This window comes from Paracoccus methylovorus (genome assembly GCF_016919705.1).
Classification (GTDB): domain Bacteria; phylum Pseudomonadota; class Alphaproteobacteria; order Rhodobacterales; family Rhodobacteraceae; genus Paracoccus; species Paracoccus methylovorus.
Window position 1 is genome coordinate 672,059 of the sequence record NZ_CP070368.1, and the last position, 52,460, is coordinate 724,518.

The window sequence follows — 52,460 nt, forward strand, 5'->3', positions numbered from 1 at the left end:
GACGGATGCTGGCCGCCTGCCACAAGTCCGGCGATATGGGCCATGTCCACCATCAGCCAGGCGCCGACCTCATCCGCGATCTTGCGGAATTCCGCCCAGTCCCAGATGCGCGAATAGGCGGTGCCGCCAGCCAGGATCAGCTTGGGCTTGTGCTCATGCGCCTTGCGACGGATTTCTTCCATGTCCAGCAACTGGTCCTGCTGACGCACGCCGTAGCTGACGACATTGAACCATTTTCCCGACATGTTGACCGGCGAGCCATGCGTCAGGTGCCCGCCCGAATTCAGGTCCAGCCCCATGAAGGTGTCGCCGGGCTGCAGCAGCGCCAGAAAGACCGCCTGGTTCATCTGGCTGCCGGAGTTCGGCTGGACGTTGGCGAACCCGCAGTCGAAAAGCTGCTTCGCGCGCTCGATCGCCAGAGTCTCGACGATATCGACATATTGGCAGCCGCCGTAATAGCGTTTGCCCGGATAGCCCTCGGCATATTTGTTGGTCAGCACCGAGCCCTGCGCCTCCAGCACGGCCCTTGAGACGATATTTTCCGAAGCGATCAGTTCGATCTCGTCGCGCTGGCGGCCCAGCTCCTTGCGGATGGCGTCGAAGATTTCGGGATCGCGGCTGTCCAGCGTCTCGGTGAAGAATCCGGTGTCGGTCATCTGGTCCTCATGCAAAAAGCGGCTTGCGGGCCTTCTAGCGCCTTTCCGGGTCGCCCGCTAGGATGGATGCGACGCCTTGGCGGTAGATCTTCCATGTATTCGCCGGGACTTGCTTCCCCGCGGCGGGTGGCCATGATGGCCGCATGAAAATGCATTTCATCGCCTCCAGCACAGAAACCGCCGTGACCGCCGCCGAGACGCTGTCCGCGCGCTACGGCCATACGCCGGTCCGTGACGCCGAAGTGATCGTGGCGCTTGGCGGCGACGGGCTGATGCTGAGCGTAATGCATCAAAATCGCGGCCTGCCAGTCTATGGCATGAACCGCGGCACCGTCGGCTTTCTGATGAACGCCTATTCCGAGGACGACCTGCCCGCCCGTATCCGCGCCGCCGAGGATACGATGATCAATCCCTTGGCCATGACCGCCGGCACCACCGACGGGCACGAGCATTGCGCGCTGGCGATAAACGAGGTCAGCATGCTGCGTGCCGGCCCGCAGGCCGCACGGCTGCGCATCAGCATCAATGGTCGCGTGCGGCTGGAGGAACTGATCTGCGACGGCGCGCTGCTTTCGACGCCTGCCGGATCGACCGCCTATAACTATTCGGCAAACGGCCCGATTCTGCCGCTCGGCTCGGACGTGCTGGCCTTGACGGCCATCGCCCCGTTCCGGCCCCGGCGCTGGCGTGGTGCGATTTTGCCCAAGTCGGCGATCGTTCGTGTCGATGTGCTTGATCCCGATAAGCGGCCGGTGATGGCCGATGCCGATTCGCGTGGCGTCGATTCGGTGCTATGGGTCGAAATCCGCTCGGAGAACTCGATCCAGCACCGGCTGCTGTTCGATCCCGGTCATGGGCTTGAGGAACGGCTGATCCGCGAACAATTCGTTTGAGCCCCGATTCCATTTGAGCCCGATTCCATTTGAGACTGTGCGCGGCGCGCGCTAAAGGGCCGGACATGAGCAACCGTCCCGATCTTCCCGCCGAAATCGCCCGCCGCCGCACTTTTGCGATCATTTCGCACCCCGACGCAGGCAAGACCACCCTGACCGAGAAGTTCCTGCTGTTCGGCGGTGCGATCCAGATGGCCGGGCAGGTCCGCGCCAAGGGCGAGGCGCGGCGGACGCGTTCCGACTTCATGAAGATGGAGCAGGACCGGGGTATTTCCGTATCGGCTTCGGCCATGAGCTTCGAGTTCGGGCAATACCGCTTTAATCTGGTCGACACCCCCGGCCACAGCGATTTTTCGGAAGACACCTATCGCACGCTGACTGCGGTGGATGCGGCGATCATGGTGATCGACGGTGCCAAGGGTGTGGAAAGCCAGACCCGCAAGCTGTTCGAGGTCTGTCGGCTGCGCGACCTGCCGATCCTGACTTTCTGTAACAAGATGGACCGCGAAAGTCGCGACACCTTCGAGATCATCGACGAGATTCAGGAAAACCTTGCCATCGACGTGGCACCGGCCTCTTGGCCCATCGGCATGGGGCGCGACTTTATCGGCGCCTATGATCTGCTGAACGACCGGCTGGAGATCATGGACCGCGCCGACCGCAACAAGGTGGCCGAGTCGATCAAGATTTCCGGCCTGGACGATCCGAAACTGGCCGAGCATATCCCTGCCAGCCAGTTGGAAAAGCTGCGAGAAGAGGTCGAGATGGCACGCGAACTGCTGCCCGCCTTCGACCGCCAGTCCTTTCTGGAAGGACATATGACGCCGATCTGGTTCGGCTCTGCGATCAACAGCTTCGGCGTCAAGGAGTTGATGACGGGGATCGGCGAGTTCGGCCCCCAGCCGCAACCGCAGAACGCCGCCGAGCGCCAGATAGCGCCCGAGGAAAAACCGGTGACCGGCTTCGTCTTTAAGGTGCAGGCCAACATGGACCCCAAGCACCGCGACCGGGTGGCTTTTGTCCGCCTTGCCTCGGGCCATTTCGAGCGGGGAATGAAGCTGCTGCATGTGCGTTCGAAAAAGCCGATGGCGGTGTCGAACCCGGTGCTGTTTCTGGCCGCCGACCGCGAATTGGCGGAAGAGGCTTGGGCAGGCGACATCATCGGTATCCCGAACCACGGCCAGCTTCGCATCGGTGACGCGCTGACCGAGGGTGAGGCGCTGCGCTTTACCGGCATCCCGTCCTTTGCGCCGGAACTGCTGCAGACCGTGCGCGCCGGAGATCCGATGAAGGCAAAACATCTGGAAAAGGCGCTGATGCAATTCGCCGAAGAAGGCGCGGCCAAAGTCTTCAAGCCGATGATCGGCTCGGGTTTTATCGTCGGCGTCGTGGGGGCGCTGCAATTCGAGGTGCTGGCGAGCCGGATCGAGATCGAATACGGCCTGCCGGTGCGTTTTGAATCGTCGCAATTCACCTCGGCCCGCTGGCTCTCGGGACCCAAGGACAAGGTCGAGGCATTCGCCAACACCAACAAAGGTCATATGGCGCAGGATCATGACGGCGATCTGGTCTACCTCACGCGGTTGCAATGGGATATCGACCGGGTGCAGCGCGATCACCCCGACCTGAAGCTGACGGCCACCAAGGAAATGATGGTCTAAGCGGTCACGAAACTGCGGGGCGCAGGTTGGCCCGGCCAATTTGGTTCGCTATGGTTACAGGCGACGCGGCGCACGGCCGCGCCGCATGCGGGGCCGGTCCTAGACCACCGTCACATCCATCGTCACCTCGGCATTCAGAAGCTTGCTGACCGGGCAGCCCTTTTCGGCCTTGCGCGCGCATTCCTCGATCACCGCCTTGTCGCCGACACCCGAGATCGTGGTGTTCAGATGCGCCGTCTTGATGGCGAAACCGTCGCCTTCCTTGGCAAGCCCGATCTCGGATGAGGTCTCGATCCTGACATTGGTGATCCCCTCTTCCTGTAAAAGCGCCGACAGTGCCATGCTGAAACAGGCGGCATGGGCCGCGCCGATCAGTTCTTCGGGGTTGGTGCCGGGCAACCCTTCGAAGCGTGTGTTGAATCCATAAGGCTGGTTGCTCAGTACCCCCGACCTGGTGGACAGCGCCCCCTTGCCGTCCTTGAGCCCGCCTTCCCATTTCGCCGAACCGGAATTTACGATCATCACCATTCTCCTTTCATCCAAGACCCTGTCCGGTGAACGCACGATCCCTTGCGCGGGTTCAATCGGGGGCCTATCCCGCATCGGGAACCTGGGGGGAAGGGAGGGCGCATGCCGGTGCATGAACTCGCGGCGTTGGGTGCGGCGGCCTGTTGGGCGATCACCGGCATCCTGTCGCAATCGGCGGCGCAGGCGCTGGGACCGTTCGGTTTCAACCGGCTGCGCCAGGCCATGGTCGCGGTCATGCTGGCGATGATCGTGATCGCCGCGGGGCGCTGGCACGGGATATCGGCCGAGGATCTTTGGCGCCTTTTGTTATCGGGCGTGGTCGGGATTTTTCTTGGCGACACCCTGCTTTATGTCGCGCTGATCCGACTGGGTCCAAGGCGCTCCGGCGCGCTTTTTGCGCTGAATGCCCCCATGGCGGCGCTGATGGGCTGGTTGGCGCTGGGCGAGGAACTGTCGACGGCAGCCATACTGGGCGTGGCGCTTTCGACCGCGGGTGTCGCCATGGCGGTGCTGGGCCGGCCCGGACGCTCCGGCGGACATCGGTTCGAGGCGGTGCAAGGCTCGGTCTGGGTCGCCTCGGGCTTTGGTCTTATGGCGGCGGCGGGACAGGCGCTGGGATCACTGATCGCACGACCGGTGATGGCCACCGGCTTTGATCCCTATGTCGCGTCGCTGGTGCGGGTGGCCGTGGCGGTGGTATGCCTGATCCTGCTGATGGCGCTGCCGATCCGTGCGGTTCAGCCGTTGGGCCGGCCTAGTCCGCGCATACTGGTGCTGACCGCGCTCTCGGGCCTGATTGCCATGGTGACCGGCATGACGCTGCTGATGTTCGCGCTGCAGGGCGGCAAAGTCGGCATCGTCTCGACGCTTTCGGCGCTGTCTCCGGTCCTGATCCTGCCGGTGTTATGGGCGATGACCGGGGCGCGGCCCTCGGCCACCTCCTGGGCGGGGGCGGCAATCGCGGTTGCGGGCATGGCGCTGATCTTCCTGCGCTGACAGGTTTGTCATTTGCCGCCCGCATCCGGTCGCGCTTTTCTTGGCGCATTGCCGTAACCCCGGAGAAAGCCATGCATCCCGCCATCTTTGCCCTTGCCACGCTATTCGCCCTGCCTGTCGCCGCTCAGGACCATGCGACGATGGATCATGCCGGCCACGGCGACAGCCCTTCGACCGCCGGCTACCAGCAGGCGATGGAGCGGATGCATCAGGACATGGCGGTGGATTACAGCGGTGATGCCGATATCGATTTCATGCGCGGAATGATCCCGCATCATCAAGGCGCCATAGACATGGCCAAGGTCGCACTGGAACATGGCAAGGACCCGGAGGTCCGCAAGCTGGCCGAAGAGGTCATCAAGGCTCAGGAGGCCGAGATCCACATGATGCAACAGTGGCTGCAGGACCACGATCCGGCCGAATAAACCCTCGTTCTTGCGTGCACAAATATCCTGGGGGAGCCGTTCCAGCCCCCGTCGAGGGGGCTGGAACGGCGGGGGCAAAGCCCCCATGGCTCAGCCCAAAAGGCGCTGTGCCTCCTGAATGGCAAAGCGGTCGGTCATGCCGGCGACATAGTCCAGAACCACCCGGGCACGCCCGGTTTCGTCTCCGGCGGCCTCCGCAGCCCCGAACCAGGTTTCCGGCATTTTCGAAGGGTCTTCCAGAAACAGCGGAAACAAGCCGTTCAACATCTCGGTGACACGCTGGCGCTCGACCACGACCGAGGGTGCGCGATACATGCGTTGGAACAGGAACAGCTTGATCGCCTTGAGGTTCTGGTAGAGCGGTTTCGAAAAGCGAATGATCGGCCCTTCCATGTCGCGGATCTCTTGCGCGCTTTGCGGCTGCAGGCCGGCAAGGCGGTTCTGTGCCACGGCGATCACGTCCTCGACCATCACGCCGAACACCCGTCGCAACGCTTCGTGCCGTCGCCGCATCGGCTCAAGGCCGGGATGCAGAGTATCCACCACCTCCAGGGCTTCACCGACCACGGGCAGTTGCGCCAGATCCTCTTCGCTGAAAAGCCCTGCGCGCAGCCCGTCATGCAGGTCATGGTGATTATAGGCCACATCATCGGCCACGGCCGCGACCTGTGCCTCGGCGCTGGCATTGCTGTGAAGCTCCAGATCCCATTCCGCATTCACCTCGGCCAGCGCATAGGGCAGGGGTCCGGTGACCGGGCCGTTGTGCTTGGCAATGCCTTCCAGGCTCTCCCATGTCAGGTTCAGCCCGTCGAAATCGGCATAATGGCGCTCCAGTTTTGTCACGATGCGTAGCGCCTGCGCATTGTGATCGAACCCGCCATAGGGCGCCATCAAGGCGGCCAGCGCATCCTCGCCGGTATGGCCAAACGGCGGATGCCCCAGATCATGCGCCAGCGCCACCGTCTCGGCCAGGTCGGTGTTCAACCCCAACGCGCCAGCGATGGTGCGGGCGACCTGCGCCACTTCGATCGTATGGGTCAGGCGGGTGCGGTAATAATCGCCCTCATGCTCGACAAAGACCTGGGTCTTGTGCTTGAGCCGGCGAAAGGCGCTGGAATGGATGATCCGGTCGCGGTCCCGCTGCCACGGGCTGCGAAAGGTGGACATGCGCTCGGGCCAGCGGCGGCCGCGGCTTTCTTCGGGCTGGCAGGCATAGGGTGCCGTCATCTTGTCCTGCGTTCCTTGCGGGTTTGTCGGGTGAACCCTATATTCCAGACCGGATGACGGAAACGGGAACGCGCCATGAACACAGGTCTGAACCTGCCCCCTAGGGTGACCGAACGCGCCTTTGCGCGCCTGGCCGAGATCAACGGCGCAGGCCCTGCACGCCCGCTGCGCATCGCGGTCGCCGGCGGCGGTTGTTCGGGGTTCCAATATGATATCCGATTGGACGACGCGGCCGAGGACGATCTGGTACTCAGCGCAGACGGCCAAAGCGTCGTGGTCGATCCGGTCTCGCTGCCTTTTCTTGCCGGTGCCACTATCGACTTCGCCGACGAATTGATCGGCGCGCGCTTCACCATCGAAAACCCCAATGCCAGCTCGTCCTGCGGCTGCGGCACGTCCTTTTCCATCTGATCTGGCTTTTCGATCTGATCTGGCCTCGGCGCACCGGGCCGGCTAGTGTCGCGCATATGAAGCTCGCGACATTCAACATCAACGGCATCCGCGCCCGGATCGAAACCCTCACCAACTGGCTTGCGGAAGCGCAGCCCGACGTCGTGGTCCTGCAAGAGATCAAGGCCCAGGATCAGGGCTTTCCTTTCGATCCGATTGCGGATCTGGGCTACAATATCGAAACCCACGGGCAAAAGGGTTTCAACGGCGTCGCCATCCTGTCGCGCTACCCGCTTGAGGATGTCACCCGCGGCCTGCCGGGCGATGAGACGGACGAACAGGCCCGCTATATCGAGGCGACGGTCGTCAGCCACCGCGCGGTGCGCATCGCCGGCCTCTATCTGCCGAACGGCAACCCGCAGCCGGGACCGAAGTTCGACTACAAACTGGCGTGGATGGAGCGGCTGCACCAGCATGCCAAATCACTGCTTGCCAGCGAAATGCCGGTGGCGATGATGGGTGATTATAACGTCATTCCCGAACCCCGCGATGCGGCATTTCCTGAAAAATGGCTGGACGATGCCCTGTTCCAGCCGCAAAGTCGCGCCGCGTTGCGCCGCATCGTCTTCGACGGTTGGATGGATGCGGTGCGCCTGCGGCACCCGGGCAGTACGCGCGGCCCGTTTACCTTTTGGGACTATCAGGCGGGGGCTTGGCAAAGGGACAACGGCATTCGCATCGATCATGTCCTGCTGTCGCCGCAAGCTGCCGATCTGCTGATCGACGTGGGCATTGACCGTGATGAGCGCGCCAAGGACAAACCCAGCGATCACGTCCCGGTCTGGATCGACCTGGACGCCTGATCTGCTTCTCTGTTGAAAAAATACCCCGGCGAGCACCTTGCAGGCCCCATTGAGGGCCGGCATAGCGGGGAAGGGGCAAGAGCCCTTGTTAAACGCGCTTCGCAGCCGTGTCCTCAGTCGCCGTCGTCGGGCACCTCGTCGTCATCGCCGAAACGGGCGTCGTCGTCATATTCGTCCTCGCCTTCGCCCACATATTTCGCGGACAGCGCGATCGAATGGTTGTCATGGATCGGGTCCATGACGATGTCCGAGGGGATCTCACCCGCCAGCCATTCGCGGATCTCATCCTTGGCTTCGCTGACATCCTGCCCGGTGACCTCGGCGATATAGGCGATGAAGGCGCGCTGGTCGCCGTCGATTTCCTCGAGCTCGCTATCGTCTGCCTCGGGCCATTTCTCGACAATGGCCTCGAAGAAGGCGGGCCAGTTATCGCGCACGTGAACCCATTTCATCGGTAACCTCCTCCGCCAAGTCCGCCCTGAACCATGCGCGAGGCACCAGAGATGTCCTCGCCCACGCCGGCAACCGTGTTGCACGCAGTAAGTGCAAGGACGGCCAGGACGGCTGCGATCCGACTGAATTTCATTTTCTTTCCTCCTGCCACCAGGTTTCTGGCATAAAGCCGGGCCAGTCACCGTAAAGCGGCGTGTTTTCAGGATAATCCAGGTCGGCGCGATGGGCCAAGCGGGAAATCCGTGAATAACTGACCGGGATGACATAGCGTCCGGCGGTTAATATCCGATCAAGGGCTTTGACCGCTGCGACAAAATCCTCATGCGTATGGGCGTGCCCCATCTCGGCGATCATGGCCTCGACCGCGGGCGAATCGATCCCCATCCAATTCTTGCTGCCCGGCGTGGCCACGCCTTCGCGTCCCCAATAAAGCCTCTGTTCGTTGCCGGGCGACAGCGACAGCCCGCGTTCATACCACGTCATGTCGAACTGATAGTTGTTCGTTCGCTCGACATATTGCGCTGCGTCCAGCAGCGTGACGCGCGGCTGGATACCCAGGTTGCGCAGGGATTGCACGAAGATATCGACGATCTGCCGGGTCTCGGCGCTGCTGCGCATGGCGCTGCCGGACTGGTTCAGCAGGATCTCGAAGCTGAAGGGATGGCCTTGCGCATTGCGCAACTCGCCGTCCTGTACGGTCCAGCCCGCCTGGCGCAGCAGTTCCAGCGCGGCGCGGATGCCCTTGCGGTCGATGGCGCGTTCCCCCCCTTCGGGCAGGGCATAGCCCTCGAGGGTGCCCGGCGGCAGGTCGTCCGCGAAGGGTGCAAGCAATTCGGCCTCGCGTCCGGTGGCGGGCTGGGGCTGCATGGCCAGTTCGGAATTGGCGAAATAGCTGGTGATGCGCGGGTCCTTGCCGCCGCTCAGCGTCATGTTGATGAAGCGATAGTTGAAGGCCTCGATCAGCGCCTGCCGCACCCGCCAGTCGGCGAACAGCGGGTTGCGGGTGTTCATCACCAGCCCCATGATGCCTGAGGGACGGCCATGGAGGATTTCGGATTTCACCATCCTGCCTTCGCGGATGGCCGGGAAGTCGAAGTTGCGTTCCCAGCGGGCGGCGACCAGTTCGCGCCAGACGTCGATCTCGCCGGCCTTGAAAGCCTCGAACATGGCCGAGGCGTCGCCGAAATAGTCATAGCGGATCACATCGAAATTATGCATGCCCTGCGTCACGGCCAGATTGCGACCCCAATAGTCGGGGTTGCGGCGAAAAGTAATCGCGCGCCCCGGATCGACCTTTTCGATGACATAGGGGCCAGACCCGATCGGGACCATCAGACTGGACTGGCTGAAATCGCGGCCTTCCCATTTCGCCTTCTTCAGGATCGGCCGCATTCCCATCAGCATCGACAGTTCGCGGTCGGAGGAATTAAAGGTAAAGCGGACCGTGCGCGGGCCGGTCTGCTCCATCTTTTCGACCTTGGCCCAGACGGCGGTATAGCGCGGATGCCCCTTGGTCCCCAGAACCTCATAGGACCACATCACGTCCTGCACCGTCACCGGCGTGCCGTCCGAGAATCGTGCCTCGGGGCGCAAGGTGAACTCGACCCATGTGCGGTCTGCATCGGTTTCGACACTTTCGGCCAGAAGCCCGTAAAGCGTAAAGGGTTCATCGATCGAGCGGGTCATCAACGACTCGGTCAGCAATCCGGGCTGGGTAAAGATCGGCCAGACCGGGTTGCCCATCAGAATCCAAGGGTTGAGCGAATCGAACGTGCCCGTCTCGGCCAGACGAATCGTGCCACCTTTCGGGGCGTCGGGATTGGCGTAAGGCAAGTGGGTAAAGTCGGGCGACAGCGCAGGTTCTCCATACATTGCAATGGCATGCATGGGTTCGGCAGGGCTTGCCAGCGGCATGGATGCAACACACAAACACAGCGCGATTCGCCGCCAGATCGCGGATTCGTTAGTAAATTTGAAGAATCGCATGCTCGATTGCCCTGATTTCCGGGTCGTTGGTTTTGCCCGGGTCCAGATTAACCGCCCGTTCACCATGAAGCAAACTTACGCCTTGGACTCAGGGGGCGAAAAGCGTATAGATAAGGCACTGCTCGATAGGTTTCTTGCCTGTATGAAACCTGCCTCATGACTTGCGCCCGCCTTGTGCGGGCGCTTTTTTTATGGGTTTTTCGTGCCGTTTCCGGGCTATTGGTCGGGTTGCAGAGCTCTGCATCCGATCACGCGGATGTCATCCGTTGGGGCCGTGGAAGTGCTGTCGGCCCCGCCCTTGTGCGGGTGTTGCTTTTTGCCCATGCTGCCGGCGAAGCAACAACGAGGGCGGCAGGAGACGGCGATGTTCGAGAAATTCCTTGGCGGTAAGACGGCGGTGGTGACGGGCTCCAACTCGGGAATCGGGCTTGGGATCGCGCATGAACTGGCGCGGGCAGGGGCCGATATCGTGCTCAACAGTTTTACCGACGCGCCCGAGGATCACGCGCTGGCGGAAAGCATGGCGCGCCAACACGGCGTCAACGTCCGCTATATTCAGGCCGATATGTCAAAAGGTTCCGATTGCCGCGCCCTGATTGAACAGGCCGGCGCGTGCGATATTCTGGTGAACAACGCCGGTATCCAGCATGTCGCGCCGATCCCGGATTTTCCGGTCGAGAAATGGGACGCGATCATCGCCATCAACCTGACCTCGGCCTTTCATACCACGGCGGTGGCGCTGCCGATGATGCGCAAGTCGGGCTGGGGCCGGGTGATCAACATCGCCTCGGCGCACGGGCTGACGGCCAGCGAATACAAGTCCGCCTATGTCGCGGCCAAGCATGGCATCGTCGGGCTGACCAAGGTGACGGCGCTGGAAACCGCGAAAGAGCCGATCACCTGCAACGCGATCTGTCCCGGCTATGTTCTGACGCCGATCGTGGAAAAGCAGATCCCCGACCAGATGAAGACCCATGGCATGAACCGCGAGGACGTCATCGCCAAGGTCATGCTGCAACGTCAGCCCTCGGGCCAGTTCGCGACGGTGGAGCAGATGGGCGGCACGGCGGTCTTTTTATGCTCGCCGGCTGCGGATCAGATCACCGGCACGACGATTTCCGTGGATGGCGGCTGGACCGCATTGTGAGACAGCAGATGGAAAGGCCGGGCCAACAGGGTTCCGACCTTTCCATGAATGGTTTGGCGCCGGCCTGTTCGAGCAGTTCGGTGCACCGGCCGGGTTTGCGGCCGATACGCGATCCCCAAGGCCGCAGTTAACCCCAGTCGGCTTCGAACTCGCGCCATTCGCCCTTGCTCATGCCGCTGTTTTCCTGCGTCACGGTCTCGCCCGCCAAGCGGCGTTTCAATGCCTCGGCGCCTTTAGCGGAAAGCTGCACCCCGCCCAGCCGGTAATCCTCGAAGGCGGCATAGGCGAAGGGCACCCAGTCCCTGACGATGCCGCACATCGCCTCGGCATAGGCGCGGATCTCGTATTGCGCATGACTATCGGCCCGCAGCCGCAGGAAGTGGAACAGGTTGTGCAGGTCCACCTTCCAATACCATTGCGTATAGACATTGGCGGGCAGGTTCATGCGGGCGAGTTCCCGTGCCAGACCCTGCTGGTTCTCCTGGCTCAGCATCTGCTCGTAATGGTCATAACTGCGCATCGCATCCTCGCGCAGGATGTCGAGGACACGGGCGGCCTCGTCCCCCTCCAGCACCTGGCCGCGGCCCTGATTGTTCACCGTCGATTGCGCGGCAAGCTGTTCGGGGGCGGGAATATAGAACTCGCGGTCCAGGATCGAATATCGTGCGGAATATTCGTTCACATTCGCGGTGCGGTGGCGAATCCACTGACGCGCGACGAATACCGGCAGTTTGACGTGGAACTTGACCTCGCACATCTCGAAGGGGGTCGAGTGCCAGTGCCGCATCAGATAGCGGATCAACCCCTCGTCGTTGCTGACCGATTTGGTGCCGCGGCCATAGCTGACCCGCGCGGCCTGGGTGATGGCGGAATCGTCGCCCATGTAGTCGATGACCCGGATCAACCCGTGGTCCAGAACCTCATGCGCCTTGTAAAGATGGTTCTCCATCCCCTCGGAAACGGCGCGCAGGGTAGGGCGCGGGGTGGCGCGCTGCTCGTCGATCTGGGCCTGTTGTTCGGGGGTGATGGGCATGACGGAATCCTCGGATGGTGTGACCATATCTTGTGGCACCTGAGCGGGATTCAATCAACCTGAAGTGTCGCCGCGGTGGGCAACCTTGGCGGACGTTGCGGTTGGCCCTGTGTGATGTCAGTCTGGCCCCGCAAACATGCCCGGACCGGATCCGCAAACAGGAAAGAGGAACGATGAATATCCGCTATCTGCATACCATGGTGCGCGTGCTCGACCTCGAAAAGACGATGGCCTTCTTTCGGCTTCTGGGGCTTGAGGAGACGCGGCGAATCGACAACGAACAGGCGCGTTTCTCGCTGGTGTTCATGGCCCCGCCCGGCCAGCACGAATGCCCGGTCGAACTGACCTATAACTGGGATGGCGACGACGGCCTGCCCTCGGACAGCCGGCATTTCGGCCATCTCGCCTATCGGGTCGGCAATATATACGAAATGTGCCAGAAGCTGATGGATGCGGGCGTCACCATCAACCGCCCGCCGCGCGATGGGCATATGGCCTTTGTCCGCAGCCCGGACAATATCTCGATCGAGCTTTTGCAAGAGGGCGAACACCTGCCGCCGCAAGAGCCTTGGGCCAGCATGGAAAACACCGGTCACTGGTAGGCGAAGAACCGAAAAGCGCAAAGGGCAGGCGGGATGTTCGCCCTTTGCGCGGGCTGCGCCGCTCAAGATACGCACCCGTCATCCGTAATATCGGGGGGCGGATCGGGGGAGGTGTCGGGCCGATGCGTTGGTCGGGTCGTGCAGTCCGGAGGCGCGGTTTTTGCGGACTTAGTAGATATAGCGAATCTGTTCGGACCAAAACCGTTCGATCCGCCGCCATAGCAGGTTCACCGCCTCGATAGGAGGGTCGTCCAGCACCCCCGACAGCTCCAGCCCTTCGGCGTGGCGGGCAAACATTCCTGCCATGCAATCGCGCACCTCTTGCCCGGCAGGGGTAAGCCGCACCCGGACCGAGCGTCGGTCCATCTCGCATCTCTCATGGTGGACGTAGCCCAACTCGACCAGTTTCTTGAGATTGTAGGAAACGTTCGAGCCTTGATACATGCCGCGGGACCGCAATTCGCCCGCCGTCACCTCGGCAGTGCCAAGGTTATAGATCAGCAGCCCCTGCACCGGTGTCAGGTCGGTCCGGCCCAATCGTTCGAATTCGTCCTTGATCAGATCCAGAAGAAGCCGGTGCAGGCGTTCAAGGGTCTGCAGACTTTCCAGATAAGCCTCGGTCCGGGTGGTCCGCTGCAGGGGCCGCAGGGCGGACACTGTTTGGGCAGAGCTGCGCTGTTGCATATGCGAGGGGTCCGTTCGTGGCTTCGTTTCCGCCACAATGCCGCAGATTTCCCAATCTTCGGTTAATCCCCGCGCGTCAGCTAAAATTGCGCCTATTTCTTCAGAAGCCTTGAATGAGCAAAGGATGCAACCCGGTCCAGGATGGGCAGCAGCGGGCCAGGTCCTGGGCGGGAATCGCCCAGCCGGGCGGTGATCCACGGGTAAAGGTCCTGATCGTTTTCATCCAGCAGCGCCTCGTACAGGTCCAGCTCGGCTTCGGTCAGCCGCTCCATCTCGCTGTCCGAGAACGGGCCGAGGATCAGGTCCATTTCCTTGGTGCCGCGCCGCCAGCTGCGCATCTTCAGCCGTTTCAGCCTTGCTTCGTTGTCAGTCACGCTTGCCCCCGGCTTGCCTGTCCACGGCGGCGCGCCTATGACGGGACGACCAGCCGCAGGATGAATTCGATGAGCTTATTGTCGCAGACGCTCGCCCGCGTCAAACCCTCGCCTACGATTGCCATCACCGGGCGCGCCCGCGAACTGGCCGCCGAGGGCCGTGATATCATCAGCCTTTCCGCAGGTGAGCCCGATTTCGACACGCCCGAACATATTCGCGAGGCTGCCAAAAAAGCCATCGATGCAGGCCATACACGCTATACGGCGGTGGACGGCATCCCTGAACTCAAACGCGCCATCTGCGACAAGTTCACGCGGGAAAACGGGCTGGATTATCTCCCCTCGCAGGTAACGGTCGGCACCGGCGGCAAGCAGATCCTTTATAACGCGCTGATGGCGACGCTGAATCCGGGCGATGAGGTGATCATTCCAGCGCCCTATTGGGTCAGCTACCCGGATATGGTGCTGCTGGCCGGCGGCACGCCCGTCATTGTCGAGGGCGCCATGGCAAACGGCTATCGCATCACCCCCGAGCAGCTTGAGGCGGCGATTACGCCCCGCACGAAATGGGTGATCCTGAATTCGCCCTCGAACCCGACAGGCGCAGGTTATGGGGCCGAGGATATGGGCGGGCTGACCAAGGTGCTGATGCGACACCCGCATGTCTGGGTGCTGTCGGATGACATCTATGAACATCTGGTCTTCGACGATTTCCGATTCGTCACGCCCGCGCAAATCGAGCCGGGGCTGAAATCCCGCACGTTGACCATGAACGGCGTGTCGAAATCCTATGCCATGACCGGCTGGCGCATCGGCTATGGTGCCGGCCCGCAGGAACTGATCGGCGCCATGGCCAAGCTGCAGTCGCAATCGACCTCGAATCCCTGTTCGATCAGCCAATATGCCGCTTTGGCCGCGCTGACCGGGCCGCAGGATTATGTTTCGGAAAGCCGCGCCGCGTTCCAGCGCCGACGCGATCTGGTGGTGGCGGGAATGAACGCATGTCCGGGTATCGACTGTCCGGTGCCGCAGGGGGCGTTCTATGTCTATCCCTCGATTGCGGGGCTGATCGGCAAGACCTCGGCAAGCGGTGCGAAGATCACGGATGACGAGGCTTTCGCCACCGCGCTGCTGAATGAAACCGGTGTTGCTGTGGTCTTTGGCGCGGCCTTTGGGCTTTCGCCGCATTTCCGCATCTCTTACGCCGCCTCGGACGCGGTGCTGGCGGATGCTTGCGCCCGCATCAAAGGCTTCTGCGAAGGGTTGCGCTGAAATGCCGCCTGCCTGTCGCCCCGGCCGGTCATCAGACTGACCGGGGTTGCGCGATGCGGTCTTAGTTAATGAAAAGCTGCGGCTTGGTCAGGCTTTCGGGGCGCAGGATGGCGTCTAGACGATCTTTCGGCAACAGGCCCTTTTCCAGCACCAGCTCATAGACGCCGCGGCCGGTCAGATGCGCTTCGGTCGCGACCTCGGTCGCTGCGGCATAGCCGATATAGGGGTTCAGCGCGGTCACGATGCCGATCGAGCGGCGCACGGTTTCCTTGAGCACGTCGCGATTGGCGGTGATACCGCGCACGCAATTATGCTCCAGCGTATTGCAGGCCGCGATCAGATGGCTGACCGAGCGGAACATGCTATAGGCGATCACCGGCTCAAAGGCGTTCAACTGCAACTGCCCGCCCTCGGCGGCCATGGTGATGGTCACGTCGTTGCCGATCACCTCGAAGGCGACCTGATTGACCACCTCGGGGATGACCGGGTTCACCTTGCCCGGCATGATCGAGGAACCGGCCTGTTTCGCAGGCAGGTTGATTTCATTGAAGCCCGCGCGCGGGCCTGACGACAGCAGCCTCAGGTCGTTGCAGATTTTGGACAGCTTCACCGCCACGCGTTTGAGCACGCCGGAAACCTGCACGAAGGCGCCGCAATCCTGCGTGGCCTCGACCAGATCTGGGGCGGTGACGACAGGGATCACGGTGATCTCGGCCAGTCGCGCCCGCACCCGCTCGGCATATTCGGGGTGGGTGGTGATGCCGGTGCCGATGGCGGTGGCGCCCAGGTTGATTTCGCAGATCAGGCTGGCGGCTTCGGCGAGCCGCATCTCGTCCTCACCGATGGTGATGGCGAAGGCGTTGAATTCCTGCCCCAGCGTCATCGGCACCGCCTCTTGCAACTGAGTGCGGCCCATCTTCAGGATATCGGCGAATTCGGCGCCTTTTTCGGCGAATGCGACGCGCAAAGAGGCAAGTGCCGCAATCACGTTCTGCAGCCCCCGCCACGAAGCCAGCCGCAATGCCGTCGGATAGACGTCATTGGTCGATTGGCTCATGTTCACGTGCTCGTTGGGGTGCAGGTAGCGGTATTCTCCCTTGGCATGGCCCATGATCTCAAGCGCGCGGTTGGCGATCACCTCATTGGCGTTCATGTTGGTCGATGTGCCGGCGCCGCCCTGGATCTGGTCGACGATGAACTGGTCGTGCAGCTTGCCGGCGCGGATCTCTTCGCAGGCTGCGACGATGGCGTCGCGGCGTTCGGCCGAGAGCAAACCCAGATCGGCATTGGCCATCGCCGCTGCCTGCTTGATCGAGGCCAGCGACCGGATCAGCTCGGGAATTTCGCCGATGGGCCGGCCCGAGATCGGGAAATTCTCGACGGCGCGCAGGGTGTGGACGCCCCAATAGGCGTCGGCGGGCACTTCTCGGTCGCCAAGCAGGTCATGGTCGATGCGGGTTGGGGTCATGTTCACCTCGGGGCGCAGGCACGCGAAGCCAGCCGCCAGCCGGAGGCCCTTCGCGCGATGCGATCTGTTTCAATGTGCGATGACAGGGCATCTCCTCCGCCCCGTTGTCAAAGATTTAGGCAGTGTCCCGGATGATTTCCAATGCCAAGTCGCGCTGGGTTATTCCGTTTCCGCATAATCATCGCCCAGTTCGCGCGCCGCCTGCCAGACCCGGCCGGTGATACCGCGCCCGCGTGCCGCGTTGCGGTAAAGCCGGATCTCCATCGGCAATTCCGGTGCGACCACCTCCAGCCGGCCTGCCCCGATCTCGGCCTCGACCAGCCGGCGGGGCAGCCAGACCATGCCATGCCCGGCGACAGCCATGCTTTTCATCGCCTCGGCCATGGATGCTTCATCGGTATGGGCGACATAGACCCGGGGCGCGCCGGGCTGGGCCAGCGCGATCCGGGCCATGGCGTTCAGAAATGAGCCGCGCGAATATTTCAGCATCGGCATGCCCTCGCTGTGCCATTCCTTGGGAAAGCCGGGTCGTGCGACGGCGACCAGCCGGTCATGACCCACGACCAGATGCGGAAAGACTGCCGGGTCCAGCGGGATGTTCACCTGCGGATGAGCATAGGTCAGGAAGAAGTCATAGCCGCCCTCGGTCAGCGCCTCGATGCAGCGATCGAAATTCTCGGGCTTGACGCGGCTGGTCATCTGGCCCGCCGCAGCCTTCAGCCGCATCAGCCAGCCCGGCAGGAAAGTCACCGTCAGGCTGTGCAGGGCGACGAATGAAATTTCCCCTCCATGCGCGCGGTCATGGTCGCGGAATTCGGCACGGCGGGCATTGATCATGCGTACGGCCTCTTCTGCCGTCTCTCGAAACAGGATGCCTTCGGGGGTCAGTGTCACCGGATAGCTTTCGCGTGACAGAAGGTCGGTGCCCAGCCATTCTTCAAGCGCCCGGATGCGGCGGCTGAAAGCGCTTTGCGTGACGCCGCGCAACTCGGCCGAGCGCGAGAAACTGTGCGTCTCGGCCAGCACCAGAAAGTCCTCGAGCCATTTGAAGTCCATGCGCCCCCCTTTCCTGCTGCTTTAACCGAGGCTTGCCGGTCCCGCTACAGAAAGACTTGCCGGGCAGAGGGGGTCTTGGCAATTGCGCGATGCTGCAGGATCAGAGCTTGCGCAGTTAACCGCATTGGTGGGGGATTTTTATGGTGCTGCGGGAGAGCATTGAAGGCACCTATATCTAGAAATCATCCGGTATCATCGGCAATCATCTGGCTTGATATTATACAGTTTTCCTGTTTCAATCAGCACCATCTGTAATCAACCTCTATCACTCCATACTATATATAGGGGTGGGCTAAGAGGGGGACTAAAATTCGGGCCGGAAAGGTGGGCTGTGAGGGCGACCAACAGACTTAGCGCCAAAGGGGCGGCTGCACTGGCCCCTGGCAAGTATGCGGATGGTGCGGGGCTGTGGCTGATCAAGAATGAGCAGGCGCGGGGCAAGTGGGTGCTGCGCGTGACAGTTTACGGCAGGCGGCGGGAAATGGGATTGGGCGCTTTCCCGGCTGTTTCGCTGGCAGAGGCCCGGCGCAAAGCCGATGCTGCGCGGGCTGTGGTTCGTGAGGGGCTGGACCCGATCAAGGAACGTGAGAAGGCCAAGCGGGAAGCGGCCCGCAATCTGCATTTCCTGAACGACATCGCCCGAGACTGCTTCGAGGCGCGGAAGGCTGAATTGAAGGGGGACGGCGCTGCCGGGCGCTGGTTCAGCCCTCTCGCCATCCATGTCTTGCCGAAGCTTGGTAAGATGCCGGTTGCCGATATTGATCAAACCGATATTCGGGATTGCCTCAAGCCGCTCTGGCACACCAAGGCATCCGTTGCTGAAAAGGCGCTGGGGCGCTTGACCCTGTGCTTGCGCCATGCCGCCGCCCTTGGTCTGGTTGTCGATCTACAGGCTACCGAAAAGGCGCGGGCGCTTCTCGGAAAGAGCCGTCACAAGATCGAGAACATTCCTTCTGTCCCTTGGCGCGATGTGCCGACCTTCTATGAGACGCTGGCAAACGGCTCTATCACGCATCTTGCATTACGCCTTCTCATCCTGACCGGCGTTCGATCAGCACCCCTGCGCTTTCTTCACGATAGCCAAATTGATGGCGATGTGTGGACAATCCCTGCCGAGGCCATGAAGGGCAGAAAGGATGCAACCAGTGATTTCAGGGTGCCGTTAGCTCCCGAAGCTTTGGCGATTGTGGAGGCTGCGCGGCGCCATGCCCGCGACGGATTCTTGTTTCCAAGTCAGCGCAAGGGCGTCATCTCTGACGCTACCATGTCTCGGATGATGGAGCGCCGGGGTATGGCCGAGCGCCCGCACGGCTTTCGGTCCAGCCTGCGCGATTGGCTGGCCGAGGCAACGGACGCACCGCACGAGGTTGCAGAAACGATGTTGGGGCATGTCGTGGGCGGCTCTGTGGAGCGGGCCTATCGCCGCACGGATTTTCTTGAACAGCGGCGTGTCTTGCTGGCGCGCTGGGCGAAGCACGTGACCGGCCAGTCGGGGCAGGTGGTGAAGATGGTGAGGGGAAAACCATGATTGCACCAGAGGGATACTTGTGTTGGTCGGATATTTTGGAATGCGTTGATATCTGGGCTGAGGAAGTCGAGCGGTGTCAGCGGGTTCGGATCGCAGAAAAGAAAGCAAACGACAGCCTTGCGCGTATGGTCCTGAAGACGTGGCTGCTTGCAAATTTCATGTATGAGTTTGAACCCATACTTTGTGGAAAAGATGGCAGCCTTCTTCGTGTGCCAAGATGGATGTGGTTTCATGCCGACAGACTTGATGCCTGCTCTATTGCGTCCCCTGTAGATAAACGCGGTGAGTATAACTTATATTTCACTCAGCACTCCAAGGGGCTTTTCAGTGAAAAGGATGTTGGGAACAGATTTTGTGCGCTGGACCCCCGAACCGGACTAATCCGGCTCCGAAACAATACGCGTAGCCTATTCATCTATGCATGGATGGATGAGGAAGACGCAGAAGCTGCAACACAGTTGGTCAACAAAATGATTGGAATGTCGGTATGTTGGAACCCAAAGGACCTGCCGAGCACCGATCAGGATATCCTTAGGGCAATATGGGGAGATAGCCCGTTTGAGACTGGGAGTCCTTCCGTGGAACACACAGAGGTCCGTATGCGTAAAGTGGGGCGCCCAGCGCTCACCCCCATCATCCTGAGCGCCTACGATGATTTATATCCGTGTGGCCATCACATCACTGGCCATAGCTGGGAAATTGTAGCGCGTCGGTTGTCAGATAAAGCGGGTAGATCTCTAAAGCCGGACACAATTGCGCGAACGGTAAACCGTCGAAGCCCATTAGATACGGAACAATCGGAACAATAGTGTTCTGACGGTTTTTAATATTGTTCCCTGTTTGCTTTTATTATCGATGAAGCAACCCTGTCAGCCAGTATCACTCGTAATACAGGCTGACCAATGACCACCATCGACCCTCTTTTAAAGGACCGCGAGGCCGCACCGCTTCTCGGCGTCAGCGTTCCGACCTTCTGGCGGCGTGTAGCCGACGGAACCGTTCCCAAACCGATCAAGCTGGGCGCTTTGTCCCGCTGGCCGCAATCCGAAATCCTTGAGGTCATCGAACGGGCAAAAGCCGCCCGCTCCGAGGCCGCATAACGAAACCGCCACCCTTGGGCAGTAGGGCGGCGGCGCATTCGTTTTGCGGTAGGGTTATACCGCAAATATAGCGCCCAGCGCCCTTGCCCGCAAGCCATGAGGCAAGGCTATGGCCTTCAAACAGCAATGGCCCGCACGGGCTTTCACCATTCGCGACGGGGAAACCGATCCCCGCGTTATCGTCGTCAAAGGCCGCGACCGCTGGGCTTTGGAACACCTGATCCACGCCGGGCCGAAAGGCTGCACCCCTATTGACCACCCCGGCCCCCGCTGGTCGGCCTATGTGTTCAAGCTGCGCAAGGCCGGCGTTGCGGTCGAGACGATCCGCGAACCGCATGAGGGGCCGTTCCCCGGCAGTCATGCCCGGTATGTTTTGCGCTGCAATGTGGCCCCCGGCCGGGAGGCTGCGGAATGACGGATCTGGGCAGCGTGCAGAAGAACAGCCGCGAGGAAATCCGTTTCACGGCAGAAACCTTCAAAGGCCACGATATCGTAAGCATTCGCGTCTGGTATCGCGATGATGCGGGTGAGATGCGCCCCGGAAAGCAGGGATTAGCCTTTCGTCTCGATCTGCTGCCGGCCGTCCTGGAGGCGCTGGGCAAGGCTGAGAAGGGCGGTGCGGTATGATGGCGCTCCGCATTTCCCGGCTCTGTGTCCGTTACGGCATCAGCCACGACCGCGCCGCCTTTCTGGCCGCTCTGATCTGGGGGGCCGGTCATGACTGAACAGGAACCCACCAACACCGAGTTGCTGGCCGCCGCGGCCGCTATCGCCCTGACTGGCCGTCGCCTGATCGACAACACCGACCGCACCAGCTTCCGCGACGTGGGCGAGACGCTGGACGCCCTGCATGAGCATCTGGCCGTGGCCGGTGGCAGCCTGCTTTTTCTCGCCCGCCGCCTTGGCTGCGAATCCGAGGTCGAGCGGATGCTGAAAGAGGGTCAGGCCCGCGTCACCGCCTTGCGCGCCTGTGCCGGGATGGAGGGCCGGGCATGAGCGCCGAGGTTTTCCGAATCCGCTATCTGCGCCGCCTTAACGGCCTGACCGAAGCACAGGCACAGGCCGTTGTCGCCCATGTCTGGGGGTGGCCGCAATGACAGCGCATCAGGTTTATCGTGCGGGCACGTTAAAACGGGTCAGACGCAGCGCCGCAGCCATCGGACAGTTGGATCGCCAGATTATCGACGTTCTGACGTCCGACCATCCCCAGAGCGTCCGGCATGTGTTCTACCGGATGACCGATCCCCGGTTGCCCGAGCCTGTGGAAAAATCCGACCGTGGCTATCGTCATGTTCAGGACCGGGTGAAGAAGCTGCGCCGATCCGGGCGGCTTCCATATGGCTGGATCGCGGATGCCACGAGGCGGGGATACCATACCAGCACCTTCGCCGGGCCCGCCGATTTCCTGCGGAGCATGGCCGGGCTGTATCGGGCGGACCTCTGGGCGCAGTCGCGGTTTTATGTCGAAGTCTGGTGCGAGAGCCGGTCGATTGCGGGCGTCATTCAGGACACCTGTAAGGAACTGGCGGTGAGCCTTTATCCCTGCGGCGGGTTTTCTTCGATTACGCTGGCCTATGACGCGGCGCAGACCATCAACTGGAAATGCGAAGATGGCCGGGATTGCGTGGTTTACTATATCGGCGACTACGACCCGGCAGGGGTGCTTATCGACCGTTCCCTTGAACGGGAGTTGCGCGAACATCTCGACCCGTCCGTGAAGCTGCATTTCATCCGTCTGGGCATAGATGAAACCCAGATCGCGCAATACGACCTGCCGACGAAACCCCGGAAGGAAAGCGACCGCCGCGCCCTGCATATTCGCGGGACAGTGGAAGCCGAGGCGATGCCCGCGCATATCCTGCGTGGCCTGCTGCGGGAATGCATAGAGGCTTTCCTGCCCGCCGACGCGCTTGCCGCCGTCAAGGTTGCCGAGGATTCGGAGCGTCAGCACCTTGAGCGGCTGGCCGATATGCTGGGGGCGTCCAATGACTGAGGCCGAGCGCATCACCCGCGCCCTTCGTGGCCGCTGGCATGGCCGCTACGGGGTGGCCTGCTGTCCGGTCCACGGGGACAAGCGCCCGAGCCTGAGCCTTGCCGATGGCGACGGCGGCAGGCTGCTGGCCCGTTGCCATGCCGGTTGCCGGTTCGATACCATTCTGGACGCCCTGCGCGGTCTGGGTCTGGTCGAGGGCAAGGGCGTCTATACCCCGCCCAGCGCCGCCGATCTGGTGCGCATCGAGGCAGCAGAGAGGGCCGAGGCCGAGAAGCGCGAGCGGCAGGCTCTGGCGGTCTGGGGCGAGGGCCAGCCCGTTCACGGCAGCCTTGCGGAAATCTACCTGCGGGGTCGCGGCATCACCTGCGACCTGTCCGACGCCCTGCGGTTTCATCCCGACTGCTGGCACCCCAGCGCCCGGCGCTTTCCGGCCTTGCTGGCCCGCGTCGATGGCGCGGCACGCTTCGCCCTGCATCGCACCTATCTTCGGGAGGATGGCCGGGGCAAGGCCGATGCCGAACCGGCCAAGGCGATGCTGGGCGGGGTCGCTGGCGGCGCTGTCAGGCTCACCGAGGCCGAGGGCGCGCTTGTGGTCTGCGAGGGTATGGGGTCAGACAGAATGCCGGATTTCTTCATCCACCTTAGGGGTTAGCTCCAGACGGCATTGCAACATCAGCCACATGACCCGGCTGTAACCCATGAAATATTGAGGACCATCATGGCGGCACCAGACCCGTGGGGCATCAGCATAGAGGAAAGGCCGAATGGCGGCTGGGCCGTCCAGTGCGATGTGTTCATGCTGTCAGGCCGCACGCAGCGGCTGGGGCGCGCCAAGCGGATATTGTCGAACCTGCGCCGGGATGGCTGGTCCTGCAAATGGTGCGCTAAGCCGATTCCGGAATGGCGCAGGGCCGATGCCGTCTATTGCTGCGAGGGGTGCAGGAAGCGGGCTGCCCGGTCGCGGAGGGCGAATGTAGGGATACAAATCACTTCGGAACGGCATAGCACTCGACAAGCTTGGTGACCGCTTCAAGGTTCTTTCCCAGCGTCATCGGATCGAGCGTCGGAGCGTTATCTTCACCGAGGACGGGCTCAACTCCGTTCTGGAACATAAACAGCTTGGTTATCTCGCCTCGCACCGCGAAGTTCACGTTCTGCGGGATATCCCCTGTCGCATCTGCAACCAGTTTGGCATCGAGCTTCGAGACAACCACACCGACCACCCGCCCCGCGGCATCAACCGCGGGGCCACCCGAGTTGCCCGGCTGCACAGGTGCCGAAATTTGCATCCGTATCGCGTCCCCTCCCAAGCCTTTGAGGCTGCTGACGCTTCCTCGCGTGACATTCAGGCCGGAGAGAAGCCCCGCGAGCGGATAGCCCGCAACGGTGATATCGGCGTTCAGCCCGGCAGGCCGCGGAGCGAATTTCGCCACCACTCCGGCTTCTTGGGGGGCATCCTTGATTAGCGCTAGGTCGAAGCTCTCATCTGCCGCCAGCAGGCTGACAGGGCGGCCATCAATCTTCAGTGTTTCGCAACCCTCAACCACATGGGCATTGGTGATCAAGTGACCCTGCTCGGAAACGAAGAAGGCCGTTCCGCTGCCCTGCAAGGCCCGGTCGCTGGGCTTCGGCGCCGATGGAGATGCTGGTGCGGTTGCCGGCTGCTGGGGCGCTGGCGAGGGAACAGGGGTGATAGGGGGAGCGGTCATCCCTTCGCGCATCGCCTCCAGGCTCGCATATTCGTTGGGCTGGTTCTGTCCTGCTTCCGCGAGGACTGCTGCCATCGACGCAATGCCCTCAATGATTTCTCCGCCTGGAGGCAGCTTGATTCCGCTCGACCAACCCTTGGTAATGCTCCCGGAAACGGCATTCAGCAGGTTCTGATCACGCTTTGCGGCCGATAAGACAACGCTCGACCAGCCGTTCCGCCTCAGATCCGAGCGGGCATAGAGTATCGTTCCTCCCGCTTGCTCCACGGACGTGATCAGCACCTTTTCGCGCCTGAGCGTGTAGGGTGCGGCTCCGGGAAGCGCTGAGGATAGCGCATAGGTATGAATGCCGACCACTTGCGGCAGATCGCCCAAGTTCAGTGAGTATCGCAGCGAACTCGTGGTATGAGCATAGTTCAGGAAAGCATCGGTTGCTGGCTCGTGGCGCATCCGGCCGGCGGGGACGGCAAAAGAAATATCCATCGGCTCGAAGTATCGCTGCTCCCAACCGTCGGCTTGCACACGATCTGCGCTTTCCGCTGCAAGCAACACCACCTCCCAGTTCTCAATGGGTGGATCGAGGCCGGCACTCCGTGCCCAAGCCTCAAGAGCGCGCTGGCTGCCGCCACCCCACGCCCCATCCATGAGGGCGGAATATTTGCCATTCAGCGCGAGCCCGAATTGCAGGAAGCGTTTTTCCTCCACGGTGAGTTTTGATGCATCGAATTCTGCCCACATTTCCTCTACGGTGTATGCGCTGGCAGGAGCGGTTACGGCGAGGACTGAACTTAAGACGGCAGAAAATATGCGCATGTCGGGCTCTGAAAATTGGCTAAAATGCACATCCAGACTGAACGGAATGTTGATATGAGTCAAAGCCCATGAGCCTGCCAATTGCGGCAGGTTTTTTCCATTATTCCTACGTAGCGAGGCGACCACTTGGTTGCTGCCGCCCTTTCCGCTGCGCAGGACGCGCGTTTAGAGCGGGTCAAGATCGATCCCGAATTGATGAAACTGGCCGATTCTTACCGGTGAATAGCGGCGGTCGCGGCAGGCCTAAGAGTGCTTCCGGCTCATGTTTGGCGGTGAAACGCCATGTCATCGAGAACCCCTTTGACAAAAAGCCCGACGAGTGCCGCGACACCGAATGTGATGAACCCCGACAGATTGCCGCCAACATGGTCCGGTTGGAGCTCTAAGAATGACGCAACGGCCGGAAGGCGCAGGAGATAGTCAGATGGATAGGTCCACAGCCACGCGATTCCACCCGTTATGTCTGAGATTGAAAGCCCGGATTCGCAGTTGAACCCCGACCAACCATATTCCGGCCAAGTGAACCGGGACTGCCCGAAAGCCGTCTCCGAAATCTTGGCGCATTCTGCCCAATGCATAGTATGCCTCGCGGTTGATAGCCTCTCTCGGCCAGTCGCCTACAATTACCTGTAGCCCAGCTTCTGTGAGCTAGCGGAAGTCTCGTTTTTCTTCCAAGTAGATGCGTATCATTTCCGGGCGCGATGGCATCGGGTCCAGCTTTGCGCGCTCGGTATCTAGCCAAGCTAGGAGGGCGGGTTGCAGACGGACGCCTATGAGAGTGCCCTTGCCGGTGGCCGGGCGGCCCATCCTCTTTGTGTTATCATTTTGTGCTTGATCTGTCATGGGCTCATGATAGCATAAAGTCAGGCCGAGGGAAGTTGCGACCTTCCACCCGGCCCTAACCGAAACGCTGATCTGGAGGATCAACGAATGGCTATTCATTGCCATAACACCCCCGGCTTGCCTGCGCAAACCACGCTTATGCCCCCGGCCGAGCGGGCTTTGATTGCTGACAAGCTGCGTCTGGCTCTTGATGAAATCGAAACTGGCGCAGGCGATTATGCCTCTGTCCGCAATGCCGTCGCCTTCCAGCGCGAGGCGCTTCTGATCGGCCATCGCCGGATTGACCGCATGGAGGGCGTGGCATGACCGCTATTGAGCTTGATAATATCCATCGCGCGCTAGAGTTGATCGACAGTCAAGTCGCGCTTGAGGTTGCGCAGTTTGGCCGTCGTGGTTTCGGCCTGCCCATCCTTCCGCTGGAAATCGCCGCCCGCGATATCAGGCGGGTGCTCAATGCCAACTATCGGCGTGGGGGTGCAGCATGAACCGCCGCGCCCTTTTGAAAGCGATGCCCGCCGCTCTGGTCGCGGGTGCTGCGCCAGCCGTCGCGGTGGCGGACGAGGAAACGCCCATCGCAGCGATGTATCGCGAAATCATCCGGCTTAGAGAGGTCGCATGTGATCGAAGCTTACCCGAGGCTGAGGGTGATGCCGCCTGCGACCAGATGATGGATCTGGCGAACGACATAGTGGATCTGCCGGCGCGCGATGCCGACGACTTTCTGCGGAAGGTTCTCGGCTACACGGTCAACGGCGACCACGAGATTGGAGACGGCCCGAAGGCTGCCGAAATCTGGGCCGAGGCCCGCGCACTGATCGGAGGTGCAGCATGAGCGCGCTTCTCGACCACATCCAGAACCAGCAGACGCGGGCTATGCATCTGGAATATATCCTTGAGGCAGCCGAGACGCTGGACATTGAAGGACTTGCGCCGAAAGCCGTCCTTTCGCTGATCATTACCGCGCGCAGTATTGCTTGCGAACTCAATGCCGCGCTGGACAGCAGTGCGTTGCCGAAAGAGGGGGAACCGGCATGAAGTCATTCTCTGACGCATACCATGATGCGGAACGGGCAAGCGCTATCCTGCGGGGCCTAGCAGCGGCCATGCGTGATCTGGCTGCCGAGACTAACGCTATCAATCACAGTGACCGCGAAGCAAATACGCTGATGTCGCTGATCCTCACGGTCGATGAAAAAGTCGCCGATCTGGATGAGACAATCAGCCAAGTGTGGGTGGCGCACCGTGCCGAAAAGGAGCAAGCGGCCTGACGCCATCGCCCCCGGCTTCGGTCGGCCGCGCCCATCGCCATGACATGCATGACCTCTGATTTCTCGGCCCGACCCGTGCTGATCATTTAATTTCTATGCGGCTCAGGATCGTGGGTCGAACGCGGGTCGGAAATGGGAAGAAGAATAAGTTTTGCCTTTAATGCGGCGGCTTGCCAGTTCCTCTGCTCGCTCAAGCTGATATTTTGCCAGGGCGCGATAATGCCGTTTGCATCCTCCGCTGATGCGGCATGAGCCTCATACAGGCATTTTGCGACATATTCGGTCGTGGGGTCCGTTGGCATAAATATCTCCTATAAAACGATGTGCAACGATACGCTCGGCTGTCATGAGTGTTTAACGCGACAGATCGTCTCATCACCGAAAGTCGTTTCCACGTAAGAAACGGACCCCGCCTTGCGCGGGATTTTTTTGCGCAACTACACGAGGAAGAGAGATGGCCATAGTGCCCACACTGGATAACAGAATCAGCCTCGGCAATGTCCTCGTCTTGGGCGGGATGATTGTCTCCATTGCCGTTGCCTGGGGCGCTTGGACCGCCACCACCAGCGGTCTGGCGTCAAAGCTTACCGACCATGCAGGCCAGATTGCGGCTGTGGAGGCGCGGACACGCGCGCTGGAGACAGCCTCGGCGCGGCAGGACGAGCGCATGGTGCTGATCCTTGATAGCTTGCGCAAGATCGAGGCGCGGATGGATACGGTGAAACTGCCGTGAGGGGGGAGGGTGGCCCCAGCTACATAGCGCATGTAAAGCCGAGGCATGCCTGCCGCAGCTATAAAGAATGGCTCACAGGCAAGCGCACCGTAGGCCGCCAGTGCGAACCCGCAAGGCGCATGGTGTCGCACCCGCAGGTTGTAGGGAATTGGGGGTAACCCCGACTGTCAGCTGCATTCCAGTCGGGGCTTTCCTTGGAACAAATCGGCCAAGGCGGGCACGGAACTTATCTGCTGATCTGCCGCAGTCAATACTGCTCAGTGCCTATTCTGGCACCGTAACGCCCAATTCCATCGCCAACGCCTCCAGCGCGGCAATCGTCGGCTCGTAGGCCCCCTTGGCCTTCGGAAACCTGGCCTTCCGTGCGCGATAGAACCGCAGCCACTTCGGCAGTTCTTCCAGTGGATAGGTGGCTGACCAGATTTCGCCGGTCAGCGTGAAGGTCGTGTCGTCATGCGTGGCTTTCATGGCGGCGTTTTGCGACAGCCAGCCATGGGCCGCAAGATCGCCCGGATGATGACGGCCCCCAGAGTGTGCGTGATGTTCGGGAACTGGGGGCCGGCCTGCCCAAAAGGATCCGGTGTCGGCAGACTTGGGTAATATAGGTGATGCCGCGTAAGCGTCAATTTTCCCTACCGCTTTGCGGTGTTCAGTTGGCGAACGCATCAATCAGGTTGAGGACAGCCAGCACCTTTCGGGTCTCGCTGTCGACACGATAGATCCGGTCGTCATCGCGGTAGTAATTCCAACCATGGCGAGCTTCCAGATCGTAGCGACGGGGGTCTCGCACGACGATATAGTCTTTCGTGCGAAGGATGTCTCCCACCCGGTTCCCATAGCGGGCCACGTGCTTGCGCGCTTGCCCCGGCGGGACACATGGCGGGTTCTTTTTGGCAAGCCCCGGTGGGCAGTCGGCGATATATCTCGCTTGTGGTCGAGGCTTGCGGTGATCGCCCCTGTGTTCATCGTGGCGTGCTTGGTGACCCTTTCCATTCCCTCTACCGGGATCGGAGAATGCAGGCGCCGCGCCAAGGGTGCCTGCAATGACAGCGATTGCTGCCAGTGTGGGTGCGAGCTTCATGTCTATGCTCCTTAAGATCGTCGCAGATGGATACGCCGATCCGACGACCAAGTTGCATCACGATTGATTGCTAGGCGGGCTGTTGCCATTTCATGATCGGTTTTGCGCTGGCCTCTGCTTGTACCTTGATCGATCTCCGCGAGTGCGCGCGCATCACGGGTACCTACCCCCGTAGGCCCTGACGAAATGTAGGAGCGCCTCCAAACATAACCGCATCCGCCCCGCCTTCGTGCGGGGCTTTTTTCATGGAGAAACGCATGTACCCAGCAGGGTTCAAGGGCCGCGCCAAGCGGCTCACCGATATTGATATTGCCCGTGCCGGCCGGCTGATCGGCACCGGAGAGGATGAAATCCGCGCCGTGATCGAGGTCGAGACCTCGGGCGGCGGATTCGACAGCCAAGGCCGGCCGAAGATGCTGTTCGAGCCGCATGTGTTCTGGCGCGAGCTGGGGCCGGGCCAGAAGCGCGCCACGGCCGAGGCGACCGGCCTCGCCTATCAGAGGTGGGGTGGCGCGCCATATCCCAAGGACAGCTACCCGCGTCTCGCCCTGGCCATGAAGATCGATGCCGCTGCCGCGCTGCGCTCGGCAAGCTGGGGTCTCGGCCAGATCATGGGCTTCAACCACAAGGCTGCGGGCTATGCCTCGGCCGGCGATACGGGTCGCCGTTGACCGCAGGCTCTACCGCCTGCGCAATCTCGTTGAGCGGTGCTTCAACAAGCTCAAGAATGCCCGTCGCGTCGCCACCCGCTACGACAAGTCGACAACAGTCGCGGGGCTGTTGAACGTCCTGTCGGATGAAAGGCGCTTCCCTTCGGCGCGGATCGTCGTGCTTGATCTCCACGGCGAATATGGCAAGGCACTCGGCGACCGAGCGAATATCTTCAAGATCAGCCCGGATGCCCGTAACGCCAATGAGCATCGGCTGTGTATCCCTTTCTGGGCGCTTAGCTTCGATGAGCTCATGCGGGTGACATTCGGAAGCCTCCCGCCCGATGGAAAAGCACGCAACATCATCCTCGAGCAGATACTCGAGGCCAAGATCGCAAGCCTAACGGCGCAGCCGATCGCCGGTGTCGATTCCGCCAGCATCACCGCCGATAGCCCGGTACCTTTCTCGCTCAACAAGCTCTGGCATGATCTCTATTGTCGCGAGTTCGGAACCTATCTCAGCGCCGGCGGCGCAAACCCGTCAGATCAGGCGACCTGGGCCTACGAATGCGATCCTTTGGGCGCGAAGATCGTGGGCGATGCGCATGCCGCGGTCCCGCCGCGCTTTCGCAAGGTCAAGAATGTCGCCGCTGATCCGGAGAAGATCAATTGGCTCCCGGACGTCCTCAACATCCGGGGGCCGCTTGAGGCGCTCGGCGCTCGGCTTCGCGTCGCGCGCTACGACTTCCTGCTGAAGGCCGGCGACTGGCATCCCGAGCTCGACGGCACGACGACCAAGACGCTCGCCGATCTCGTCGGTCAATGGCTCGGCAGTGACAAGCCGATCACGATCCTCGACCTGTCAGGCATTCCCTCGACGGTGACGAACGATATCATCGGCAACATCTTGCGCGTCCTTTACGATGGTCTCTTCTGGGCGCGTAACCTCTCGGAGGGCGGGCGCGAACGCCCGCTGCTCGTCGTGATGGAGGAAGCGCACAGCTATCTTGGCGACAATGGCAGCAGCGCCGGCTGCCTGCTGCCAAGACAAAATGGCCGACAGCGTCCTCTGCTCAACAATGCCGCGTGCATCAGGCAGTAGCCTCGCCATTTGAGGATATGATCTAGCCCGGCATGGTGACGGGAAGGCCGCTGCGGGGATGCGACATCACGACCATTTCTATGCCGAAGATCAGTTTGAGCGCCTCGGCCCGCATGATCTGGTCGGGTGCCGCCTGGGCCACGACCGAGCCACGTTTCAGCGCAACGATCTGGTCGCAATAGCGGGCGGCCATGTTCACTGATGCAGGTGCGGCGATGTGACCGCCGCATCGCAGTTTTCTCAACCGTCGCTTTCGGTAAAGACTTCCTCCCGACGCTTGCGGATCTGGGGCAGGAAGACCAGCACCAGGATCGCCAGCGACAGCAGCAGCAGCGTTGCGCTGATCGGGCGGGTCACGAAGGTTGTGGGATCGCCTTTTGACAGGATCATCGCCCGGCGCAGGTTCTCTTCCAGCAGCGGGCCCAGGACGAAGCCCAGCAGCAGGGGTGCCGGCTCGCAGCGCAGCTTGGACAGGATATAGCCCAGCAGGCCGAAGAAGGCGACCGCGAACAGGTCGTAGGGGTTCGAGTTGACCGAATAGACCCCGATGGAACACATCGCCATGATGATCGGGAACAACACGAAATAGGGCACCGTCAGCAGCTTCACCCAGAGCCCGATCAAGGGCAGGTTGAGGACCACCAGCATCAGGTTGCCGATCCACATCGAGGCGATGATGCCCCAGAACAGCTCCGGCTGTTCCGAGACCACGTTCGGCCCCGGCACGATGCCCTGGATGATCATCGCCCCGATCATCAGCGCCATCACCGGGTTCGCGGGGATGCCGAGCGTCAGCAGCGGAATGAAGCTGGTCTGCGCGCCGGCGTTGTTGGCGCTTTCCGGCCCGGCCACGCCCGCCAGGGCGCCCTTGCCGAATTCGCCGGGGTTCTTCGAGACCTTCTTCTCGATCGTGTAGGAGGCGAAGGAGGCCAGGATCGCGCCGCCGCCCGGCAGGATGCCCAGCACGGACCCGATACCGGTGCCCCGCAGGACCGGCCCGACCATCTGGCGGAATTCCTCGCGGTTGGGGAACAGGCGGGTGATGTTCTTGGTCATCACCTGGCGGTCGTGTTCGTCTTCCAGGTTGCGCAGGATCTCGGCGATGCCGAAGACGCCCACGGCCACGGCCACGAAGTTCAGCCCGTCCGCGAACTGGTTCATGCCCATCGTGAAGCGCGGCGCGCCGGTATAAACGTCGGTGCCGACCATGCCCAGCAGCAGGCCCAGCACCACCATGGCAAGCGCCTTCAGCACCGATCCATGGGCAAGCGCCACCGACATGACCAGCCCCATGACCATCAGGCTGAAATATTCCGCCGCGCCGAATTTCAGCGCGATGGTCGTCAGGGGCGGCGCGAAGATCGCCACCAGGAAGGTCGCCACGCTGCCCGCGAAGAATGACCCCAAGGCGGCAGTGGCAAGTGCCGTTCCGGCCCGCCCGCGCTTGGCCATCTGATAACCATCAATGGCCGTCACGGCAGACGAGCTTTCGCCCGGCATGTTGATCAGGATCGCCGTGGTCGATCCGCCGTATTGCGCCCCGTAATAGATCCCCGCCAGCATGATCAGCGAGGACACGGGTTCCAACTGGAAGGTGATGGGCAGCAGCATGGCGATGGTGGCGGTGGCGCCGATGCCCGGCAGCACGCCGATCAGCGTGCCCAGCAGGACACCGATCAGGCAGAAGGCCAGGTTCGCCAGCGACGAGGCGACACTGAAGCCAAGCGCAAGGTTGGATAACAGCTCCATATGTGCCCCCTCAGACCGGCAGCCAGGGGCCGAAGCGCCGGAACGGCAGCCCCAGGCCATAGGAAAAAATCAGTGTCGACATGATGGTGACGATGATTGCCAGGATCAGCGCGGGCAGCGGTCGCATCCGCACCGATGCCTGGCTGGCGATCAGCGTGGTGATGAAGAGGGCGGGCACGAAGCCCAGGTCCCGGACGGTCAGGCCGAAGAAGATCGGCGCGGGCAGGATGAACAGGATGCCCCGCCAGGCGAAGCGGCCGATGGGTTCGTCATCGGGCCGCCCGAAGGCCTTGAACAGGATCACCGCGCCCAGGATGAACAGCAGACCCGACAGGACCATCGGAAAATATCCCGGCCCCATCCGCAGCGATGTGCCGATTTCCATTTGCAGGGCCTGCCAGCCGAAGAAGCCCCCCAAAGCCATGAAGAACAGGCCTGCAGCAATATCAGTTTGGTCTTTTGGTTTCGTGGACATGGTGCCTCCCCGCCCGCATGCCGCCAACAAACCCGCCGCCTCGATGGGCGGCGGGCGCATGGATCAGTTCGCCGGAGCGTCTGCCAGCAGCTTGGACCAGCGTTCGATCTCGGAGGTGAAGCGCTCGTCCATGGCCGCAGGGGTGGCCAGATCGGCCGCAACCGGGGTGGTGCCCAGCGTCGCGAGACGGTCAATCACATCAGGATCGGCAAGGGCCTTCTGCAGAGCTTCGGACAAGGGTGCCGACACCATGCAGGTGGCAGCCCGCGTGATGGCCGAGATCGACCGGCTCAAGCCTGATGGGGTGTTCATCGACGAGGGTGGAGTAGGCGGTGGTGTGGTCGATCGGTGCCGGCAGATGGGCTATTCGGTGATCGGCGTGAACTTCGGCGGCAAGGCGGATCGCGCAATTGAGGGCGTGCCCAAGTGCCGGAACAAGCGCGCGCAGATGTGGGCTACCATGCGCGAGTGGCTGCGTGAGGGCGGCTGCATCCCAGACAGCCGCGATCTTGAGATGGACCTGACAGGGCCGCTTTACGGCTTTGACGTGAACAACGCGATTGAGATCGAAAAGAAATCTGACATGAAGAAGCGCGGCGTCTCCAGCCCGGATGAGGCCGATGCGCTGGCCCTGACCTTCGCCTATCCCGTCGTCGCCCGCTCGATCCGGCGCCAGCAGGAAGCGCAGGCGCAAAGTGAGTGGCACCCGGTCTGGTAAATGGTATTTCTCCCATCATCCCTTCTGGGTCAGATACTTGGGCAGAACAACGTGGAGATTTAAATAGTGGGTGCCGACGACAGAACGAGCGCATTTGGGCTTTTCAACTTTGCGCATACCTATTGGGTTTCGGCCGTAGAGCTTGATAAAATCAGACGGGAAGTCTCGCACCCAGACAGCCCGGTTCAATATCTCTATTATCACGCTATTGAGCTATATCTGAAAGCATTTTTGCGGTTCTCTGGATCGAGCGTACTCGACCTAAGGAGCATCGGGCACAAGCTTGTTCGGTTATATGAGGCATCTGTTGGCCGAGGTCTGCCGGACGACGAGGAAACGCGCGAGGTTTGTCGCCTGGTCGACAGCAATTACATCTCGGCTCGTTACATTTCTGCGGGATACTACACGCGTGCTACAAACAAGGCGCTCTGGGGCGTTTGCAGAACCCTCCATGACGATATCGAGCCGAAGGTGAACGCTACACAAGGGGTAACGCGGATACGGCACATTCCGCTTACCGAGTAGGGGCTGCGCGCCCTTCGGCCAACATATATCGGATTTCGCTGCGTTCCTATCCTGCCCTCGAACCACGACGGGCAGGCCATGGCTACCACGCAGAATTTCACAGTCAGCAACTCCTGGACGCGGATCGCCAGCGGGCGGGCTGACGGTCAGGTCGTCAAGATCGAAGGTGCGGGGCCGTTCAACCTCGCCGTGACCGTTGGGTCCAAGTCCATCCCCCCGACCATAGCGCCGCTCACTGGCCACCGGATCGACGGCACCACGGATCTGCCGCTCGTCGCCGCCCAGCACCTTTGGGCCAGCGCCGCAACCTCCACCAACCTCACGGTGACCTGATGGCCAGCGCAACCCAACGCATCACCCTGTCCGCAGGCTGGCAGAAGATAGCTGAAGCCAAGGGCCGCGAGGCGATGGCCCTGATCGACGCCTACGGCGCCGTGCAGCTTGCCATTGCCGATGGCGAACCGCCCCGTGGCGATGTGGCAAATGGGCATGCGCTCAATGGTTCGATGATGTGGCCAGTCAGGGGCGCGGAGATCGTCTGGGCCCGGGGCAACGGCGTTGCGGTGTCTGTCACGCTGCTCAAGGTTGTGCCCGAGTTCGCCACGCTCGATTCCGCGGCGGTGAAGGTGGCCGCGGCCTCCGCGAAGGTAACCGCCACCGCCGCCGACGCCAAGGCAACGCAGGCGCAGGAGGTGCAGGCGCGTCGGGATTTTGCCGTCTGGCACCTGGTCGATTACCTGCATCCCGACGATATGACTGCCGCGCTGGCTGGTGATACATCCAGTCAGAATGAGGCCCGCGTGACTGCTGCTGTCCAGCAATTCCACGACGACATGATTGCATGGTGGTCGGCGGGTGGCGGAAGGACCGCCGATCTGATTTATCCGTGCGTCACGTTGGCCATGAATGACGAAATGTTCAGCGAGAACTTCGCGGACGCGCTGTGGGGAATGGGGTTTGCGCAAGAGGAAAATCGGATCAACTTCAACGGCAATGGTGTTAGATTTTCCTGTAAGAACTGGCTGGCCCGTGCTCGGGTCCGCGCCTCCGGTTTCTATGCGGCTCAGGGTATTACCTATCCAGTTCCGACCGCCCTATTCCGTTGGGAGCAATCGTCGCCGCGCCTATTCTCGCCACAGATTATCGGGCGCATCTACTTAGACGGTGCAAACGATATCGCCACCGATCCTGTCGCGTTCAAAACGCAGTCTTGCAATGTGGCAAATATCGACAAGGTATTTATCCGTCGCTTTCGAAACATCGGCTTCATGACTGAAAACCTGTTCAATTCGACAGTTGGGCAGCTTGAGGTTTCGGCCTGTGGCTATCAGCCGACCGACGCGGGTGGGGCTGGTTTCATTGCGCCGGCAACGCGGTTTTCCAACGTCGGAGCGGTTGTCACGGCGACCGCCGCTACCTTCGATGCCAGCCATGAAGGGCGGTGGTTTTTCCTCGCAGGGGCTGGCCCGAGTAACGGTGTCCTGCGTCTGGTCAATGCGGCGCAGATCGTCAGTGTGGACGGCCCGACCCAGATCACGCTGGACAGCGCGCCGGATACTGACGTGGTGTCCGCTACCGCATCCTTCGAGGCGGTGCGCTGCGCCACCACGGCGGGCAGCAACATAGCAACTTTGACGGCTGCCATCACCGACGATCTGACCGGTCGCTATGTCACGATTGGGCGCGCCGGGCAGCAAGGTATCGACGCGCAATATGGCAGCATCACGGCGATCATCACCGCCCATAGCGGCGATCAGATCACGCTATCCCACGTGGCCCGCGTCACGACGATAGAGGCGCCGGTTGTGTTTTCGTCGGGCCTGCATATCGGGCGCACGGCTCAAGGCGCCGTTGCCGGTCTGGGCCTTAATGACGACGTGACATTTGACAATCTTCGGGTTGAGGAGGGGGGATATTCGGCAGCCGGTGGCGCTGTATCGGCGGTCATCACGACCAGCACATCTCTGGACTTTGCCCCCGGGTCGAAATTCCATGGCTGCGCGACCGAGAACAATAATTTTGCGGGCAACTTCGCGGGCATCCTATGGGACCGTGCGAATAACATCCACCTGGTAGACACAGTGGTCGCGCACTCTGGCTACAGCCCGCGCTTCGGGAAGCAGTATTTCTGTGGCGGCCGTATCCGCGTCGAGTTCACCGGCGATGAGGTAGGCTTTCCCGACTGCACCCATACCGCCAGCCTGTTTAACGATCTGCAACCCAGCCCGACTGTAGGTCGGTTCTATTACGGCGCGTCTCGCAACGTGCCCCGCATCGCTTCTCAGGTTCCGGCTCGTTACGGCTATGCCGGCCTGCCATCTCAGATCAGGGCATACAACAGCTATCGCACATCGCAGCAAACCCCGGATGGTGCAGATTTTCCAACCTATCTTGATGATCTGGTCCTTGAGGGGACTTTGACCGGAGCGGGCGCGGTCGGCAACAGCGCTGATTTCAGCGCGGGCAAAGTGATGCTGGCTGGTTATGGTAACGAGACGGGCACGGCCATTCCGACCGCAGTTTCGGACCTTGACGCGGTCAAGTTGGTCCATCGCACAGTGTCTGCGTCAGCATCGACAGTTGGCGCTCCTGACACTTTGGGCGCTTGGGTGGTCAAAATAGTGCGAGCAACTGCTACCGTCACGGTTCAGCGTGCAACGCGCTACTATTTTAATGGGGCGCCTGTGACAGTGACGCGCCACGATAATAATTCTGGCGGCGCGTGGTCACCGTGGTGCCTGCCAGACGGTGCCACCTACACCCCCTGAGCGCGCGCAGAGGGGGCCGGGGATCGCGTGAGCCGGGAACAGCATAGCATACTTTCGGAGGCAGCGGCCCCGGCACCCCGGCGGGATTTTCCCTCCATGACAGGCCAACATATATCACCCGCACCGCGCCTCGCATGATGCCCTCGAAGCAATCACGAGGTCATCCATGTGCAACGCCCCGGACATTCCCGAGCCGACGCAATACCAGGCCAGCAAGGCACCGGTGTTCAACACAGCGTCGCGCCCCCGGTCGAAGTCAGGCCGGCAGGGCACCATCCTTACCGACACTGCCGGGCAGGCTTACGCCCCTGATGGCAAGAAAACGATCTTGGGCGGCTGATCCTCATGGCCCCCGTTCTCAACCAGCAACTGCGTAAGACTCTGGACTATCGCCGCGGGGCGATGGACCAGGAGTATGAGTATTGGCAGGCGCATTTCCGTGAATTGCGGGATGCGATCCAGCCGACGCGCGGCCGGTTCGAGGCGAATGAGCGACGCAGCGATTCCTCGATCAACAAGCGGATCCTCGACAACACCGCCCAGATGGCGCTGCGCACGCTGCGCGCCGGGCTGATGTCGGGCGTCACCTCGCCGTCACGGCCGTGGTTCCGGCTGGGCCTGCGGGGCTCGTCCGAGAATGAGGCCGAATTCGAGGTTAAGGACTGGCTGCACGAGGTCCAGCGCCGGATGTATGAGGTCATGCGCGGGTCGAACATCTACCGCAGGCATGCGCCAGCCTTTCGTGCGCTTGAGCTGGATTCGCTTTGGCGTCATCGCGCGTCCTCCGGGGGTTGGGGGAAAAGTGCGCGGATCGGTGCACTGTCCGGGTTCCATGCGGCCATGAAATCTTCAAATGCCTGATTCCTCGTCTGGCGCGGATGGCTGCCCCAATCGTAAGCCGTTGCTTCGTCGCTACCTTGTTCGCATCCCGCGTCAAAGGCCGCGCGGATGGCCTTCATCATTCCGTCGCTCATGTCCTCTCCTTCTGGTCGCGGGGGTCAGTTCAGCACAAGCCGAGGAGGCCGGCGCAGCTTGCCGCCTGTCTCGCGCTCGAATGCTTCGATCTGGTCGGGGTGGATGCGAATCGCCGCAAGCACCTGCGATCCGCGGAACCTCGGGTCGAACGCATAGACGTCGCCAAGCTCCACCCGGTTCGCGAGGCAGAACATCATGAACCGGGCCATACTGGCTTTAGTCATGCTCAAGCCTTTCTCGCAATGCCGCCAGACGCGACCGTAGTGATCGGCCTCGCTGCCCGGCTCGGGGCATTGGCAGTCGTGCAGCGGCTCGTTGCATCTCGCGCAGGTGCTCATGCTGTCATTCCTCTGTGGATGGGGGCGAATCGGGGGCGGAACGAGAACAGGCTTTGCCAGTTCTTTGACACATGCCCCGGCGTGGACGTGCTTTGTTCTGCGCAATAGCCACAAAGCGGGACAGCCGCCATTCGCGCTAGAAGCCTTGGAAATATGGGGATTTTTATGGTGCTGCGAGAGAGGATTGAACTCTCGACCTCTCCCTTACCAAGGGAGTGCTCTACCACTGAGCTACCGCAGCGCCGTGGCCGGGGCTTTAGACCGACCGCGCCGAGGGCGCAAGAGGGAGAGTCGCAAAAAATTGCATTTCGCCATTCGTTGCCGATCGCCCGTGGCTGGCCGCGCCGCCGCTGGACGCAAGCGGGCAAGGACGCTAACAGGGAGAGCATGACGAAAACACCCCACGATCCCAAGGGCGATGCACGCGAAGCGCGGCTCAAGGCGGCGTTGCGGGCCAACCTTGCCCGGCGCAAGGCACAGGGGCGCGCGCGGGCTGGGACATCGGACGAGACGACGCAGAACGAGCAGCACGGGCCAGAGATACCGCCGAACGGACAGGCGCCCGGGAACGAGGAATAGATGGACCAGATCATTGTTAGGGGGAACGGGCCGCTCAAGGGCGAAATCCCGATCGCCGGGGCAAAGAATGCCTGCCTGACGCTTATGCCGGCGACACTGCTGACTGACCAGCCGCTGACGTTGACGAATGCGCCGCGCCTGTCGGATATCCGTACCATGACGGCGCTGTTGCAGTCGCTGGGGGCCGAGGTCGCAAGCCTGCAGGACGGGCAGGTGCTGGCGCTCTCCAGCCATGACCTGACCAGCCACCGCGCCGATTACGACATCGTCCGCAAGATGCGCGCGTCGATTCTGGTGCTGGGGCCGATGCTGGCCCGCGATGGGCATGCCGTGGTCTCGCTGCCGGGCGGCTGTGCCATCGGCGCGCGGCCGGTGGACCTGCATCTGCGGGCGTTCGAGGCGATGGGGGCCCAGCTTGACCTGCGCGACGGCTATGTTCACGCCAAGGCCCCATCGGGTGGGCTGAAAGGCGCCGTGATCGACTTTCCGCTGGTTTCCGTCGGCGCGACCGAGAACGCATTGCTGGCCGCGACGCTGGCACGCGGGACTACCGTCATCAAGAATGCCGCGCGCGAGCCGGAGATCGTGGATCTGGCACATTGCCTGCGCCGCATGGGCGCGCAGATCGAGGGAGAGGGCACCTCGACCATCACCATCGAAGGTGTGCAGGCGCTTGGTGGCGCAACGCATCCGGTGGTGACGGACCGTATCGAACTTGGCACCTATATGCTGGCCCCGGCGATCTGCGGTGGCGAGGTTGAATGCCTGGGCGGCCGTATCGACCTGGTCGCGGCCTTCTGCGAAAAGCTGGACGAGGCCGGAATCGAGGTGATCGAGACCGAACGCGGCCTGAAGGTCTCGCGCAAGAACGGACGGCTGCGCGCGGTCGATGTGGTCACCGAGCCGTTCCCGGGCTTCCCGACCGACCTTCAGGCGCAGATGATGGCGCTGCTCTGCACGGCCGAGGGCACCTCGGTGCTGGAAGAGAAGATTTTCGAGAATCGCTTCATGCACGCCCCTGAACTCGCCCGCATGGGGGCCCGGATCGAGGTGCATGGCGGCCACGCCACCGTCCACGGCGTCGAAAAGCTGCGCGGCGCTCCGGTGATGGCGACGGATCTGCGGGCCTCGGTCAGTCTCATTCTAGCCGGGCTTGCCGCAGAGGGTGAAACCATCGTCAGCCGCGTCTATCACCTCGACCGCGGCTATGAGAAGGTGGTGCGCAAGCTTCGCGGCGTGGGCGCCGATATCGAACGCATCAAGGAGGCAACCGTCGATGGCTGACGCCCGTTTTACCGACGCCGATCCGGCACCGCTGGCGCTGCTGGCCAGCGATGCCGAGGATCTGACTGTGATCTCGACGTTGACGCAAGACGCCATCCTGCCGGTAACCGAGATTTCCTATGACAGCCGACACCGCCAACTGGCTTTGCTGGTAAACCGTTTCCGTTGGGAAGATGCCGATCTCGCCCGCCGCGACGGTCGCCCCTATGAGCGCGTACGTGCGGTGCTTTTGATCTCGGACGTGCAACGCGTGTTGAGCGACGGGATCGACCGTCAGGACAAAGACCTGATCCTGGAGTTGCTGGCTTTGACGTGGCAGGCCGGAGAGGATGGCGCCGGCCGCCTGCTGCTGGAATTCGCAGGCGATGGTACGCTGGCGGTCGAGGCGGAATGCCTGAATGTCGAGCTGCGCGACGTGACACGACCTTATATCGCGCCCTCACGCCGCGCACCGCAACATCCTGACGATTGATTGCGTTGCGCCCCTCGTGGTCAATGTTGGCTCAGCTTGCCATGCCGCCATGGGTATTTAGACAACGAAGAAGAAACTGGCCTGTCTTGAGCTCGGCTTGTGCTTCTTCGTTGTGCAAATACCCGAATCCGGCCTTGCAACATAGTTGAATGGTCGGGTTCAGCCTTGCCGTAGCCGCTTGAGCCCCTTGCCCACAGCCGCTAACAAGGTCGGGTCATTGTGAGCCCGATCCATGCCCATCCATCTTTCCACTGCCCAACCCGATTTTGCCGAGCGTTTCTCTGCGCTTCTTTCCATGAAGCGCGAGGATGCGGTGGATGTAAATGATGCCGTTGCCGCGATTATAAGCGATGTGCGCAGCCGGGGCGACGCGGCACTGGTCGAATTGACCGGGCGTTTCGACCGTCTGGCACTGACGCCCGACACGCTGATCTTTTCCAAGGAACGGATTGCTGCGGAAATAGCGAAGGTCTCGGCCGAGGATCGCGCCGCGCTGGCCATGGCCGCAGGGCGCATTCGTGCCTATCACGCCCGGCAGATGCCTGACGATCTGCATTGGACCGATCCCGAAGGGGCGACCTTGGGCTGGCGTTGGACGCCGGTTTCTGCAGCGGGACTTTATGTTCCGGGCGGGCAGGCAAGCTATCCTTCGTCAGTGCTGATGAACGCCATTCCCGCCCGTGTGGCCGGTGTCGAGCGGCTGGTGATTTGCGTGCCTACGCCCGATGGCGTGGTGAATCCGCTGGTCTTGCTGGCAGCGGAGCTGGCCGGCGTGGACGAGGTTTATCGCGTCGGCGGTGCGCAGGCGATCGCTGCGATGGCTTATGGCACCCAGACCATCCGGCCGGTGGACAAGATCACCGGGCCGGGCAATGCTTATGTCGCAGCCGCCAAGCGGCAGGTTTTCGGCCGCGTGGGCATCGACATGATCGCGGGCCCCTCCGAGGTGATGATCATTGCCGAGGGGGCGCAGAACCCGGAATGGCTGGCGCTGGACCTGTTGGCGCAGGCCGAACACGACGCCGACGCCCAGTCGATCCTCGTCACTCCGGATGCGGCCCTGGCCCGGGCCGTTGTTGCCGAGGTCGAGCGTATTTTGCCGACACTGCCCCGTGCAAAGGTGGCCGGGGCGAGTTGGCGCGACTATGGCACCGTCATCGTGACGCGCGATCTTGATGAAGCGGCGGCGCTTTCGAATCGGCTTGCACCCGAGCATCTGGAGCTTTGCGTCGACGACCCCGAGGCTTTGGCGCAAAAGACCCGGCATGCAGGGGCCATTTTCCTTGGCGGCTGGACGCCCGAGGCGGTGGGAGATTACGTCAGCGGTCCGAACCACGTCTTGCCGACGGCGCGTTCGGCGCGTTTCTCGTCCGGTCTGTCGGTGATGGACTTCCTGAAGCGCAGCACCATTGCCCGGCTTTCGCCCGCGGCGCTGGGGGTGATTGGACCGGCGGCGGTCCGTTTGGCTGAATCCGAGGGGCTTTCGGCGCATGGCCGGTCGGTTTCGGTCCGGCTGGCGGCTTTGAACGGGGAAAAGCCATGAGCGACTCCACGAATCGGCTGTGTCGGATCGACATCGACGACAGTGCTCTGCCCCCTCCTACGCCCGAACTTGAGCAGGAGCGGCGTGTCGCGGTTTTCGATCTGCTTGAAGACAACAGCTTCAACCTACCGGGTCGCGAAGGGCAGGAGGTTCCCGCCGGTCCCTATGCACTGGCCTTGGCGGTGCGTGAACGAAGGCTGGTCTTTGACATTGCGACCGAGGCGGGCGGCAAGGTGGCCGAATTCCACCTGTCGCTTGGCCCGTTCCGACAGACGGTCAAGGATTACTTCCAGATCTGCACCAGCTACTTCGATGCGGTCAAACGCCTGCCGCCTGCGCAGATCGAGGCCATCGACATGGCCCGGCGCGGCATCCACAATGAGGGGGCCCGCACGTTGCAAGAGCGGCTGGAGGGCAAGGCCGAAATCGATATAGATACGGCGCGGCGCTTGTTCACCCTGATCTGTGCACTGGTTCCTGGGTGATTCGTGGTCGGGCCGATTCCCCATTCGGTACTGTTCTGCTGCGACCACAACGCCATCCGTTCGCCCATGGCAGAGGGGATGATGAAGAAATTCTACGGTCGTGCTGCCTATGTCCAGTCGGCTGGCGTCAAGAACGACATGGAGATCGACGGCTTCGCCATCGCCGTCTGCAAGGAGATCGGAGTCGAGCTTTCGACCCATCGCGCACGTTCATTCGACGAAATGAAAGCGTGGGGTGACGACCTGACCAGCTTTGATCTGGTGATCGCGCTGTCTCCGGCCAGTCAGAGGCGAGCCCTTGAAATGACCAGAGTTTCTCATATGGACGTGGAATATTGGCCGATCATGGACCCCAGCGGCCTCGCTGAGGGGCGAGAGGCCAAGCTGGCGCTTTACCGCACCGTGCGGGACCAGATCCGCAAGCGGATGGTCGGGCGCTTCGGCCCGCCACTGGAAGATTAAAAAGGGGTCGGCCGTAGAGAAAGTTCCGGCACGCTAACGGAATCTTAGCCTATCGGCGCGATGTTGCCCGGGAATCCTTTGCAGGGGCTTTTCCGGATGACTGAAATCCAGCGGCTTCATCACGATCTCGAGTGGGCCATGCGAGCGATGGATACTCATCGCGCGGTGCTAATTCTTGATCTGGCTGGCCATATTGTCGCAGTGAACCACCGCTATCTTGCCATGTGCGGCTATCAAAGGGCCGAACTGATCGGTCGTCCCGTCGCCGTCCTTCTGGATCCATCTGAAAGGGGACCTAACCGGCTTTGGCGCATGTTGGCGGCGGAGGATGGTCGCGAAGCACGCCTGCACGACGTGGCGCAGATCGCTAAATCGGGACGGCGCTTCTGTGCTGATGCTCGTATCTGCCAGATTCTCGATGACAAGGGACGAGTGTGCCTGAACGTGCTGTTCCTGCGCGAAGCGGCCGAGGGAGCAGGATTGCCGCCCCTTGAGATGCCTCAGGCGGCGGGAATGGCACAGGTGATCCGCCTGCCGGCGCGTGCGGCGGGCTCGCAGCTTTCGCGGCGGGGCGGATGGGATAGGACGGGGGCCGATGTCGCCATCGGCCCGGTGATGTGGCGGGAGCATTGAGGGATTTTGCTGGCATTGTTGCAGACGGGTGTCGTCAGACGACGACTGCCGCCCCTTCGGTGGCAGGTCCCACGTTGCGGCGAAAGACAGCAAAAAGCTCTCGACCCAGTCCTTCGGTCGAGTGCGAAGGATCGTATTCGACCGGGGCACGATCCTCGAAACCCGGGGCGAGGCAGGTCAGCGTTCCTGTCACGGCATCCAGCCGGATCAGGTCGCCGTCGTGGATACGCGCCAGCGGTCCGCCATCGGCTGCCTCGGGCGAGATATGGATTGCGGCGGGCACCTTGCCTGACGCGCCGGACATGCGGCCATCGGTGACCAGCGCCACCCGCAGGCCGCGATCCTGCAATACGGCCAGCGTGGGGGTCAGAGAATGCAATTCGGGCATGCCATTGGCGCGTGGGCCCTGGAAGCGGACGACGACGATCACATCCTGTGTGAATTCTCCGCGCTTGAAGGCAGCCTTGACCTCTTCCTGGTCGGAAAACACCCGGGCGGGGGCCTCGATGACATGACGCTCGGATGCCACGGCCGAGACTTTGATAACCCCGCGCCCCAGATTGCCGGAAAGCTGTTTCAGCCCCCCCGTCGGCGCAAAGGGATTGGATGCGGGGCGCAGGATCTTGTCGTTCAGCGTCTTGCTGGCACCCTCGACCCACTCGATGCGCCCGTCCTTCAGCTTCGGCTCGTGGGCATAATGGTCAAGCCCGCCGCCGGCGATGGTGCGTACATCCTGATGCAGCAGACCGGCATCAAGCAACTGACCGATCATGAAGCCCAGACCGCCGGCCGCGTGAAAATGGTTCACGTCCGCCAGCCCGTTGGGATAGACCCGCGCCATCAGCGGTACGGTTTCGGACAGGTCGTGAAAATCTTCCAGATCGAGGATCAGCCCGGCCGCGCGTGCCATGGCTGGCAAATGCAGGACCAGGTTGGTCGAGCCGCCGGTCGCCATAAGACCGACGATGCCGTTGACAAATGCGCGCTCGTCCAGCACCTCGCCGGCGGGCATATAATCATTGCCCAGCCGGGTAATCGCAGCCGCGCGCTGGACGGCGGCGGCGGTCAGTGCCTCACGCAAGGGGGTGTTCGGGCTGACGAAGCTGGAGCCTGGCAAATGCAGGCCCATGAACTCCATCAGCATCTGGTTGGTGTTCGCCGTGCCGTAAAAAGTGCAGGTGCCGGGTGCGTGATAGCTGGCCATCTCGGCAGCCATCAAGGCTTCGCGTCCGATTTCCCCGGTGGCGAATTGCTGGCGGACCTTGGATTTCTCGTCATTGGGCAGGCCGGATGGCATGGGGCCGGCGGGGACGAATACCGCAGGAATATGGCCAAAGGTGGCGGCGGCGATGATCAGACCGGGCACGATCTTGTCGCACACGCCCAGATACAGCGCCGCATCGAAGGTGTCATGCGTCAACGCCACACCCGAGGCCAGCGCGATGACATCGCGCGAGAACAGCGACAGTTCCATGCCGGGCCGGCCCTGCGTGACCCCATCACACATGGCTGGCACCCCGCCCGCGACCTGCGCGGTCGCGCCGGCGGCATGGGCGGCCCGGCGGATCAGGTCGGGGTAGATTTCATAGGGCTGATGGGCCGAGAGCATGTCGTTATACGCGGTCACGATGCCGATATTCGGTTTGCGCGTCTGGGCGAATTCCTGCTTGTCCGGCATGGCGGCATAGGCATGCGCCTGGTTGCCGCACGACAAATGGGCGCGGCGCGGCCCCTCTTCGGCAGCCCGGGCGATCTTGGCCAGATAGGCGCTGCGGCTGTGGATCGAGCGTTCGCGGATGCGGTCGGTGACCCGGTCGATGGTGGCGTGCAGGGGCATGGCTGGCATCTCCTTTACGGACAATGTATCCCGTTAGCGGTAACAACGCAACCGACGCGCTCTTGCCCGCAGGCTCGCGCCGTGGCAATCCTGCGCCGTTTTGCACGAGGCCGCCATGACCGCCGATCTGCCTGCTATCCGACTGCGCCCAAAATCCAAGCCCCAGGCGATCCGCCACGGCTTTCCCTGGGTCTTTGCCGACGAGTTGGTCATCGACCGACGCACGCGGGCGATTACGCCCGGCAGTTTCGCGGTTCTCGAGGATGCCGAGCGCCGCCCACTGGGGCTGGTTACGGTGAATCCCGATTCGCGGATCATCGCCCGGATGATGGACCCCGATCCGCAGGCGCAGATCACCCGCGACTGGATCGCCCACCGGTTGCGGCGCGCGCTGGCACTGCGAGAGCGGTTGTTCGACCAACCCTTTTATCGGCTGATCCATGCCGAGGCCGACGGCCTTCCCGGCACCGTGATCGACCGGTTTGGCGATGCTGCCGTAATCCAGCCCAATGCCGCTTGGGCCCAGCGGATGGTCGAAGAGATCGCCGCGGCGCTGCGCGAGATAACCGGCGTCACCACCGTGATCCTGAACGGGCAGGGCCGGGCGCGCGCATTGGAGGGGCTGGATGAGCGGACCGAGATCCTGTCGGGTGCCGTCGCCGGCCCCGTCGAGGTCTCGATGAACGGGGCGATCTATCTGGCCGATCTGACGCAAGGTCAGAAAACCGGCTTGTTCTATGACCAGCGCCCGAACCATGCATTCACCCAACGCCTTGCGAAAGGTCAGCGCGTGCTGGACGTGTTTTCGCATGTCGGCGGCTTTGGCCTTGCGGGGCTTGCGGCTGGGGCGACGCATGCGACCTGCGTGGATGGCTCGGCCGCGGCGCTGGAACTGGCACGGGGCGGCGCGCGCGCCATGGGGGCCGAGGCGCGGCTGACCACCCGTCAGGGAGATGCCTTTCAGCAGATGGAGGCACTGGCCGCCGAGGGCGCGCAATTCGACGTAGTGATCTGCGACCCGCCGGCCTTTGCGCCCTCGAAACAAGCGCTGGAGGCCGGCTTGCGCGCCTATGAGCGGGTGGCGAAACTGGCCGCGCCGCTGGTCGCGCCGGGAGGGTATCTGGGCCTGTGTTCATGCAGCCATGCCGCCGATCTGACCGCTTTTCGCAGCGCCAGCGCGCGTGGCATCGGCCGGGGTGGGCGGCGAATGCAATTGCTGCACACCGGGCAGGCTGGACCTGACCATCCCACGCTGCCGCAATTGGCCGAGACCGGCTATCTCAAGGCGCTGTTTTTCCGGCTGGATGGATGAGGGCGGTTCTGGACGCCTGTGTGCTGTTTCCGACCGTGCTGCGGGAAATCCTGATCGGCACGGCGTCGGCAGGGCTGTTCCAACCGCTCTGGTCGCGCCGCATCCTGGACGAATGGCGTCATGCCGCCAGCCGCCAGAACGCCGAGGCCGGCGTCGAAATCGCGTTGCTGGAATCGCGCTTTCCGGCGGCTTTGGTCCAGCCGGGCGGTGAGGTGGCGGGTATCGACCTGCCCGATCCGGCTGACCGGCATGTGGTTGAAACCGCTTTGGCTGCAGATGCCGGTATCATCGTCACGGCGAATCTGCGTGATTTTCCACGCGGTTCGCTGGCCTTGATCGGGCTGCGGGCGATCCATCCGGACGAGTTTCTGCGCGATCTCTATTTGCAGGCACCCGAAGCGGTACTGGCCGCAATTGCGGCGACCGAGGCTCGGGCCAACGCTATGGGCGGTGGCATAAGCCGTAAGGAACTTATGCGCCGTGCCCGCCTGCCACGTCTGGCCAAGGCGATTGCCCGGTTGGACGGGCCCGAAACCGCACCATATCGGCCAAATGGCGCCTCGAATATCCCCCTGCGGGAACAGGATTGAAAAGGGGATGGATTTGAAGGACTTGCTGTTACCGCTAACATCGGCTAATCGGCAGAGCAGCGATGAGGAGGCGGCGATGGTTTCACGCATCATTCCGGTTGAGGATTTCGACCTGGTGATCTTTGGTGCAACCGGCGACCTGGCGCGACGCAAGATCGTGCCGGGGCTTTATCGCCGCTTTGTGGCTGGTCAGGTTCCCATCACCGCGCGGATCATCGGCGCGGCCCGCACCCGCCAGGATGACAATGCCTTCCGGGCCGAGATGCGTGCCGCCATCGAAGAATTCGTCGGCCCCAACCAGGATTCGGCGCAGCTTTCGGCTTTTTTGAATATGCTGGGTTACGTCGCCATCGACGCACGCGGCACGGACGGCTGGGCCGAGCTCAAGGCCCGGACGCGACCGGGCGTGGCCCATGCCTTTTACTTCTCGGTCGCGCCGGCGCTGTTTGGCGACATTGCCGAGCGGCTGGCCGGCAATGGCATCGCCGATGCGGATAGCCGCATCGTGGTCGAAAAACCCTTCGGCCGCGATCTCGCCACCGCGCGCGAGTTGAACGCAACGCTTGCCCGGCATTTCGAGGAAAACCAGATCTATCGCATCGACCATTATCTGGGCAAGGAAACCGTCCAGAACCTGATGGCGGTGCGTTTCGCCAATATCCTGTTCGAGCCGCTGTGGAACGCGCAATATGTAGAGCATGTGCAGATCACCGTGGCCGAGACGGTGGGCGTCGGCGGACGCGGCGAATATTACGATCACTCCGGCGCCATACGCGACATGGTGCAGAACCATATGATGCAGCTTTTGTGCCTGACGGCCATGGAGCCGCCCTATCACTTCGACCCGGATGCGGTGCGCGACGAAAAGCTCAAGGTGATCCGGGCGCTGGAACCGCTTGCACCCGAGGACATCGTGCGTGGCCAGTATCTGGCCGGCGCGGATGGGCCCGGCTATCTGGAGGATGCCGAAAACCCGCGTTCGCGCACCGAAAGCTTTGTCGCGTTGAAAGTGCGGATCGCCAACTGGCGCTGGACCGGGACGCCATTCTATCTGCGCACCGGCAAGCGGCTGCGTGCGCGCACCAGTGAAATCGTCGTCACCTTCAAAGAGCCGCCGCATTCGATCTTTGACGACGGCGGCACCCACAAGGCCAACCAACTGGTCATCAAGCTGCAGCCCAATGAGGGCATGCACCTGACCGTGATGATCAAGGAACCCGGGCCGGGCGGCATGCGGCTGGTGCAGGTCCCCCTGGACATGAGCTTTGCCGATGCGCTGGGGGCCGAGGGCACCGACATGCCCGACGCTTATGAACGGCTGATCATGGATGTGATCCGCGGCAACCAGACGCTGTTCATGCGCGGTGATGAAGTCGAGGCCGCCTGGGCCTGGACCGACCCGATCATCGCCGATTGGGAAGCCGGCTTGAAACGGCCCGAGCCTTACGACCCTGGCTCCAGCGGCCCCGAAGAGGCGCTTCGCCTGCTGCACCGCGACAATCGCCGCTGGAGGGAGATCCGGCCATGACCCTTGAATTCATCGAATATCCCGATCGCGAGATGCTGTTTCTGTCGCTGGCCAACCGGCTGGCGGGTCAATTGGCCCAGCACCTGCGGGTAAACGACAGCGCCAGCCTGTGCGTGCCGGGCGGCACCACGCCGGCGCCGCTCTATGATTATCTCTCGGGCAGCGAAATCGACTGGCCCCGCATCACCGTTCTGCTCAACGATGAACGCTGGGTGGATGGCGAACATCGTCGCTCGAACGGCCGGCTCTTGCGCCGCCACCTGCTCAAGGACAAGGCTGCTGCCGCACGCTATATCGACCTTTATACCGGCGATGCGCGCGCCGAGGACGCGGTGCCGGCGCTGTCCGAAGCGATTATCCCGCACCTGCCGCTGACCGTGCTGTTGTTGGGTATGGGCACGGATATGCATACGGCAAGCCTGTTCCCCGCTGCCTCTGAAACCGTGCTGGCACTGGCCTCCGACGCTTCGCCGGTCATGGCGATCAACAGCGTCAGGGATGAGCCAAGGATCACCCTGACAGCCTCGGCGCTTGGGGGCGCGATCAATACCCACCTGCTGATCACCGGCGCCGACAAGCGCAATGCGTTCGAACGGGCGCAGGGCCTCGACCCGACCGAGGCGCCGATCCGCGCCTTCCTTGGCGACATCACCGTGCATTGGGCAGAGTGACATGACCATCTGGAGTCGACTGAAGGATCATCACGAATCGCAAGGCGCGCTGCGGATCGAGGCGCTTTTTGACGCCGATCCGGCCCGCGCCATGGATTTTTGCACCAGTGCCCACGGGCTGGTGCTGGACTGGTCCAAGACCTCCATCGACGCGCGCGCCCGCGATCTGCTTATGGAGTTGGCTGGACCAGTGCCGCAGCGGCGTGAAGCCATGTTCACCGGCCAACGCATCAATGAGACCGAGGATCGCGCCGTGCTGCACACCGCGCTGCGCAATCAGGGCGGCAGCATCACGCTGGACGGTCGCGATGTCATGCCCGAGGTGCGCCGCACGTATGAACGGATGCGCGCTTTCGCCGCTGCCGTGCGCGCGGGCGATTTCACGGGGCAGGGCGGTCGCATCACCGACGTGATCAATATCGGCATCGGCGGCTCTGATCTTGGGCCCGCCATGGCCACGCTGGCGCTTGCGCCATGGCATGACGGGCCGCGCGTGCATTTCGTTTCGAACGTGGACGGGGCCGATATCGCGGACACGCTGAAGGGGCTCGACCCGGCGACGACACTGGTGATCGTCGCCTCCAAGACCTTCACCACCATCGAAACCATGACCAACGCCAAAACGGCCCTTGACTGGATGGCGGCGACGGTCGCCGATCCTGCGACGCAGTTCATCGCGCTTTCCTCGGCTACGGACCGGACCGGCGAATGGGGTATCGACGAAACCCGCGTCTTCGGCTTTGAGGACTGGGTCGGCGGGCGTTACTCCGTGTGGGGTCCCATCGGCCTGTCGCTGATGATCGCCATCGGACCGGATGAGTTCGACCGCTTCCTGGCGGGCGGCGCTGCCATGGACGACCATTTCCGCAACGCGCCTCTGGCGGAAAACCTGCCGGTAATCCTTGCGCTGGTCGGCATCTGGCACCATCAGATCTGCGGCTACGCCACCCGCGCGGTGCTGCCCTATGACAACCGGCTTGCGCGACTGCCCGCCTATCTCCAGCAGCTGGAAATGGAATCGAACGGCAAGCGCGTGGCGATGGACGGCAGCGACCTGACCCTGCCCTCGGGGCCGGTGGTCTGGGGCGAGCCGGGAACAAACGGTCAGCATGCCTTCTACCAACTCATCCATCAGGGCACGGCCGTGGTACCTTGCGAATTCATTATCGCGGCGCGCGGGCATGAACCCGATCTGGCGCATCACCACCTGCTGTTGATCGCCAATTGCCTCGCGCAGTCCGAGGCGCTTATGCGCGGCCGCTCACTTGATGAGGCGCGGGCGCTGATGCAGGCCAAGGGCCTGACTGGTGCGGAACTGGACCGCCAGGCCCGACACCGCGTCTTTCCGGGCAACCGTCCCTCGACCACGCTGCTGATCCCGGAACTCTCGCCCTATACGCTTGGTCAGATCGTCGCGCTTTACGAGCAGCGCGTCTTTACCGAGGGCGTGATCCTGGGCATCAACAGCTTCGACCAATGGGGGGTCGAACTCGGCAAGGAACTGGCGTTGAAACTCGCGCCGCTGCTTCGGGGAGAACCTGCGCCGGGCCACGATCCCTCGACCGAGCATCTGGCGCGGCTGATCCGGCAGGCGCGCGCCTGACCGCTTCTTTGTTGTCCAAATACCCATGGGACGCTGCCGCTCGCGCATCCTTGCCAATTCAGGGCGTTGCCCGCGCATTCCGGGATTGACCCTTGCCGTATCACGTTTAGCCTTGGGCTGCGTAAACAGGAAGGAAACCCATGGATCTTCTGGCCAAGGCGACGGCTCTTGTCGGCGGCGCGATGGTGTTGATGCGACGGATGGGCGCGCCGGGAACGCAGGCGGTCGGGCCAAGCCCCGATATCCCCGACGCAAAAAAACAGGGCATCATGACGCTGAAGATGCCCACTGCGCGCGGCTGGGCGCCCGGGCAACTGCCCAAGGCCGCCTCGGGCCTGCGCGTCAATGCTTTTGCCCGCGACCTGCAGCATCCCCGCTGGATCGAGGTGCTGCCCAATGGCGACGTGCTGGTGGCCGAGGCGCTGCAAGAGGCCAGCCGGCCGCAATCGCTGCTGGACCGTGCCACGCAGGCCACCATGCGCCGCGCCCGTGCGCTGGGGATCAGTGCCAACCGCATCACGCTGTTGCGCGACAGCGATGGCGACGGCGTCGCCGAAACGCGCGAGATCTTTCTGGAAGGCCAGCGCCAACCCTTTGGCATGGCTCTGGTCGGCGACAGTTTCTATGTCGGTAATACCGACGGGATCGTTGCCTTCCCTTATGAGCCGGGCGCAACCCGGCTGACCGGGCCGGGCCGCAGGCTGATCGACTTCAAGCCCGGTGGGCATTGGACGCGCAGCCTGATCGTCTCTCTTGACGGCAAGCGGCTTTATTGCGGGGTCGGTTCGCTGACCAATATCGCCGACGAAGGCATGGATGCCGAAAAGGGGCGCGCAGCGATCTGGGAAATGGAGCTGGAAACCGGCAAGGCCCGGATATTTGCGTCCGGTCTGCGCAATCCGGTCGGCATGGCGTGGGAACCGGGGACCGGTGCGCTCTGGACCGTGGTGAACGAACGCGATGGTCTGGGGGACGAGACCCCGCCCGACTACCTGACCTCGGTTCAGGATGGCGGGTTTTATGGCTGGCCCTATTGTTACTGGGGCCGGACCGTGGACGACCGCGTGCCGCAGGACCCGGCCGAGGTCGCCCGTGCGATCACCCCCGATTACGCGCTGGGTGGCCACACCGCCTCGCTTGGCCTGTGCTGGATGCCCGAGGGTACCCTGCCGGGGTTTCCAGATGGCATGGTGATCGGTCAGCATGGATCATGGAACCGCTCGACGCTTTCCGGCTACAAGCTGATTTTCGTTCCGTTCCAGAACGGCCGGCCATCGGGTGCGCCGCGTGACATCCTGTGGGGCTTTCTTTCCGAGGACGAAAAATATTCCTATGGCCGCCCCGTGGGCGTAACCATCGGCCCGGATGGAAAATCGCTG

The 52,460-nt window shown here is 62.3% G+C and carries 65 protein-coding genes, 1 tRNA gene and 1 pseudogene (2 of these 67 running past the window's edge); 45 read left to right on the forward strand and 22 right to left on the reverse strand.

From position 1 onward, the window contains the following. Positions 1-656: the 5' portion of a serine hydroxymethyltransferase gene (gene glyA, locus JWJ88_RS03350; RefSeq protein WP_205294697.1), read on the reverse strand. Its footprint begins 628 nt before the window's first position; 656 of the gene's 1,284 nt are visible here — the first part of the coding sequence; it begins with the start codon at positions 654-656; its stop codon lies off the left edge, out of view. A gap of 143 nt (positions 657-799) precedes the next feature. Between glyA and JWJ88_RS03355 the strand changes: the two genes are divergently transcribed. Both JWJ88_RS03355 and JWJ88_RS03360 read left to right on the forward strand, forming a co-directional pair. Continuing rightward, complete coding sequence (locus JWJ88_RS03355; RefSeq protein WP_205294698.1) at positions 800-1,549, forward strand: NAD kinase; 750 nt, start codon at positions 800-802, stop codon at positions 1,547-1,549. Between the two features lie 65 nt (positions 1,550-1,614). Further along, complete coding sequence (locus tag JWJ88_RS03360) at positions 1,615-3,210, forward strand: peptide chain release factor 3 (protein WP_205294699.1); 1,596 nt, start codon at positions 1,615-1,617, stop codon at positions 3,208-3,210. A gap of 99 nt (positions 3,211-3,309) precedes the next feature. Here the strand turns inward: JWJ88_RS03360 and JWJ88_RS03365 are convergent, their stop codons facing one another. Continuing rightward, positions 3,310-3,732, reverse strand: coding sequence for an OsmC family protein (locus tag JWJ88_RS03365; RefSeq protein ID WP_205294700.1), 423 nt, complete (start codon positions 3,730-3,732; stop codon positions 3,310-3,312). A gap of 108 nt (positions 3,733-3,840) precedes the next feature. Between JWJ88_RS03365 and JWJ88_RS03370 the strand changes: the two genes are divergently transcribed. Together JWJ88_RS03370 and copM are read left to right on the forward strand one after the other, a co-directional pair. After that, positions 3,841-4,734, forward strand: coding sequence for a DMT family transporter (locus JWJ88_RS03370; RefSeq protein ID WP_205294701.1), 894 nt, complete (start codon positions 3,841-3,843; stop codon positions 4,732-4,734). A gap of 71 nt (positions 4,735-4,805) precedes the next feature. Then, the gene (copM, locus tag JWJ88_RS03375; RefSeq protein ID WP_205294702.1) at positions 4,806-5,159 is read left to right on the forward strand and encodes a CopM family metallochaperone; all 354 of its coding nucleotides are present in this window, start codon (positions 4,806-4,808) and stop codon (positions 5,157-5,159) included. 90 nt (positions 5,160-5,249) lie between these two features. On the opposite strand, the gene JWJ88_RS03380 is transcribed toward copM, so the two are convergent. Continuing rightward, positions 5,250-6,386: a deoxyguanosinetriphosphate triphosphohydrolase gene (locus JWJ88_RS03380; protein ID WP_205294703.1), complete on the reverse strand. Its 1,137-nt coding sequence runs from the start codon at positions 6,384-6,386 to the stop codon at positions 5,250-5,252. A gap of 75 nt (positions 6,387-6,461) precedes the next feature. Here JWJ88_RS03380 and JWJ88_RS03385 point away from each other — a divergent pair, with 75 nt between their 5' ends. Together JWJ88_RS03385 and xth are read left to right on the forward strand one after the other, a co-directional pair. Continuing rightward, a complete protein-coding gene (locus tag JWJ88_RS03385; protein ID WP_205294704.1) occupies positions 6,462-6,797 on the forward strand; it encodes a HesB/IscA family protein in 336 nt (111 codons plus the stop codon). 56 nt (positions 6,798-6,853) lie between these two features. Continuing rightward, the gene (gene xth, locus JWJ88_RS03390; protein WP_205294705.1) at positions 6,854-7,639 is read left to right on the forward strand and encodes an exodeoxyribonuclease III; all 786 of its coding nucleotides are present in this window, start codon (positions 6,854-6,856) and stop codon (positions 7,637-7,639) included. A 113-nt stretch (positions 7,640-7,752) separates the two neighbouring features. On the opposite strand, the gene JWJ88_RS03395 is transcribed toward xth, so the two are convergent. The 3 genes from JWJ88_RS03395 to JWJ88_RS03405 are packed head-to-tail and all read right to left on the reverse strand — an operon-like array spanning position 7,753 to position 10,078. Then, positions 7,753-8,091: a hypothetical protein gene (locus JWJ88_RS03395; protein ID WP_205294706.1), complete on the reverse strand. Its 339-nt coding sequence runs from the start codon at positions 8,089-8,091 to the stop codon at positions 7,753-7,755. After that, positions 8,088-8,225: a hypothetical protein gene (locus JWJ88_RS03400; protein ID WP_205294707.1), complete on the reverse strand. Its 138-nt coding sequence runs from the start codon at positions 8,223-8,225 to the stop codon at positions 8,088-8,090. Before JWJ88_RS03400 ends, JWJ88_RS03395 begins: the two co-directional genes overlap by 4 nt. Then, a complete protein-coding gene (locus JWJ88_RS03405; RefSeq protein ID WP_205294708.1) occupies positions 8,222-10,078 on the reverse strand; it encodes an extracellular solute-binding protein in 1,857 nt (618 codons plus the stop codon). Before JWJ88_RS03405 ends, JWJ88_RS03400 begins: the two co-directional genes overlap by 4 nt. A 364-nt stretch (positions 10,079-10,442) precedes the next feature. On the opposite strand from JWJ88_RS03405, the gene JWJ88_RS03410 reads away from it, so the two are divergent. Then, on the forward strand, positions 10,443-11,225 hold the full coding sequence (locus tag JWJ88_RS03410; protein ID WP_205294709.1) for a 3-hydroxybutyrate dehydrogenase: 783 nt from the start codon (positions 10,443-10,445) through the stop codon (positions 11,223-11,225). Between the two features lie 127 nt (positions 11,226-11,352). On the opposite strand, the gene thyX is transcribed toward JWJ88_RS03410, so the two are convergent. After that, entirely contained in the window at positions 11,353-12,258 is a 906-nt protein-coding gene (thyX, locus tag JWJ88_RS03415; protein ID WP_205294710.1) for an FAD-dependent thymidylate synthase, read from the reverse strand. 173 nt (positions 12,259-12,431) lie between these two features. Between thyX and JWJ88_RS03420 the strand changes: the two genes are divergently transcribed. Further along, the gene (locus tag JWJ88_RS03420; RefSeq protein WP_205294711.1) at positions 12,432-12,860 is read left to right on the forward strand and encodes a VOC family protein; all 429 of its coding nucleotides are present in this window, start codon (positions 12,432-12,434) and stop codon (positions 12,858-12,860) included. Between the two features lie 168 nt (positions 12,861-13,028). On the opposite strand, the gene JWJ88_RS03425 is transcribed toward JWJ88_RS03420, so the two are convergent. Both JWJ88_RS03425 and JWJ88_RS03430 read right to left on the reverse strand, forming a co-directional pair. Further along, a complete protein-coding gene (locus JWJ88_RS03425) occupies positions 13,029-13,544 on the reverse strand; it encodes a MarR family winged helix-turn-helix transcriptional regulator (protein ID WP_205294712.1) in 516 nt (171 codons plus the stop codon). Between the two features lie 92 nt (positions 13,545-13,636). Further along, entirely contained in the window at positions 13,637-13,882 is a 246-nt protein-coding gene (locus tag JWJ88_RS03430) for an FAD assembly factor SdhE (protein ID WP_205295107.1), read from the reverse strand. 105 nt (positions 13,883-13,987) lie between these two features. Between JWJ88_RS03430 and JWJ88_RS03435 the strand changes: the two genes are divergently transcribed. Then, on the forward strand, positions 13,988-15,190 hold the full coding sequence (locus tag JWJ88_RS03435; RefSeq protein ID WP_205294713.1) for a pyridoxal phosphate-dependent aminotransferase: 1,203 nt from the start codon (positions 13,988-13,990) through the stop codon (positions 15,188-15,190). 61 nt (positions 15,191-15,251) lie between these two features. Here the strand turns inward: JWJ88_RS03435 and aspA are convergent, their stop codons facing one another. Both aspA and JWJ88_RS03445 read right to left on the reverse strand, forming a co-directional pair. Beyond that, positions 15,252-16,658 carry an aspartate ammonia-lyase gene (gene aspA / locus JWJ88_RS03440; protein WP_205294714.1) on the reverse strand — a complete coding sequence of 469 codons (1,407 nt, stop codon included), beginning with the start codon at positions 16,656-16,658 and terminating at the stop codon, positions 15,252-15,254. A gap of 159 nt (positions 16,659-16,817) precedes the next feature. Further along, positions 16,818-17,714, reverse strand: a complete 897-nt coding sequence (locus JWJ88_RS03445; protein ID WP_205294715.1) for a LysR family transcriptional regulator — start codon at positions 17,712-17,714, stop codon at positions 16,818-16,820. Between the two features lie 331 nt (positions 17,715-18,045). Here JWJ88_RS03445 and JWJ88_RS03450 point away from each other — a divergent pair, with 331 nt between their 5' ends. The 8 genes from JWJ88_RS03450 (at position 18,046) to JWJ88_RS03485 (ending at position 22,987) form a co-directional block, all read left to right on the forward strand. Further along, the gene (locus JWJ88_RS03450; protein WP_205294716.1) at positions 18,046-19,242 is read left to right on the forward strand and encodes a tyrosine-type recombinase/integrase; all 1,197 of its coding nucleotides are present in this window, start codon (positions 18,046-18,048) and stop codon (positions 19,240-19,242) included. Beyond that, positions 19,239-20,051: a hypothetical protein gene (locus JWJ88_RS03455; protein WP_205294717.1), complete on the forward strand. Its 813-nt coding sequence runs from the start codon at positions 19,239-19,241 to the stop codon at positions 20,049-20,051. Before JWJ88_RS03450 ends, JWJ88_RS03455 begins: the two co-directional genes overlap by 4 nt. 93 nt (positions 20,052-20,144) lie before the next feature. Beyond that, positions 20,145-20,342, forward strand: coding sequence for a helix-turn-helix transcriptional regulator (locus tag JWJ88_RS03460; RefSeq protein ID WP_205294718.1), 198 nt, complete (start codon positions 20,145-20,147; stop codon positions 20,340-20,342). Between the two features lie 109 nt (positions 20,343-20,451). Next, the gene (locus JWJ88_RS03465) at positions 20,452-20,757 is read left to right on the forward strand and encodes a winged helix domain-containing protein (protein ID WP_205294719.1); all 306 of its coding nucleotides are present in this window, start codon (positions 20,452-20,454) and stop codon (positions 20,755-20,757) included. Further along, positions 20,754-20,969, forward strand: a complete 216-nt coding sequence (locus JWJ88_RS03470; protein ID WP_205294720.1) for a transcriptional coactivator p15/PC4 family protein — start codon at positions 20,754-20,756, stop codon at positions 20,967-20,969. The genes JWJ88_RS03465 and JWJ88_RS03470 overlap by 4 nt, the downstream gene beginning before the upstream one ends. A 90-nt stretch (positions 20,970-21,059) precedes the next feature. Next, on the forward strand, positions 21,060-21,338 hold the full coding sequence (locus tag JWJ88_RS03475) for a hypothetical protein (RefSeq protein WP_205294721.1): 279 nt from the start codon (positions 21,060-21,062) through the stop codon (positions 21,336-21,338). Between the two features lie 97 nt (positions 21,339-21,435). Beyond that, a complete protein-coding gene (locus tag JWJ88_RS03480; RefSeq protein ID WP_205294722.1) occupies positions 21,436-22,335 on the forward strand; it encodes a hypothetical protein in 900 nt (299 codons plus the stop codon). Beyond that, the gene (locus JWJ88_RS03485; protein WP_205294723.1) at positions 22,328-22,987 is read left to right on the forward strand and encodes a DUF7146 domain-containing protein; all 660 of its coding nucleotides are present in this window, start codon (positions 22,328-22,330) and stop codon (positions 22,985-22,987) included. Before JWJ88_RS03480 ends, JWJ88_RS03485 begins: the two co-directional genes overlap by 8 nt. Before the next feature lie 334 nt (positions 22,988-23,321). Here JWJ88_RS03485 and JWJ88_RS03490 read toward each other — a convergent pair whose 3' ends face one another. Then, positions 23,322-24,983, reverse strand: a complete 1,662-nt coding sequence (locus JWJ88_RS03490) for a S1 family peptidase (RefSeq protein ID WP_205294724.1) — start codon at positions 24,981-24,983, stop codon at positions 23,322-23,324. 804 nt (positions 24,984-25,787) lie between these two features. On the opposite strand from JWJ88_RS03490, the gene JWJ88_RS03495 reads away from it, so the two are divergent. The 5 genes from JWJ88_RS03495 to JWJ88_RS03515 all read left to right on the forward strand — a co-directional run bounded on the left by JWJ88_RS03495 (position 25,788) and on the right by JWJ88_RS03515 (position 26,968). Further along, positions 25,788-26,006 (forward strand): hypothetical protein, encoded by a 219-nt coding sequence (locus JWJ88_RS03495; protein WP_205294725.1) that lies wholly within the window; start codon positions 25,788-25,790, stop codon positions 26,004-26,006. Next, entirely contained in the window at positions 26,003-26,185 is a 183-nt protein-coding gene (locus JWJ88_RS03500; protein ID WP_205294726.1) for a hypothetical protein, read from the forward strand. Before JWJ88_RS03495 ends, JWJ88_RS03500 begins: the two co-directional genes overlap by 4 nt. Beyond that, positions 26,182-26,532: a hypothetical protein gene (locus tag JWJ88_RS03505; protein ID WP_205294727.1), complete on the forward strand. Its 351-nt coding sequence runs from the start codon at positions 26,182-26,184 to the stop codon at positions 26,530-26,532. The genes JWJ88_RS03500 and JWJ88_RS03505 overlap by 4 nt, the downstream gene beginning before the upstream one ends. Next, positions 26,529-26,735: a hypothetical protein gene (locus tag JWJ88_RS03510; protein WP_205294728.1), complete on the forward strand. Its 207-nt coding sequence runs from the start codon at positions 26,529-26,531 to the stop codon at positions 26,733-26,735. Before JWJ88_RS03505 ends, JWJ88_RS03510 begins: the two co-directional genes overlap by 4 nt. A 68-nt stretch (positions 26,736-26,803) precedes the next feature. Continuing rightward, positions 26,804-26,968, forward strand: a complete 165-nt coding sequence (locus JWJ88_RS03515) for a hypothetical protein (protein ID WP_205294729.1) — start codon at positions 26,804-26,806, stop codon at positions 26,966-26,968. Between the two features lie 86 nt (positions 26,969-27,054). On the opposite strand, the gene JWJ88_RS03520 is transcribed toward JWJ88_RS03515, so the two are convergent. Further along, positions 27,055-27,270, reverse strand: coding sequence for a hypothetical protein (locus JWJ88_RS03520; protein WP_205294730.1), 216 nt, complete (start codon positions 27,268-27,270; stop codon positions 27,055-27,057). Positions 27,271-27,422: 152 nt separating this feature from the next. Between JWJ88_RS03520 and JWJ88_RS03525 the strand changes: the two genes are divergently transcribed. Continuing rightward, the gene (locus JWJ88_RS03525; RefSeq protein WP_205294731.1) at positions 27,423-27,701 is read left to right on the forward strand and encodes a hypothetical protein; all 279 of its coding nucleotides are present in this window, start codon (positions 27,423-27,425) and stop codon (positions 27,699-27,701) included. 264 nt (positions 27,702-27,965) lie between these two features. Here the strand turns inward: JWJ88_RS03525 and JWJ88_RS03530 are convergent, their stop codons facing one another. Both JWJ88_RS03530 and JWJ88_RS03535 read right to left on the reverse strand, forming a co-directional pair. Continuing rightward, positions 27,966-28,169, reverse strand: coding sequence for a hypothetical protein (locus JWJ88_RS03530; protein WP_205294732.1), 204 nt, complete (start codon positions 28,167-28,169; stop codon positions 27,966-27,968). A gap of 181 nt (positions 28,170-28,350) precedes the next feature. Beyond that, complete coding sequence (locus tag JWJ88_RS03535; protein WP_205293709.1) at positions 28,351-28,782, reverse strand: hypothetical protein; 432 nt, start codon at positions 28,780-28,782, stop codon at positions 28,351-28,353. A gap of 257 nt (positions 28,783-29,039) precedes the next feature. On the opposite strand from JWJ88_RS03535, the gene JWJ88_RS03540 reads away from it, so the two are divergent. The 3 genes and pseudogenes from JWJ88_RS03540 to JWJ88_RS03545 all read left to right on the forward strand — a co-directional run bounded on the left by JWJ88_RS03540 (position 29,040) and on the right by JWJ88_RS03545 (position 30,534). Further along, on the forward strand, positions 29,040-29,453 hold the full coding sequence (locus tag JWJ88_RS03540; RefSeq protein WP_240200187.1) for an N-acetylmuramidase domain-containing protein: 414 nt from the start codon (positions 29,040-29,042) through the stop codon (positions 29,451-29,453). Further along, positions 29,437-29,544: pseudogene (locus JWJ88_RS22095) on the forward strand (IS5/IS1182 family transposase); the annotation flags it as partial. The gene JWJ88_RS03540 and the pseudogene JWJ88_RS22095, both read left to right, overlap by 17 nt. A gap of 18 nt (positions 29,545-29,562) precedes the next feature. Continuing rightward, positions 29,563-30,534, forward strand: a complete 972-nt coding sequence (locus JWJ88_RS03545; RefSeq protein WP_240200209.1) for a helicase HerA domain-containing protein — start codon at positions 29,563-29,565, stop codon at positions 30,532-30,534. Between the two features lie 22 nt (positions 30,535-30,556). Here JWJ88_RS03545 and JWJ88_RS03550 read toward each other — a convergent pair whose 3' ends face one another. Genes JWJ88_RS03550 through JWJ88_RS03565 form a run of 4 tightly spaced genes read right to left on the reverse strand, consistent with a single transcriptional unit; the run spans position 30,557 to position 32,995 of the window. Continuing rightward, the gene (locus JWJ88_RS03550; protein WP_205294734.1) at positions 30,557-30,727 is read right to left on the reverse strand and encodes a hypothetical protein; all 171 of its coding nucleotides are present in this window, start codon (positions 30,725-30,727) and stop codon (positions 30,557-30,559) included. A 47-nt stretch (positions 30,728-30,774) separates the two neighbouring features. Beyond that, positions 30,775-32,283 (reverse strand): tripartite tricarboxylate transporter permease, encoded by a 1,509-nt coding sequence (locus JWJ88_RS03555; RefSeq protein WP_205294735.1) that lies wholly within the window; start codon positions 32,281-32,283, stop codon positions 30,775-30,777. A 10-nt stretch (positions 32,284-32,293) separates the two neighbouring features. Further along, a complete protein-coding gene (locus JWJ88_RS03560; protein WP_322984867.1) occupies positions 32,294-32,818 on the reverse strand; it encodes a tripartite tricarboxylate transporter TctB family protein in 525 nt (174 codons plus the stop codon). 3 nt (positions 32,819-32,821) lie between these two features. Further along, positions 32,822-32,995: a hypothetical protein gene (locus JWJ88_RS03565; protein ID WP_205294737.1), complete on the reverse strand. Its 174-nt coding sequence runs from the start codon at positions 32,993-32,995 to the stop codon at positions 32,822-32,824. Positions 32,996-33,008: 13 nt separating this feature from the next. Between JWJ88_RS03565 and JWJ88_RS03570 the strand changes: the two genes are divergently transcribed. The 6 genes from JWJ88_RS03570 to JWJ88_RS03595 all read left to right on the forward strand — a co-directional run bounded on the left by JWJ88_RS03570 (position 33,009) and on the right by JWJ88_RS03595 (position 37,630). Continuing rightward, on the forward strand, positions 33,009-33,476 hold the full coding sequence (locus JWJ88_RS03570; protein ID WP_205294738.1) for a hypothetical protein: 468 nt from the start codon (positions 33,009-33,011) through the stop codon (positions 33,474-33,476). Between the two features lie 66 nt (positions 33,477-33,542). Further along, the gene (locus JWJ88_RS22100) at positions 33,543-34,001 is read left to right on the forward strand and encodes a HEPN domain-containing protein (RefSeq protein WP_205294739.1); all 459 of its coding nucleotides are present in this window, start codon (positions 33,543-33,545) and stop codon (positions 33,999-34,001) included. 78 nt (positions 34,002-34,079) lie between these two features. Next, a complete protein-coding gene (locus tag JWJ88_RS03580) occupies positions 34,080-34,334 on the forward strand; it encodes a hypothetical protein (RefSeq protein WP_205294740.1) in 255 nt (84 codons plus the stop codon). After that, positions 34,334-36,769: a hypothetical protein gene (locus JWJ88_RS03585; protein ID WP_205294741.1), complete on the forward strand. Its 2,436-nt coding sequence runs from the start codon at positions 34,334-34,336 to the stop codon at positions 36,767-36,769. The genes JWJ88_RS03580 and JWJ88_RS03585 overlap by 1 nt, the downstream gene beginning before the upstream one ends. 166 nt (positions 36,770-36,935) lie before the next feature. Further along, complete coding sequence (locus tag JWJ88_RS03590; RefSeq protein ID WP_205294742.1) at positions 36,936-37,109, forward strand: hypothetical protein; 174 nt, start codon at positions 36,936-36,938, stop codon at positions 37,107-37,109. A 5-nt stretch (positions 37,110-37,114) separates the two neighbouring features. Then, positions 37,115-37,630, forward strand: coding sequence for a portal protein (locus JWJ88_RS03595; protein WP_205294743.1), 516 nt, complete (start codon positions 37,115-37,117; stop codon positions 37,628-37,630). A gap of 137 nt (positions 37,631-37,767) precedes the next feature. Here the strand turns inward: JWJ88_RS03595 and JWJ88_RS03600 are convergent, their stop codons facing one another. Both JWJ88_RS03600 and JWJ88_RS03605 read right to left on the reverse strand, forming a co-directional pair. Then, a complete protein-coding gene (locus JWJ88_RS03600) occupies positions 37,768-38,082 on the reverse strand; it encodes a hypothetical protein (RefSeq protein WP_205294744.1) in 315 nt (104 codons plus the stop codon). Between the two features lie 166 nt (positions 38,083-38,248). Continuing rightward, a tRNA-Thr gene (locus JWJ88_RS03605) sits at positions 38,249-38,323 on the reverse strand. A 146-nt stretch (positions 38,324-38,469) separates the two neighbouring features. Between JWJ88_RS03605 and JWJ88_RS03610 the strand changes: the two genes are divergently transcribed. The 7 genes from JWJ88_RS03610 to JWJ88_RS03640 all read left to right on the forward strand — a co-directional run bounded on the left by JWJ88_RS03610 (position 38,470) and on the right by JWJ88_RS03640 (position 43,540). Further along, the gene (locus tag JWJ88_RS03610) at positions 38,470-38,661 is read left to right on the forward strand and encodes a hypothetical protein (protein WP_205294745.1); all 192 of its coding nucleotides are present in this window, start codon (positions 38,470-38,472) and stop codon (positions 38,659-38,661) included. After that, positions 38,662-39,945, forward strand: coding sequence for a UDP-N-acetylglucosamine 1-carboxyvinyltransferase (murA, locus tag JWJ88_RS03615; protein WP_205294746.1), 1,284 nt, complete (start codon positions 38,662-38,664; stop codon positions 39,943-39,945). Further along, positions 39,938-40,417, forward strand: a complete 480-nt coding sequence (locus JWJ88_RS03620) for a DUF2948 family protein (protein ID WP_205294747.1) — start codon at positions 39,938-39,940, stop codon at positions 40,415-40,417. The genes murA and JWJ88_RS03620 overlap by 8 nt, the downstream gene beginning before the upstream one ends. Positions 40,418-40,649: 232 nt before the next feature. Further along, positions 40,650-41,960 carry a histidinol dehydrogenase gene (hisD, locus tag JWJ88_RS03625; protein ID WP_205294748.1) on the forward strand — a complete coding sequence of 437 codons (1,311 nt, stop codon included), beginning with the start codon at positions 40,650-40,652 and terminating at the stop codon, positions 41,958-41,960. Further along, positions 41,957-42,445 carry a UPF0262 family protein gene (locus tag JWJ88_RS03630; protein ID WP_205294749.1) on the forward strand — a complete coding sequence of 163 codons (489 nt, stop codon included), beginning with the start codon at positions 41,957-41,959 and terminating at the stop codon, positions 42,443-42,445. Before hisD ends, JWJ88_RS03630 begins: the two co-directional genes overlap by 4 nt. Before the next feature lie 66 nt (positions 42,446-42,511). Then, the gene (locus JWJ88_RS03635; protein WP_407673898.1) at positions 42,512-42,907 is read left to right on the forward strand and encodes an arsenate-mycothiol transferase ArsC; all 396 of its coding nucleotides are present in this window, start codon (positions 42,512-42,514) and stop codon (positions 42,905-42,907) included. Positions 42,908-43,003: 96 nt separating this feature from the next. After that, a complete protein-coding gene (locus tag JWJ88_RS03640) occupies positions 43,004-43,540 on the forward strand; it encodes a PAS domain-containing protein (protein ID WP_205294751.1) in 537 nt (178 codons plus the stop codon). 34 nt (positions 43,541-43,574) lie between these two features. On the opposite strand, the gene edd is transcribed toward JWJ88_RS03640, so the two are convergent. After that, positions 43,575-45,377, reverse strand: a complete 1,803-nt coding sequence (gene edd / locus JWJ88_RS03645) for a phosphogluconate dehydratase (protein ID WP_205294752.1) — start codon at positions 45,375-45,377, stop codon at positions 43,575-43,577. Positions 45,378-45,492: 115 nt separating this feature from the next. Here edd and JWJ88_RS03650 point away from each other — a divergent pair, with 115 nt between their 5' ends. The 6 genes from JWJ88_RS03650 to JWJ88_RS03675 form a co-directional block, all read left to right on the forward strand. After that, the gene (locus JWJ88_RS03650; protein WP_205294753.1) at positions 45,493-46,689 is read left to right on the forward strand and encodes an RSP_2647 family RNA methyltransferase; all 1,197 of its coding nucleotides are present in this window, start codon (positions 45,493-45,495) and stop codon (positions 46,687-46,689) included. Next, positions 46,686-47,279, forward strand: coding sequence for an RSP_2648 family PIN domain-containing protein (locus JWJ88_RS03655; RefSeq protein ID WP_205294754.1), 594 nt, complete (start codon positions 46,686-46,688; stop codon positions 47,277-47,279). The genes JWJ88_RS03650 and JWJ88_RS03655 overlap by 4 nt, the downstream gene beginning before the upstream one ends. 76 nt (positions 47,280-47,355) lie before the next feature. Beyond that, positions 47,356-48,807: a glucose-6-phosphate dehydrogenase gene (zwf, locus tag JWJ88_RS03660; protein ID WP_205294755.1), complete on the forward strand. Its 1,452-nt coding sequence runs from the start codon at positions 47,356-47,358 to the stop codon at positions 48,805-48,807. After that, on the forward strand, positions 48,804-49,478 hold the full coding sequence (pgl, locus tag JWJ88_RS03665; protein ID WP_205294756.1) for a 6-phosphogluconolactonase: 675 nt from the start codon (positions 48,804-48,806) through the stop codon (positions 49,476-49,478). The genes zwf and pgl overlap by 4 nt, the downstream gene beginning before the upstream one ends. Position 49,479: 1 nt before the next feature. Further along, positions 49,480-51,081 (forward strand): glucose-6-phosphate isomerase, encoded by a 1,602-nt coding sequence (gene pgi, locus JWJ88_RS03670; RefSeq protein ID WP_205294757.1) that lies wholly within the window; start codon positions 49,480-49,482, stop codon positions 51,079-51,081. A 140-nt stretch (positions 51,082-51,221) separates the two neighbouring features. Further along, positions 51,222-52,460, forward strand: the 5' portion of a protein-coding gene (locus JWJ88_RS03675; protein WP_205294758.1) for a PQQ-dependent sugar dehydrogenase. The gene runs 51 nt beyond the window's last position; only the first 1,239 of its 1,290 coding nucleotides appear in the window; the start codon lies at positions 51,222-51,224; the stop codon falls past the right edge of the window.

What these genes read in the sequence shown, in the direction of transcription:
- JWJ88_RS03355 (WP_205294698.1), top strand. Translation starts at nt 800, where the DNA reads ATGAAAATGCATTTCATCGCCTCCAGCACAGAAACCGCCGTGACCGCC.
- JWJ88_RS03360 (WP_205294699.1), top strand. Translation starts at nt 1,615, where the DNA reads ATGAGCAACCGTCCCGATCTTCCCGCCGAAATCGCCCGCCGCCGCACT.
- JWJ88_RS03365 (WP_205294700.1), bottom strand. Translation starts at nt 3,732, where the DNA reads ATGATCGTAAATTCCGGTTCGGCGAAATGGGAAGGCGGGCTCAAGGAC.
- JWJ88_RS03370 (WP_205294701.1), top strand. Translation starts at nt 3,841, where the DNA reads ATGCCGGTGCATGAACTCGCGGCGTTGGGTGCGGCGGCCTGTTGGGCG.
- copM (WP_205294702.1), top strand. Translation starts at nt 4,806, where the DNA reads ATGCATCCCGCCATCTTTGCCCTTGCCACGCTATTCGCCCTGCCTGTC.
- JWJ88_RS03380 (WP_205294703.1), bottom strand. Translation starts at nt 6,386, where the DNA reads ATGACGGCACCCTATGCCTGCCAGCCCGAAGAAAGCCGCGGCCGCCGC.
- JWJ88_RS03385 (WP_205294704.1), top strand. Translation starts at nt 6,462, where the DNA reads ATGAACACAGGTCTGAACCTGCCCCCTAGGGTGACCGAACGCGCCTTT.
- xth (WP_205294705.1), top strand. Translation starts at nt 6,854, where the DNA reads ATGAAGCTCGCGACATTCAACATCAACGGCATCCGCGCCCGGATCGAA.
- JWJ88_RS03395 (WP_205294706.1), bottom strand. Translation starts at nt 8,091, where the DNA reads ATGAAATGGGTTCACGTGCGCGATAACTGGCCCGCCTTCTTCGAGGCC.
- JWJ88_RS03400 (WP_205294707.1), bottom strand. Translation starts at nt 8,225, where the DNA reads ATGAAATTCAGTCGGATCGCAGCCGTCCTGGCCGTCCTTGCACTTACT.
- JWJ88_RS03405 (WP_205294708.1), bottom strand. Translation starts at nt 10,078, where the DNA reads ATGCGATTCTTCAAATTTACTAACGAATCCGCGATCTGGCGGCGAATC.
- JWJ88_RS03410 (WP_205294709.1), top strand. Translation starts at nt 10,443, where the DNA reads ATGTTCGAGAAATTCCTTGGCGGTAAGACGGCGGTGGTGACGGGCTCC.
- thyX (WP_205294710.1), bottom strand. Translation starts at nt 12,258, where the DNA reads ATGCCCATCACCCCCGAACAACAGGCCCAGATCGACGAGCAGCGCGCC.
- JWJ88_RS03420 (WP_205294711.1), top strand. Translation starts at nt 12,432, where the DNA reads ATGAATATCCGCTATCTGCATACCATGGTGCGCGTGCTCGACCTCGAA.
- JWJ88_RS03425 (WP_205294712.1), bottom strand. Translation starts at nt 13,544, where the DNA reads ATGCAACAGCGCAGCTCTGCCCAAACAGTGTCCGCCCTGCGGCCCCTG.
- JWJ88_RS03430 (WP_205295107.1), bottom strand. Translation starts at nt 13,882, where the DNA reads ATGCGCAGCTGGCGGCGCGGCACCAAGGAAATGGACCTGATCCTCGGC.
- JWJ88_RS03435 (WP_205294713.1), top strand. Translation starts at nt 13,988, where the DNA reads ATGAGCTTATTGTCGCAGACGCTCGCCCGCGTCAAACCCTCGCCTACG.
- aspA (WP_205294714.1), bottom strand. Translation starts at nt 16,658, where the DNA reads ATGACCCCAACCCGCATCGACCATGACCTGCTTGGCGACCGAGAAGTG.
- JWJ88_RS03445 (WP_205294715.1), bottom strand. Translation starts at nt 17,714, where the DNA reads ATGGACTTCAAATGGCTCGAGGACTTTCTGGTGCTGGCCGAGACGCAC.
- JWJ88_RS03455 (WP_205294717.1), top strand. Translation starts at nt 19,239, where the DNA reads ATGATTGCACCAGAGGGATACTTGTGTTGGTCGGATATTTTGGAATGC.
- JWJ88_RS03460 (WP_205294718.1), top strand. Translation starts at nt 20,145, where the DNA reads ATGACCACCATCGACCCTCTTTTAAAGGACCGCGAGGCCGCACCGCTT.
- JWJ88_RS03465 (WP_205294719.1), top strand. Translation starts at nt 20,452, where the DNA reads ATGGCCTTCAAACAGCAATGGCCCGCACGGGCTTTCACCATTCGCGAC.
- JWJ88_RS03470 (WP_205294720.1), top strand. Translation starts at nt 20,754, where the DNA reads ATGACGGATCTGGGCAGCGTGCAGAAGAACAGCCGCGAGGAAATCCGT.
- JWJ88_RS03475 (WP_205294721.1), top strand. Translation starts at nt 21,060, where the DNA reads ATGACTGAACAGGAACCCACCAACACCGAGTTGCTGGCCGCCGCGGCC.
- JWJ88_RS03480 (WP_205294722.1), top strand. Translation starts at nt 21,436, where the DNA reads ATGACAGCGCATCAGGTTTATCGTGCGGGCACGTTAAAACGGGTCAGA.
- JWJ88_RS03485 (WP_205294723.1), top strand. Translation starts at nt 22,328, where the DNA reads ATGACTGAGGCCGAGCGCATCACCCGCGCCCTTCGTGGCCGCTGGCAT.
- JWJ88_RS03495 (WP_205294725.1), top strand. Translation starts at nt 25,788, where the DNA reads ATGGCTATTCATTGCCATAACACCCCCGGCTTGCCTGCGCAAACCACG.
- JWJ88_RS03500 (WP_205294726.1), top strand. Translation starts at nt 26,003, where the DNA reads ATGACCGCTATTGAGCTTGATAATATCCATCGCGCGCTAGAGTTGATC.
- JWJ88_RS03505 (WP_205294727.1), top strand. Translation starts at nt 26,182, where the DNA reads ATGAACCGCCGCGCCCTTTTGAAAGCGATGCCCGCCGCTCTGGTCGCG.
- JWJ88_RS03510 (WP_205294728.1), top strand. Translation starts at nt 26,529, where the DNA reads ATGAGCGCGCTTCTCGACCACATCCAGAACCAGCAGACGCGGGCTATG.
- JWJ88_RS03515 (WP_205294729.1), top strand. Translation starts at nt 26,804, where the DNA reads ATGCGTGATCTGGCTGCCGAGACTAACGCTATCAATCACAGTGACCGC.
- JWJ88_RS03520 (WP_205294730.1), bottom strand. Translation starts at nt 27,270, where the DNA reads ATGCCAACGGACCCCACGACCGAATATGTCGCAAAATGCCTGTATGAG.
- JWJ88_RS03525 (WP_205294731.1), top strand. Translation starts at nt 27,423, where the DNA reads ATGGCCATAGTGCCCACACTGGATAACAGAATCAGCCTCGGCAATGTC.
- JWJ88_RS03530 (WP_205294732.1), bottom strand. Translation starts at nt 28,169, where the DNA reads ATGAAAGCCACGCATGACGACACGACCTTCACGCTGACCGGCGAAATC.
- JWJ88_RS03535 (WP_205293709.1), bottom strand. Translation starts at nt 28,782, where the DNA reads ATGAAGCTCGCACCCACACTGGCAGCAATCGCTGTCATTGCAGGCACC.
- JWJ88_RS03540 (WP_240200187.1), top strand. Translation starts at nt 29,040, where the DNA reads ATGTACCCAGCAGGGTTCAAGGGCCGCGCCAAGCGGCTCACCGATATT.
- JWJ88_RS03550 (WP_205294734.1), bottom strand. Translation starts at nt 30,727, where the DNA reads ATGGCCGCCCGCTATTGCGACCAGATCGTTGCGCTGAAACGTGGCTCG.
- JWJ88_RS03555 (WP_205294735.1), bottom strand. Translation starts at nt 32,283, where the DNA reads ATGGAGCTGTTATCCAACCTTGCGCTTGGCTTCAGTGTCGCCTCGTCG.
- JWJ88_RS03560 (WP_322984867.1), bottom strand. Translation starts at nt 32,818, where the DNA reads ATGCGCCCGCCGCCCATCGAGGCGGCGGGTTTGTTGGCGGCATGCGGG.
- JWJ88_RS03570 (WP_205294738.1), top strand. Translation starts at nt 33,009, where the DNA reads ATGCAGGTGGCAGCCCGCGTGATGGCCGAGATCGACCGGCTCAAGCCT.
- JWJ88_RS03580 (WP_205294740.1), top strand. Translation starts at nt 34,080, where the DNA reads ATGGCTACCACGCAGAATTTCACAGTCAGCAACTCCTGGACGCGGATC.
- JWJ88_RS03585 (WP_205294741.1), top strand. Translation starts at nt 34,334, where the DNA reads ATGGCCAGCGCAACCCAACGCATCACCCTGTCCGCAGGCTGGCAGAAG.
- JWJ88_RS03590 (WP_205294742.1), top strand. Translation starts at nt 36,936, where the DNA reads ATGTGCAACGCCCCGGACATTCCCGAGCCGACGCAATACCAGGCCAGC.
- JWJ88_RS03595 (WP_205294743.1), top strand. Translation starts at nt 37,115, where the DNA reads ATGGCCCCCGTTCTCAACCAGCAACTGCGTAAGACTCTGGACTATCGC.
- JWJ88_RS03600 (WP_205294744.1), bottom strand. Translation starts at nt 38,082, where the DNA reads ATGAGCACCTGCGCGAGATGCAACGAGCCGCTGCACGACTGCCAATGC.
- JWJ88_RS03610 (WP_205294745.1), top strand. Translation starts at nt 38,470, where the DNA reads ATGACGAAAACACCCCACGATCCCAAGGGCGATGCACGCGAAGCGCGG.
- murA (WP_205294746.1), top strand. Translation starts at nt 38,662, where the DNA reads ATGGACCAGATCATTGTTAGGGGGAACGGGCCGCTCAAGGGCGAAATC.
- JWJ88_RS03620 (WP_205294747.1), top strand. Translation starts at nt 39,938, where the DNA reads ATGGCTGACGCCCGTTTTACCGACGCCGATCCGGCACCGCTGGCGCTG.
- hisD (WP_205294748.1), top strand. Translation starts at nt 40,650, where the DNA reads ATGCCCATCCATCTTTCCACTGCCCAACCCGATTTTGCCGAGCGTTTC.
- JWJ88_RS03630 (WP_205294749.1), top strand. Translation starts at nt 41,957, where the DNA reads ATGAGCGACTCCACGAATCGGCTGTGTCGGATCGACATCGACGACAGT.
- JWJ88_RS03635 (WP_407673898.1), top strand. Translation starts at nt 42,512, where the DNA reads ATGGCAGAGGGGATGATGAAGAAATTCTACGGTCGTGCTGCCTATGTC.
- JWJ88_RS03640 (WP_205294751.1), top strand. Translation starts at nt 43,004, where the DNA reads ATGACTGAAATCCAGCGGCTTCATCACGATCTCGAGTGGGCCATGCGA.
- edd (WP_205294752.1), bottom strand. Translation starts at nt 45,377, where the DNA reads ATGCCCCTGCACGCCACCATCGACCGGGTCACCGACCGCATCCGCGAA.
- JWJ88_RS03650 (WP_205294753.1), top strand. Translation starts at nt 45,493, where the DNA reads ATGACCGCCGATCTGCCTGCTATCCGACTGCGCCCAAAATCCAAGCCC.
- JWJ88_RS03655 (WP_205294754.1), top strand. Translation starts at nt 46,686, where the DNA reads ATGAGGGCGGTTCTGGACGCCTGTGTGCTGTTTCCGACCGTGCTGCGG.
- zwf (WP_205294755.1), top strand. Translation starts at nt 47,356, where the DNA reads ATGGTTTCACGCATCATTCCGGTTGAGGATTTCGACCTGGTGATCTTT.
- pgl (WP_205294756.1), top strand. Translation starts at nt 48,804, where the DNA reads ATGACCCTTGAATTCATCGAATATCCCGATCGCGAGATGCTGTTTCTG.
- pgi (WP_205294757.1), top strand. Translation starts at nt 49,480, where the DNA reads ATGACCATCTGGAGTCGACTGAAGGATCATCACGAATCGCAAGGCGCG.